Raw genomic sequence first — 57671 nt, forward strand, 5'->3', positions numbered from 1 at the left:
ATTGCGCCCTTTTTTTATATGTTTTATACAAATCATTATATTTACTACCTTTTAATAAGAGCACATAACTAACTTATATTTTCGGAATAATAACCTGAAAACTTCCAACTAATTCCCTTCCTTAAAAAATGAAAAACACTATCAAACAGATTTCTTTACTCTTTATATTTCTTTTTCTCATGCAATCTTGTAGTAAAAGTGATAACGGAATTAGCAATGATTCTCCAATAATAAATCCTGATGGGTTTGTTCCTCCTGCTACTGCTGATGTAGTCATGTATGAGGTAAATCCTGTTGCCTTCAGTACTTCTAAAAACCTTCAAGGAATCATCAATCGTTTGGATAATCTTAAAACTCTAGGAATAAACACAATTTGGATTATGCCAATTTATCCAATTGGGAGTGTAAATTCATTTGGATCCTACTATTGTGTAAAGGATTATACTTCGGTTAGAAGTAGTTTAGGCACTTTAGACAACTTAAAAACGCTTGTTACCGAGGCACATCAAAGAGGTATTGCAGTACTATTGGATTGGGTTGCGAATCACACTTCGTGGGACAACGCTTGGATTTATGCACATCCCGAATGGTATACTCACAATTCTAACGGACAAATTATTAGTCCAGCTGGGACTTCATGGAATGATGTTGCCGATTTGGATTATTCCAATTCTTCTATGCGATTAGCCATGATTGATGCTATGAAATATTGGGTTATTAATGCTAATATTGACGGATTTCGTTGCGATGCAGCCGATTATGTTCCGTTTGATTTTTGGGTACAAGCAAACGTAGCTTTATTTGCGATTCCAAATAAAAAATTACTATTACTCGCAGAGGGAAATCGGATAGATCATTTTTCAGCAGGATTTCAAATGAATTTTGCTTGGGATTTTCTAAACACTGAAAAAAATATTTTTGGAACTACTCAAGCCTATGCAAGCTCATATTTTTCTACGAATACATCAGAATATTCTGGAGTCCCATCAGATAAAAGAAAATTACGATTCACTACAAATCATGATGAGTCCAATAATGCAACTCCTATCAGTCTTTATGGAGGAAAGAATGGCGCCTTAGCAGCATCGGTAGTAGCCATTTATCTTCAAGGTGTTCCTTTATTTTACAGCGGTCAAGAAGTTGGTGTGGCCAATACGTCAACCTACAATGGGACTAACACTATTGATTGGACAGCAAATAATGACATGTTGAATAGCTATACAACCCTTTTGAATTTTTACAACAGTTCTTCTACTGCACGAACAGGAACATTAAATACATTTAACGATAATAATATCGTGGTATTTACTAAAAGCACCTCTAATCAAACAATAGCAGTTTTAGTTAATACACGTAATACAACATTATCTTACTCAGTTCCAAGTTCACTTCAAGGAGCCTGGACCAATGCACTAACAGGCGGAAGTATTTCATTAAGTAATACTTTTTCAATTAGTCCTTTTCAATATCTAATCTTAAAAAAATAATATAAAACATTCTTTTTGAAATGTAATGGTATTCTATTACCCTGTCAAAATTACTAGATTCTTAAGGAGAACTCACAGAAAAAGCCATTTCGAACGGAAATGGCTTACTATTTATGTAAATATTTCTTTTATTGAATATAATAAATATATCCAAAATTTAACCACACATTCCAGTCATTAGCTTTATTTTCAGTATATACTTCTGGATTTGGACGCAAACCATCTACCCAGTCTGAAAAATAATATTGAAAACGCATTTCCAACATTAAATCAGATAAAGGCGATAATTTATAACGCGTTCCTATACTCGTTACTATAGACCAAGTAGCTTGACTATTAATTTTAACAGCTCCTATATATTTATCTGGAGTAACTGTTGTGGTTTTTCCCAAACCTGGTCCCATATCAGAATAGGCATTCGGTTTGAAAAAGCTAAAATGACCTCCTAAAGCAATAAAAGGGGCAAAACTTCCGACAGAAACTGTAAAATCTCTAATACTTTTCGGAAAAAATTCTAATTGCATACCAATGTCTGTAAGCTCAGTACTTCCATGCATGGCACGTAATTGCTCAGCTGTTAATGATGTTTTACTAGGATCTACCCAATCGCCATAATGTTTAAAATTACTTTTTGTGTAAGATAATTCCGTTCTTAACTTAAAATGATCATTAAAATACGTTTCTGGTGTATAACAACTACAATCAGCTCTGTATGAAAAGTTAAGATAATGAATAAGACCAATACCATACCCAATATTTCCTGTTGTAGCTGCCAAGTTATTTCTTTGCCCATAATCCGATTGAAAAAAAGTTGGACCAACAAAAGCACCTATTTCATGGGAAAAACCATACTGAGCCAAAGCAGTGTTCTTTATTCCTAGCAAGAGTATAAATGAAAAAATAAAATATTTGATTGTTTTCATACAAATTAATTCAATTCTGGACAAATATATAAAAACATCATTCACTTATAAAATAAATAAATAAATACTTTTTGACCTAAGTAATAAAAACTAGAAAAATAATCAAAAATGGATTTTTAAAATCAATTCTACCATCAAAAAAAACAAGAAAAAGAAAAAAATTATGCCATTATTTTAATAAAACGTATATTTGTCCAAAATAACGAAATCGTTTTCTTAAACATTAATAGAATAAATTTATGTCACAAAGTATCAATGCATTTATTGACTTAGTTGCAAAAAGAAACGGCAACGAGCCAGAGTTTATGCAAGCAGTTAAGGAAGTTGCAGAAACTGTAATTCCTTTTATCGAAGAAAATAGAAAATACCAAAACAAAATGCTTTTGGAACGAATGGTAGAACCAGAACGAGTAATCATGTTCCGTGTAGTATGGGTTGATGACGCTGGTAATACTCAAGTAAATAGAGGATACAGAATTCAAATGAACTCGGCTATTGGCCCATATAAAGGGGGTATTCGTTTCCATCCAACGGTAAATTTAAGTATTCTTAAATTTTTAGCGTTCGAACAAACGTTCAAAAATAGTTTGACTACATTGCCTATGGGTGGTGGAAAAGGAGGTTCTGATTTCGATCCAAAAGGAAAATCCGACAATGAAATCATGAAGTTCTGTCAAGCTTTTATGACAGAATTATCTAAACATATCGGTGCTGACACTGACGTTCCTGCAGGAGATATAGGTGTTGGAGGAAGAGAAGTAGGCTACATGTTTGGACAATACAAAAGATTACGTAACGAATTTACAGGTGTACTTACAGGAAAAGGAATTTCATTTGGAGGTTCTTTAATCCGTCCTGAAGCAACTGGATATGGCGATGTATACTTTGCTCAAAGTATGTTAGGCACAAAAGGCGATAGCTTTTCTGGTAAAACAGTAGTAGTTTCTGGTTCTGGAAACGTAGCGCAATATGCTTGTGAAAAAGCAACACAATTGGGTGGTAAAGTGGTTACTTTATCAGACTCATCAGGGTATATTTATGATGCTGACGGAATTGATGCTGAAAAATTAGCGTATGTTATGGTAATTAAAAACGTAAACTACGGAAGAATTTCAGATTATTTAACAAAATATCCTAACGCTAAATTTGTAGCTGGAAAACGACCATGGGAAGTAAAATGTGATGTCGCTTTACCTTGTGCCACTCAAAATGAGTTGAACGAAGATGAAGCTAAAATGCTGGTTGCCAATGGTTGCATCTGTGTGGCAGAAGGAGCTAACATGCCTTCAACCCCAGAAGCTGTTGAAGTGTTCCAAAAAGCAAAAATCTTATTTGCTCCTGGAAAAGCTTCCAATGCTGGAGGTGTTGCTACATCAGGACTTGAAATGTCTCAAAATTCTTTACGTTTAAGTTGGACTTCTGAAGAAGTAGACGAAAGACTTAAAGGAATTATGTCAAACATTCACCAAGCTTGTGTAAAATATGGTTCAGACGGAAACGGTTATGTTGACTACGTAAAAGGAGCAAACATTGCTGGATTTGTTAAAGTTGCCGATGCTATGCTAGCGCAAGGAATTGTGTAACAATAATTTTAAATTTGATATCGAAACCTTCTTTCATTTTAAGAAAGAAGGTTTTTTTGCTTTTTATATGAAATCACAATAAATTACGTTTTATAGTATATTTGTCGTTCATTAGCACTAGTTTCTATGTTGAAAAAAAGTATTTTTTTAGTAATTTTATTTCACTTTTTTGGTGGCTTTTCTCAAAGCAATTCGTTGTGGCGTGGCTATTTTTCATACAACCAAATCACAGCGCTTTCCGAATCCTCTCAGAAAATTTATGCCTCTTGTGAGAATACTTTTTTTTCAAAAGATTTGGTCTCAAATGATCTTAAAACCACTTCTTCTATTGACGGACTAGAAGCCGAAACCATTACATGCCTCTATCATAGTGATAGTGTAAATAAAACTTTTATTGGAAATAAAAACGGACTTCTCCTTGTAGTCAATCAAGATGGTTCTATTTTATATAAAAAAGGAATTGTTGATGAAGTCCCCGTTTCGTCCTTACTAAAAAAAATCAATCACTTTATGGAGTACAACAACAAATTGTATCTTTCTTGTGATTATGGTATCTCGGTTTTTGATTTAGCCACATTTGAATTTGGCGACACTTATTATATAGGGACTGGTGGGACTCAAAGCGCAGTATACCAGACAACCGTTAAAAATGATGAACTATACGCAGCCGTAGCAGGGAGTGGCATTAAAAAAGTCTCTTTATCAAATCCAAATATAATCGATTTTAATCAATGGCAAACGATTTCCTCTGGGTCATGGATTGGCATAACCACACTTCAAAATCAATTGGTTGCCACAAATACCGACAAAAAAGTGTATCAGTATAACGGAACCTCCTTTTCACCATTTGCAACATTTTTCTCAACCATTATTAACCTTCATGCCACAGCAGATTATGTTCTAGTCACAACAGCCACCGAAGTAAAAGTTTTCAGCTCTACTTGGCAAACGGTACTTCAAGTTTATAACAGTCAAATTACGCCTTATGTAACCTTTACCTGTGCTACTGTAAAAAACAATATTCTTTACATTGGAACCAATGAACAAGGTGTCCTTACCCTTCCTTTTTCATCGCCTACCAATTACGATTTCTTATTACCAAACGGCCCCTTGATGAATAAAATTTTTAGGGTAAAAAAATCCAGTAGTGCCCTTTGGGCAATTTATGGAGGCTATGACATTTATTACAATCCGTACAACCCTGGTTTAATGGAATATCCTATTAGTAAATTTTCAGCTTCAAATGGATGGACCTTTATCCCCTATGCCAATCTCATGGGTGCTAAAACTTTTGCTGGCATTGCGTTTAGCCCACAAAATGATAAAAACTTCTACGTGAGTTCATATTTTTCTGGCCTTCTTAAATTTGAAAATGAACAGGCTACCACTTTATATAATACTACAAATACTGGAACTGATGGATTGCAATCCCTAACACTAACTCCGCCCAATCCAAGTTATATCGACATTCGTGTTAATGGACCGGTTTTCGACAAAAATGGGAATCTATGGATGACCAACAATATGGTCACCAAACCCTTAAAAGTATTAAAAAGTAACGGGCAATGGCAATCCTATGATTTTACATCAGCCGAATCTGCACAAGACTTAAAAGACACGAGTTACGGTCCCTTTGTGATTGATAAAAATGGAACCAAATGGTTGACGCAAGATCGCAATGGAGTGGTTGGATTTAATGAAAATTATAACAACAAAATCATTGCTATAAAAACAGGAACCTCTGGGAATTTACCAAATAATGACGTACGATGCGTAGCGGTAGATACCAAAAATCAATTGTGGATCGGAACCATTAGTGGTCTACGAATTGTCCCTTCTGTAGACTCTTTTATAACAGATACGGATATTCAAAGTAAAGCCATCATTATTTTAGAAAATGACTTGGCGCAAGAATTATTTTATGATCAGTTTATTATTGATATTGCTGTCGATGGTGCGAATAGAAAATGGGTCGCTATAGCTCAATCGGGGGTTTATTTGGTGTCCTCAAATGGGCAAGAAACCATTTATCATTTCACTAAGGAAAATTCTCCTTTACCCGACAATAATGTGAATGATATCGAAATTGACCCAGTAACTGGGGAAGTGTTTTTTGCAACCGATAAAGGACTCGTTTCTTTTAAAGGGATGGCTACACAAGCGAGCGGGGATCTCACGAGTGTGTATGTCTATCCGAATCCGGTGCGCCCAGAATATGAAGGAACAGTGAAAATATCCAATCTCACCAATAAAGCTGTAGTCAAAATCACCGATGTTGAAGGAAACTTGGTTTATGAAACCACTTCAGAAGGGGGAACAATAGAATGGGACACCACAGCATTTGGACAATACAAAGTCGCTACTGGAGTTTATGTCATTCTAATTTCTGGTCAAGATGGGGTGGAAACTACCGTTAAAAAAGTGATGATTATTCGATAAAAAAACTACAAAACATGAATCTAGTAAAAATGAATTCCAATAATTGTTTCGATTTTCTTAGGTTTTTTTTCGCTATTAACATAGTCTTATCGCATCTTTGGCAGCTATCACAAAGTAAAAGTTTGTTTTTTTTATCTTATATTTCTGATTCAGGAATAGCTGTTAAAGGTTTTTTTGTAATAAGCGGTTTTTTAGTTGCTAAAAGCTATATTACCACGCCTTCTTTAAAATTTTATTTTCTTAAAAGAGCAAAGCGCATTTTACCAGCCTATATTTTTGTGGTACTGATTTCCGTTGTTGGGCTTTCTTTCTTTAGTAACCATACAGTTTTTGATTATTTTACCACTTCTAATACTTATAGTTATTTGGGTTGGAATCTTATTTTTTTAAATTTTGTTCACCCTTGTTTACCAGGTCTTTTTGAAAATAATTTGATGTGTGCTGTTAATGGGGCGCTTTGGACCATAAAAGTTGAAGAAGGTTTTTACCTGATACTCCCTTTTATTTTTTATAGTATTACTAAATTAAAAAGAGCAACTTTAGTGCTTTTTTTAATTTATATAGGTTCTTTACTGTATTGGTATCTTATGGATTCCTATTTGCAAAAACCCCTATTGGCCAAACAGCTGCCAGGGTATTTGTGCTATTTTGTAGTAGGAATCTTTTTGTTTCTAAATTTTGATAGGTTACAACATTACAAACTGCGATTTTTTTTGGTTGCTACAGCATTATTTTTAGTTTCATTTTTTTCGCAAATAAAAATTGATTTTTTTTATCCTGCGGCTTTCGGAATTATCGTGATTGTATCGGCATATAGTTTGCCATTTTTCAATGCTTTTGGGAAATATGGTGATTTTACTTATGGCATTTATATTTTCCATTTTCCGCTGATTCAACTTTTTAGACAGTACAATTTATTTGAAAAACACAATCCTTACTTTGTAGCTATTGTTCTGCTTTTTGTGCTTTTTGTTGCCGCTGTTTTTTCTTGGTTTGTTGTCGAAAAAAGATTTTTAGACCGCTATAAAATAGCTGTTAAAGCTATTTCAACTTAATTTTTTTTTATGTTAGTCAAAACAAAAGCATTAGTACTATCTTCTCAAAAATATCAAGAAAAGAGTTTAATCGTAAAATGCTTCACAGCTACAGACGGAATTAAAAGTTATTTCGTTCCTAACGCTTTTTCAGGGAAAAAAAACCAACAAAAAAAAGCCTATTTTCAGCCTCTTACACTACTAGAACTTGAAGCGAATCATAAAAACAAAGGAACGTTAGAATACTTCAAAGAAATAAAATTAGCCACTCCCTACTACTCTATACATACCGATATTACCAAAAGCACCATTGTTCTTTTTCTTTCTGAGATTATAGCACACAGCATTCATGAAGAGGAAAAAAATCAAGATCTTTTTACTTTTTTTGAGACGGCCTTATTGTGGCTCGATTCTCATGATGAAGCCTTTAATTTTCACCTCATCACACTATTGCAACTCACAAAATTTTTGGGATTTTATCCCGAGGATTCCCAAATAGATGCTTGCTTTTTTGATGTAAAAGAAGGGGTGTTTACCTCTCATGCAAATCAACATACCTTTTCAGAATCCGAAACTACATTACTTAAAAAGCTAATTGCTTTAAAATTTGACTCCCCTCAAAAAACGTTTACTGGGGTTGAACGCCATCAAGTACTAAACCTGCTATTACACTATTACACCTTGCATCTGGAAGGATTCCAAAAACCAAAATCTTTAGACGTTTTAAAGGAAGTTTTTTCTTGATTGTGCTTGACAAAAACACCTATTAAAATTTATAGTTATTCTATTTTTCGTGCTTCTTTTTTCTCAATATCATAAAAATCCGTTTTCTTCAGTAGTGTATCACAAAAACTGAAAACTGAAAACTGAAAACTGAAAACTATTTATTACTTTCGCAAACTGATTTAAGTATACGACAAAATGAGCACAAAATTTACTGAATACAAAGGACTTGACTTGCCTACGGTGGCTTCTGAAGTTCTGAAATTTTGGAAAGAAAACCACATTTTTGAACAATCGGTAACGTCTCGTGAAGGAGCTACGCCTTATGTGTTTTTTGAAGGACCACCATCGGCAAACGGACTCCCTGGCATTCACCACGTGATGGCTCGTGCGATCAAAGATATTTTTTGTCGTTACAAAACTCAAAAAGGCTACCAAGTAAAGCGTAAAGCCGGTTGGGATACCCATGGTTTACCAGTAGAATTAGGTACCGAAAAAGAACTCGGCATCACTAAAGAAGATATCGGGAAAACCATTTCGGTTACGGAATACAACGAAGCGTGTAAAAGAACCGTAATGCGTTATACTGACGTGTGGAATGATTTGACAGAAAAAATGGGGTATTGGGTCGATATGGAAGATCCGTATGTGACGTACAAATCCAAATATATGGAATCGGTTTGGTGGTTGCTCAAACAGATTTATAACAAAGAGTTATTGTATAAAGGCTACACCATACAACCCTATTCACCCAAAGCAGGAACAGGTTTATCCTCACACGAAGTAAATCAACCCGGAAGTTACCGTGATGTTACAGACACGACTATTGTGGCTCAATTTAAGGCGAAAGATGAAACACTTCCTAGTTTTTTACAAGGTTTTGGAACGGTTCATTTCTTAGCTTGGACCACAACACCTTGGACGTTGCCAAGTAATACTGCCTTAACGGTAGGACCGAAGATTAGCTATGTTTTAGTTGAAACAGGAAACATATACACTGACACAAAAATCAATGTTGTTTTAGCAAAAGATCTTTTTAATAAGTATTTTTATAATGAAGATAAAGAAGTTCATGTAGGGAAATTTTCAAATTCTGGAAAAATTTCGGAAACCTTAAAAGGTAAAAATTTATCTTGGAAAATTTTATCTGAATTCAAAGGTTCCGATTTAGTTGGAATTCGCTACGAACAACTGTTGCCTTTTGTTTTACCCTATCAAAATCCTGAAAATGCCTTTCGGGTGATTTCGGGTGATTTCGTGACGACAGAAGATGGAACGGGAATTGTACACACGGCTCCGACTTTTGGTGCTGATGATGCTAAAGTTGCTAAAGAAGCCACCCCAGAAGTACCACCCATGTTGATTTTAGACGAAAATGGAAATCCCGTACCTCTAGTTGATTTACAAGGAAGATTTGTAGCTCAAATGGGAGAATACGCTGGAAAATATGTGAAAAACGAATATTATAATGAGGGCGAAGCTCCCGAAAAATCGGCAGATGTTGAAATCGCCATTCGTTTAAAAGAAGAAAATAAAGCCTTTAAGGTTGAAAAATACGTACACAGTTACCCACACTGTTGGCGCACTGACAAACCCATTTTATACTATCCCTTAGATTCTTGGTTCATTAAAGTAACCGAAATCAAAGACCGAATGTTCGATTTGAACGATACCATCAACTGGAAGCCCAAAGCCACCGGAGAAGGTCGTTTCGGAAATTGGCTAAAAAATGCCAACGATTGGAACTTGTCGCGCTCTCGTTATTGGGGTATTCCATTACCTATTTGGAGAACGGAAGATAAAACGGAAGAAATCTGTATAGGTTCAGTTGAAGAATTGTACCAAGAGATTGAAAAAGCGATTGCTACTGGTTTTATGACGGAAAATCCTTATCAAGGTTTCCAAATCGGGAATATGGATGAACCGAATTATGACTTAGTAGATTTACACAAAAATATCGTAGATAACATCGTTTTAGTTTCCGCTTCTGGCAAACCTATGAAACGCGAAACGGATTTAATTGACGTGTGGTTCGACTCGGGTGCCATGCCTTATGCACAGTGGCATTATCCTTTTGAAAACAAAGAGCTGATAGACGAAAATAAGGCGTTTCCAGCCGATTTCATTGCGGAAGGTGTCGACCAAACTCGAGGTTGGTTTTATACCTTACACGCTATCGGAACCTTAGTCTTTGACAAAATCGCCTATAAAAATGTAGTGTCAAATGGTTTGGTTTTGGACAAAAACGGACAAAAAATGTCCAAACGATTAGGCAATGCCGTTGACCCATTTATTACTTTGGCAGAATATGGTCCCGATGCGACGCGTTGGTATATGATTTCGAATGCCAACCCATGGGACAACTTAAAATTTGACATTGAAGGTGTGGCTGAAGTTCGTAGAAAATTTTTCGGAACCTTATACAATACCTATTCCTTCTTTAGTTTGTATGCCAATATCGATGGATTCAAATATGCCGAAGCAGAAATTCCGTTGCACGAAAGACCTGAAATTGACCGTTGGATTTTATCAGAATTGCATACCCTAATAAAGATTGTTGATGAGTCTTATGCTGATTATGAGCCAACCAAAGCCGCTAGAGCGATTTCCGATTTTGTTCAGGAGAATTTGAGTAACTGGTATGTTCGTTTGTGCAGAAGACGCTTCTGGAAAGGCGAATATGGAACCGATAAAATTGCTGCTTATCAAACATTGTATACGTGTTTGCTAAATATAGCGAAACTTTCAGCACCTATAGCGCCCTTTTTTATGGATCAATTGTACCGCGATTTAGTCCAAGCAACCGAAAGCGAGCATTTTGCTAGTGTTCACTTGGCTGATTTCCCGGTTTCAGTTGAAAACTTTGTTGATAAATCGTTAGAGAGCAAAATGTTGAAAGCACAAACGGTTTCTTCTTTGGTTTTATCGCTTCGTAAAAAAGAAATGATCAAAGTGCGTCAACCGTTGCAAAAGGTTATGATTCCTATACTTGATAAGAATCAACGTGCCGAAATTGAAGCGGTTTCTGACCTCATAAAAGCTGAAGTAAATGTAAAAGAAATCCAACTTTTGGACGATGCCTCAGGAGTTTTAGTGAAGCAAATTAAGCCTAATTTTAAAGCGTTGGGGCCTCGTTTTGGAAAAGATATGGGTTTGATTTCCAAAGAAATACAATCTTTTACTCAAGAACAAATTAATAAAATCGACTCACAAGGAACCCTAACACTTGTTGTTTCAGAAAAAAGTATTACTTTAACCACCGAAGATGTTGAAATCACTTCTCAAGATATCCCTGGCTGGTTAGTGGCCAATGCAAACGGAATTACGGTTGCCTTAGACATCACCATTTCTGAGGAATTAAGACAAGAAGGAATGGCTCGAGAATTGGTTAACAGAATTCAAAATATTAGAAAAGATTCTGGATTTGAAGTGACTGATAAAATAAATATTGTATTACAACGCGATGGTATTTTAGAATTGGCTGTACAGCATAACTTAGAATACATTACATCTGAAACGTTGACAGAAACGTTAGATTTTTCAGACAAAATAAATGAAGGAATAGACATTGAATTTGATGACATAAAAACAAAAATATTAATCTCAAAATAGAAAAAGATGGTAGAAGAAAAATTGAGATACTCAGATGCCGACTTGGCCGAGTTCAAAGAAATTATTCTCGCTAAGATTGAGAAAGCGCAACAAGATTTAGAATTAATCAAAAGTGCTTATATGAATGATTTGAATAATGGTACCGATGATACCTCACCTACTTTCAAAGCTTTTGAAGAAGGCAGCGAAACCATGAGTAAGGAAGCCAATTCACAGTTAGCCATTAGACAAGAAAAATTTATTCGCGACTTGAAAAATGCGCTTTTCCGTGTGGAAAACAAAACCTATGGGGTATGTAAAGTCACAGGAAAATTAATCGGCAAAGAGCGTTTAAAAATTGTACCTCATGCCACCATGAGTATTGAAGCCAAAAATTTACAACGATAACAACATAAAAAAACAAACGCCTAAATTCCAAATCCCGGATCATTACTATTTTTTTGGGATTTGGAATTTTTGATTTTTTATAATTTAACTACTTTTGCACCTGAAAATTGATAACCCATGAAACTTAAAAATTCGATACTGATCATCTTTTTGATATTATTAATAGACCAATGTTCAAAAATTTATGTGAAATCGAATTTTATTTTAAACGAAACTATTCCTGTTTTCAAGTGGTTTCGATTGGTATTTATTGAAAATGAAGGCATGGCATGGGGCACCGTTATTCCTGGTGCTTATGGAAAGTTATTCCTCACGTTATTCCGAATTATCGCAGTGGGCGTGATCGGTTATTGGTTGGTTGATTCTACTAAAAAAAGAAAATCTAACTATTTATTGGTAGCGATTTGTTTTATTTTTGCTGGGGCACTCGGAAACATTATAGATTCGGTCTTATATGGTGTAATGTTTGACAACAGCCTCAATCATTTAGCAACATTTTTCCCAGAAAACCATTATGGAACTTGGTTTCACGGCAAAGTTGTAGACATGTTTTATTTTCCATTTATTGAAGATTATATGATGCCTAATTGGGTTCCATTCCTTGGTGGAAAACAAATCACTTTTTTTAATGCTATTTTTAATGTGGCAGATTTTGCTATTTCTACAGGAGTGGGAATTTTAATTTTCTTCAATAAAAAGGCCTTTGGACACTCCTACTAATTATTTGCACTAAACGAGTATATTTTATTAGGCGTAATCACAAAATCTAGAGGAATATCAGTCGCTTGAATGTCTTCAATATAGCGTTCAGGCTCAAAAAAAGATAAGCCAATTTTCAACGTGTTTGGTGCACATTGTTTTAAAAAAACATCATAAAACCCCTTTCCATACCCTACTCGGTTTCCTTTGACATCATAAGCCAATAATGGCACAAATACTACTTCTATTTTAGCCGTAGGAACTTCCAATCCGTCTACAGGTTCAGGGATATTATACTTGTTTTTTCTAAATTTCGTATTGTCTGTTAGAAGATAATGTGTCATTGCTAAAGTTGAAAAATCACACTTAGAAACTATTATCTCTTTGTCTTTTCCCGCTAATATTTGAAGAATAAACTCCGTATTCACTTCTTTTTGTTCTTCAATGGTTAAGTACAAGTGATAATAGGTTTTATCCCAAACATGCAGTTGTATCAATTGATTTGCAAGTGCCAGACTTTGTTCTTCAAGAATTTCAGGAGTTAAACCATTTCTTAAATCTTTATATTTGATTCTCAACTCTTTTTTACGCATAAACAAACGACTTCAATTCGTCGATAAAAATACTCAAATGTTGGACTTCTACATGATTCATAAGTACAATTTTATACCATTTATTTTCATAATTATGCGTTTCGGGTACTAAGTGGTATTTTTCAGCGAGTTCTTTTGGCACAAATTCTCCATGAATGGTAACAATATTCATAAAAGGTTCCCGAAAATACTTGATTCCCAATTGATCTAATTCTTTGCACAAATATTGTGTTCGCATTTGCAACACACTCACTTTTTCAAACCATTTATGCGGACCATACGTCACTAATATCATCCAAACTGCAATGGCATTGGCTCCCGAACGACTGCCACAAAGGGTTAAATCCATACCCTCTACATATTGTGCTTCTTTGGTTAATACATTTTCTATTAATCCTTTTCGGCAAATAAAAATTCCTGTCCCGTAAGGCGCTTGAAGCATTTTATGGGCATCAATTGTAATCGAACTAATCTTTGGATTACTGAAATTTATAGTAGAATTTTCATTGCTAAACGGATATACAAATCCGCCATAAGCCCCATCAATATGTAGTTTAAAATCTAAATTGTATTTTTCTAGAACAGTAATATAATCTTCTGGATTGTCAACCGAACCAAACATGGTAGTTCCCATATTGGAAACCACTATGAAATATTTTTTGCCGTTGTTTTTTGCTTTGGCTATGATTTCTTCTAAAGCTATTTTGTCAATCACTCTATTTTCAAACGAAACCGGAATTTTCAACCAATCCAATTGTAAAAGATTTGCCCCTTTCGGAATTGAATAATGCGTGTCTTCTGAAGCAACAATAACGATTTCATCTAATATTGCTCCTTTATTATACATGAAATAATTTCGGTACATCCAAATCGCTTGAATATTAGCCTCCGTTCCTCCAGGTGAGATATAACCATCAAATTCATTGGGTTTTGCTTTGAAAACATCTACAGCAAGAACATTCAAAACTTCTTTTTCTAATTCATGCGTGCCTTTAAATGCACTTTCTGAGTCCCCTAAAGTATGGCATCCTATATGATTGGGATTGGAAACAAAAGTTTGCAAAACAGGAGCTTCTTTTAAAAAATCGGCATCGTAAAACACTTTTTCATCCAATTTAGAGGCAGGATATCCAAGAGACGTGTCTTTGGCAAAATTCACATTATCGTGCAAGGCTTCTTGAACTTTTCTTTTTCGCGCTTCTTTTGAGAGTTTTTTCCAATAAATCATACCTAAAATTTTTGCCAAAACTACTGTAACCAACTTATTTAAAACATGATAATTGTTAGTTATAATTCTCATTTTTTGAGTTTGTTTTCTTTAAAAATAAAAGTAAATTTGTTTGAAGATAATTTACAAAATATATATCCGTGAAAATTCGTTATTATCTGTCTCAAATATTAAATTTATTGAGATTTCTACGTAATGAAAACGGTGCAGTTAAGTTCATTTCATAAAATCATAAATCGTTAATCTGCAATCATAAATGCTACTTCCCTCATTAGACCTTCAACTACAAACCTTACCCGATCTTCCGGGAGTATACCAATATTATGACAAAGAGGGAAAAATTCTGTATGTAGGAAAAGCAAAAAATCTTAAAAAAAGAGTTGCTTCCTATTTTAATAAAGTACATAATAACGGAAAAACTAATGTTTTGGTTCGAAAGATTGTCACGATCAAGCACATTGTCGTTTCGTCGGAACAAGATGCTCTTTTATTGGAAAATAATTTGATAAAAAAACTACAACCCCGATACAATGTCTTATTGCGCGACGATAAAACCTATCCTTGGATTTGCATTAAAAAAGAACCTTTTCCACGTATTTTCCCAACCCGAAGAATGATTAAAGACGGTTCAGAATATTTTGGCCCTTATACCAATTTCAAAACCGTTCACACCATTTTAGATTTAATCAAAGAATTATACCCGTTGCGCACTTGTGCTTTCGATTTAAGCCCGGGAAATATCGAAAAAGGGAAATATAAAGTCTGTTTAGAATATCACATTGGCAATTGTAAAGGAGGTTGTGAAGGGTATGAAACCGCCGAAAATTATCAAGAACACGTTCAAGCCATTCGTGAAATCTTAAAAGGAAATTTTAAAGAGAGTTTGAGAAATTTCAAAACAAAAATGCAAGAATTTGCGGCTAGTATGCACTTTGAACAAGCCCAACAGATTAAAGAAAAAATAGAAGTTCTCGAAAATTATCAATCGCGTTCTACAGTCTTCAATCCGAAAATTTCCAATATTGATGTATTCTCTATTGTTTCTGATGAAAGTATGGCCTATGTCAACTTTTTACAGATTGCTCATGGAGCGATTATTCGGTCACACACTTTAGAATTGAAAAAGAAATTAGATGAAACAAATGAAGAACTGCTAGAACTTGCAGTTGTCGAACTTCGTGAACGTTTTCATCTGACTTCCAAAGAAATTGTATTACCTTTTCCGTTAAATTTAGGAGAACAGATCAAAGTAACCGTTCCGCAATTGGGAGATAAAAAACAAATCCTTGAACTATCAGAAAGAAATGCCAAATATTATCGTTTGGAACAATTAAAACAAATTCAAATTGTAGATCCTGAACGCCACACCAATCGAATCATGGCACAAATGCAAAAAGATTTGCGCCTTTCAATTGAACCACGACATATTGAGTGTTTTGACAATTCTAATATTCAAGGAACGAATCCTGTTTCGGCTTGCGTTGTTTTTAAAGACGGAAAACCATCCAAAAAAGACTACCGACATTTCAATATAAAAACCGTAGAAGGGCCTAACGATTTTGCGTCAATGGAAGAAGTTGTACACCGACGATACAAACGCCTTTTGGAAGAAAATCTCCCCTTACCTCAATTAATCATTATTGATGGAGGAAAGGGGCAATTATCATCCGCATTAAAAAGCATTGATGCATTAGGTTTGCGAGGAAAAATTGCGATTATCGGAATTGCCAAACGATTGGAAGAATTGTTTTATCCTGGCGATTCGGTGCCTTTATACTTAGATAAAAAATCGGAAACCCTGAAAGTCATTCAACATTTAAGAAATGAAGCCCACCGATTTGGAATTACCTTTCATCGAGAGAAAAGAAGTAAATCGGCACTAAATTCGTCTATGGAAACCATCCCAGGAATAGGTGAAAAAACTATGGAAACTCTTATCAAACGCTTTAAAAGTGTTAAAAGATTAAAATTAGTGAGTGAAAAAGAAATTTCTGAAGTCATAGGTGCATCAAAAGCCAAAAAAATTTACGACTTTTACCATAAATTATGACTCATAATATTTGAAGCGGATGTTGAAAGCCTTTCCAAACTATAGCGTCATCTCAAACGCAATTCAACTTTTTTTTGCAACTGTTGGCAGAAAAAATAATTTTTCATTACGCTTGGAATTAAGTATATTTAAACTTGTTCCGCCAACCCTTTCGAAAATTGGACTCCTATTTTTTTTATGTTTTTTATTTTTCTTTCTACCAAGCCAAGCTCAAGATAGCGGCAAACATCCTAAAGTTGGATTGGTGTTGACAGGCGGAGGAGCTAAAGGATTTGCACATATTGGGGTTTTAAAAACTTTAGAACGAGAAGGCGTTAAGATTGACTACATTGGAGGCACAAGTATGGGTGCTGTTGTTGGAGGTCTGTATGCTATCGGTTATAATGCAACTCAAATTGATTCTATTTTTAGCACAACCAATTTTGACGAACTGTTGCAAGATTTCATTCCTAGAAATTCGAAAAGTTTTTATGAAAAACGAAATGACGAATTGTATGCCGTTGCCTTGCCTTTTACTAATTTTAGTTTAGGAGTACCCATTGCACTTTCTAAAGGAATGTACAATTACAATATGTTGGCTAAATTAACACATAAGGTTCGACATATCAGAGATTTTAACTTGTTCCCCATTCCGTTTGTTTGTGTAGCAACTGATATTGAAACAGGACAACAAGTGGTTTTAAAAAACGGATATTTACCCCAGGCGCTTTTAGCAAGTTCAGCCTTTCCTACACTTTTTTCACCAGTAGAAATTGATGGTAAAATTTTAGTAGACGGAGGGGTCATAAACAATTATCCTATTGAAGAAGTAAAAAAAATGGGGGCTGATATCATTATTGGAGTTGATGTTCAAGACGGATTGAAAGATAGAAACTCCCTGAAAGAAGCCACCAAAATATTATTACAAATTTCCAACCTCCAAATGGTGGAAGGAATGAAAGAAAAAATTAAAGAAACCGATGTTTATATCAAACCTGATATTTCTGATTATTCGGTAATTTCTTTTAATCAAAGAGATGAAATTACACAAAAAGGGGAAGAAGCCACAGCCGAAGTCATTGATAAAATTAGACAACTTGCCTTAAAAAATCCAAATCACGACATCCAACACCTGAACGTTAAACAAGATAGCATCCATATCACTCGACTTAGCATTAATGATGTGGACGATTACACGAGAGCTTATATTATTGGAAAACTTGGATTTAAACAAGGCATGAAAGTGAGTTATAATGACCTAAAAAAAGGAATCAATACCCTAAATGCTACAGGAAATTTTAGCTCCATCAGCTATCAATTGAACGAACTTGAAAATGGAGATGAATTTGATTTGCATGTTAAAGAAAGTAAAAACAAAACCTTTTTGAAATTTGGTTTACACTACGATGGCCTCTACAAAAGTGCCGCATTGCTTAATATTACACAAAAGAAATCTCTTTTTAAAAACGACGTCCTTTCCATTGATTTTGGACTTGGCGATAATTTTAGATACAACTTAGATTATTATGTAGACAACGGCTTTTATTTCAGTTTTGGTTTTAAATCAAGATTCAATCAATTTAATAGAAACGTTTCAACCGACTTTAGTAATGGAAAATTTTTCACGCAATATGGCATCAATTCTATCAATGTTGATTTTTCAGATTTCACTAATCAAGCCTATTTGCAAACTATTTTTGCTCAAAAATTTTTAATTGGCGCAGGTTTAGAACTCAAACATTTAAAAATCAAATCCAAAACACTAGAAAACAACAATCCAATTTTTGAAAACAGTGACTATGCTAGTGCTTTTGGATACTTAAAATATGATTCTTTTGACAATAAATATTTTCCAAAGAAGGGTTGGTTTATAGATGGGGATATTCAAACTTACTTATATTCCAGCAACTTTACAAACCAGTTCAATAGATTTTCGATTATGAAAGGTGAATTTGGTTTTACCCGAACGTTTTATAAGTTCATCAATTTAAAATTTCAATCAGAAGCAGGATTTGCTTTCGGTGCCAATAGTGTTCATTTTTTAGATTTTGTCTTGGGCGGATATGGCTACAATACGATAAACAATTTCAAACACTTTTACGGGTATGATTTTATAAGTATTGCTGCCGATAGTTTTATTAAATCTCTGGGTACCATTGATATTGAATTTTATAAAAAAAACCACGTCAATTTTTCTATGAATGCTGCCAACGCTGAAGACAAACTGTTTCGTTCTGGAAATTGGTTGGCCACTCCAAGATATACAGGATATGCTTTAGGCTATGGATTAGAAACTATATTAGGCCCCATAGAAGTAAAATACTCTTGGGCGCCCGAATTACCTAAAGGGTATTTTTGGGTGAATCTAGGATTTTGGTTTTAGAAAGTTTAAAATTTCATTTTTAATAAAAATATTAAACAAAAAAAGTATATTTGAACACCATTAACAAAAAATATAAAAAATATGTCTGTTTGGAGAGTAAAACCTGTATCTGCTTTTGAAGCGGATATGAAAAAAAGTGAATTAAAAAGAGTACTCGGAAAATGGAGTCTCACAGCTATTGGTGTTGGGGCTATCATTGGTGGAGGAATTTTTGTTTTAACAGGTACTGGAGCTTATTATCATGCAGGTCCTGCTCTTGCGATTTCGTTTATTATTGCTGGGATTGCTTGTGTCTTTGCTGCTTTATGTTATTCAGAATTTGCATCAATTCTTCCTGTTGAGGGTTCTGCCTATGCCTATGCCTATGGAACCATTGGTGAATTATTTGCCTGGGTCATTGGATGGGGACTCATACTCGAATATGCCATGGGTTCCATGACGGTCGCCGTGTCTTGGTCGGGGTATTTCAACAAGCTTCTCAAACTCTTTGGGCTAAAAATTCCAGAATGGCTCACAACAGATCCTGCAAGTTATACTGGGGAAGGATTTTCTATGAATCTACCCGCTTTTTTTATTGTACTTCTTGTTATTTCCATCTTAATCAAAGGAACGAGTAGTGCCGCAAAAGCAAACAACTTTATTGTGATACTAAAAGTTGCAGCCGTTTTGTTTGTAATTATTGCTGGAATCTTTTTTATTAACACCCAAAACTGGGATCCTTTTATTCCAACAGCAACCCAAATTGTAGAAAAAACAGGAACCCATAATGCCTATGGTGTTGCTGGAATCATTTCTGGGGCAGCCGCAATTTTCTTTGCTTATGTCGGATTTGACGCAGTTTCTACACAAGCAGGTGAAGCTATAAACCCTAAAAAAGATGTTCCTTTTGCAATTATCGCTTCATTATTAATCTGTACTGCCTTATACATTTTAGTTTCACTAGTGCTCACGGGAATGATGAATTACAAAGATTTTAATCCGCTAGGAAAATACCCTGAAGCCATCAAAGCACCTGTTGCTTATGCTTTTGATATTGCGGGTCAAGCTTGGGCTGGATTTATAATCACAATTGCAGCAACTTTAGGTCTGATTTCTGTATTAATGGTGATGATTATGGGACAATCGAGAATATTCTTAGGAATGTCGAAAGACGGTTTAATCCCTGCCGTTTTTTCTAAAATCAATCCTGTTTCAGGAACTCCAAAAACAAATTTAATGATACTTGGCTCTATAATTTCTGTGGTAGCTGCATTCACTCCTATTAATAAATTGGCTGATATGACCAGTTTTGGTACTCTGTTTGCCTTTACTATGGTGTGTATTGCTGTTTGGATTTTGAGAAAAAAACAACCTAATTTAACTCGTACCTTCAAGGTGCCTGCTCTTCCCGTTATCGCGGTATGTGGTATTTTAATTAACACCTATTTAATGATTAACCTAAGTATTGAAGCCCAAATGCTTTCCTTAGGGTGGCTAGGTATAGGGATTGTAGTCTATTTCTTATATGGTAAACGAAATTCTAAATTAGAAAATCAATAAAAAAATAAGCCACTTTTTTGAGTGGCTTATTTTTTTTTTGCGATATTTGTTATAATGAATTAAAAAATGAAACCACATTTTAAAGAGTTATTAGCACATCTAAAATTTCTCATCAAACGGAATCCTGAATGAGAAGTGTATTTTTTTATGAGAATGAAACTATTCTGTTTCAAAGTTTTAACTTTTAAATGAAAAAATATGCCAATATATCACAAACTAGGAACCATTCCTCACAAGCGTCATATACAATTTACAAAACCTAATGGGGATTTGTATTACGAACAGCTTTTTGGTACTGTTGGTTTTGATGGAATGTCGACCAATTCCTATCACGAACAACGTCCAACGCAAGTTAAAGAAATTCGAGCACAATATAGTGTAGCACCAATAATTGCAAAACCAAACAACATTCAGTCCTATCGTCTTAGAGGATTTGAGGTTCCAGCGGAAGACGACTTTCTTGAAAGTAGAAAAATAGTTTTAACCAATTCCGATTGCCATATCGTTTTGGCAGCACCTCGCAAATCAACAACTTCATATTTTTATAAAAATACCGATTCTGATGAAATGATTTTCATTCACAAAGGAAGTGGAAAATTGAGAACAATATATGGAAATCTTGATTTTAAATATGGAGATTACCTGATTGTCCCCCGAGGAATTATTTATAAAATTGATTTTGATACTGAAGACAATCGCTTGTTTATTGTAGAATCTCATGCCCCGATTTATACTCCGAAACAATACCGAAATTGGTTTGGGCAATTATTAGAACATTCTCCTTTCTGTGAAAGAGATATTCGAAGACCCGAAGAACTCGAAACTTATAATGAAAAGGGAGATTTCTTAATCAAAGTAAAAAAGAACGATGAAATTTTTGATTTGATTTATGCAAGTCATCCTTTTGATGTTGTGGGATATGATGGGTTTAATTATCCGTATGCCTTTTCCATTCACAATTTCGAACCCATTACCGGACGTGTCCACATGCCACCACCTGTGCATCAAACATTTGAAACAACTGCATTTGTAGTATGCTCTTTTGTGCCGCGTTTGTATGATTACCATCCACTTGCAATTCCTGCTCCTTACAACCACAGCAATATTGATGCTGACGAAGTTTTGTATTATGTTGATGGAGATTTTATGAGTCGTAACGATATCGAAGCGGGACATATCTCTTTACACCCAGCTGGAATTCCTCATGGCCCTCACCCAGGTGCAGCTGAACGAAGCATTGGTAAAAAAGAAACGTTGGAATTGGCCGTCATGGTTGATACCTTTAAACCTTTGATGGTTACAGAAGAAGCTCTCAAAATTTCAGACGATACGTATTTCCAATCCTGGTTGGAATAACAGTCAATAAACCAAAAACAAACTAAAAATCTAAACGAATTACGTGTGATCATCAACTAAAATAGGCTTTTTAATACGTAATCGCTTTACTAAAAACATAGAACAATGGCAAAAGACGTAACTTCCGTAGAATACGGACTCGAAAAAATATTTTCAGGGGCACAAGATTTTTTACCCCTATTAGGAACGGACTACATCGAATTTTATGTAGGAAATGCAAAACAATCCGCGCATTATTACAAAACAGCGTTTGGATTTCAATCACTAGCTTATTGCGGTCTAGAAACTGGTTCAAGAGACGCCGTAAGTTATGTGCTGAAACAAGACAAAATTAGATTGGTATTAACCACGCCTCTTAACAGCAATTCCCCTATCAACGACCATCTTAAAAAACATGGTGATGGGGTAAAAGTGATTGCTCTTTGGGTAGAAGATGCCCGTTCCGCTTGGGAAGAAACCACAAAAAGAGGCGCCAAATCCTTTATGGAGCCCACCGTTGAAAAAGACGAACACGGTGAAGTGGTTCGCTCAGGAATTTACACCTATGGAGAAACGGTTCACATTTTCGTAGAAAGAAAAAACTACAACGGAACTTTTTTACCTGGATTTGTTGAATGGAAATCAGATTACAACCCAGAGCCATTAGGATTAAAATATGTAGACCATATGGTGGGAAATGTTGGTTGGGGAGAAATGAACCAATGGGTAAAATGGTATGAAGATGTGATGGGATTTGAAAATTTCCTATCGTTTGATGATACGCAAATTCACACCGAATATTCTGCTTTAATGAGTAAAGTGATGTCAAATGGAAATGGAAGAATAAAATTTCCAATCAATGAGCCTGCAAAAGGAAATAAAAAATCTCAAATTGAAGAATATATCGACTTTTATGAAGGTCCTGGCTGTCAACATATTGCCGTAGCTACCGATGATATCATTAAAACAGTAGCCGGATTGAAAGCACGAGGCGTAGAGTTTTTACCACCACCACCACAAGCGTATTATGACGATATTCCTAGACGTCTAGGGACTCACATGGAAATGATGAAGGAAGACATCAAAGAATTACAAAAACTTTCTATCCTTGTAGATGCTGATGAAGAAGGGTATTTATTACAAATATTCACAAAACCTGTAGAAGACAGACCCACTTTGTTTTATGAAATTATTCAAAGAATGGGAGCTAAAGGTTTTGGAGCAGGAAACTTTAAAGCATTATTTGAATCTATTGAAAGAGAACAAGCTTTGCGAGGAACATTATAAAAGTAGTGTATTTTTACATTATTCGTATTTTTAACACCTTTAAACATAGTGTTTTTAATATATTTGTGTTAAAGTTTGTTTTTTGTTGAGAATATTTCAAAAAGCGTCTTACATTTGCACCAACAAAAACAACAAAGGGGTGGTTCCCTTTAAGTTTTTATATAAGTTTTTCATAATTTATAGTTTTTTGGTTGGTTAATAGCATAAAAACTCCGTCATTAATTTGACGGAGTTTTTTTGTTTTAATACTTTTGGAACAAAAATTGTATTATTTTTACAACACATGAAAAAAACTAATGTATGAAAAAGATATTTTTCTTGTTTCTTTTATTCCTTACCGTAAGTTTTGATTCTCAACGAACTCCAGCTTTTGATGTTGGGGAATGGTTTAAATTCAGGATTCATTATGGTTTAGTAACGGCCGGATACGCTACACTAGAGGTAAAAGAAGCCATAAAAAATAACAAACGTGTTTTTCATGCCATTGGTAAAGGCTATACCACCGGCATGTCGAAGTGGTTTTTTAATGTCGATGATAATTACGAATCTTACTTCGACAAAAACACAGGAAAACCCTATCAGTTTGTTAGAAAAATTGACGAAGGTGGGTATACAAAAAACCAAGAAGGATTTTTCAATCAAGACAAAAATACAGTTCTCGTAAAAGACTATAAAAACGATACAAACAAAACTTTTACTACTCCTGAATACGTTCAAGATATTGTATCGACGTTTTACTATTTAAGAAACCATCCCAATGTAGATAAACTAAAAGTAGGTGAGTCAATTGTAGTTGACATGTTTTTTGACGATGAAACTACTAAATTTAAATTAAAATTCATTGGAAATGAAGATTTAGACACTACATTTGGTACCGTTCCTTGTATGGTATTTAGACCTTTAGTACAATCTGGAAGAGTTTTTAAAGAACAAGAAAGTCTAACAGTTTGGATATCAGACGACGAAAACAAATTGCCTATACGAATCAAAGCTAGTTTGGCAGTAGGATCTTTAAAAGCAGATCTAGAATCTTTTAAAGGACTTGCCAATCCCTTTTCAATAAAAGTACAATAATGACAACAGAAAAAACACCTATAATAGAAGCTTTAGAACAAAAATTTGAAGCCATAAACCAAAATATAGATACCCATTTGGAAGGGTTACTTTGGGCAAAACCGATTACGTATTGGGATTATATTCAAACTGACGCATTGTTGAATCTTCAAATTCAACGTACCACCTTGCCCGACGAGATGGTTTTTATCATGTACCATCAAGTGAATGAGTTGTTGTTTAAAATGATCTTATGGGAAATCAAACAAGTATGCCATGCCACGACACTTAATACAAATTTCTTTGCAGAAAAACTTATGCGTATCAGTAGATATTTTGATATGTTGACTACTTCTTTTGACATCATGGGCGATGGTATGGAAGTGGCACAATACATGAAATTTAGAAATACTTTGACTCCTGCAAGTGGCTTTCAAAGCGCACAATACCGACTTATTGAATTTGCTTCTACCGACTTAATTAATCTTATCGACTATCGTTTCAGAGCCACTATAGACCGCAACACCCCCTACTCACATGCTTTTGAACACTTATATTGGCAAGCCGCAGGAAAGGATTACCAAACGGGTAAAAAATCCTATTTGATTCTTGAATTTGAAAGAAAATATAAAGAGGAATTTTTGCGTTATATGGAAGAATATAACACCATAAATATTTGGAGAAAATTCAAACAACTTCCTGAAACAGATCAAAAAAACGAACAGCTTGTTGCAGCGATGCGTCATTATGACAAAACGGTTAATGTTACTTGGGTTATGGGACACTACAATGCAGCGGTAAAATATATTGACAGCAGCGGTTCGGGCGAAGCTACTGGAGGAAGCGATTGGAAAAAATACATGCATCCTAAATACCAAAGAAGAATCTTTTTCCCTGAATTATGGAGTGAAGAAGAACTAAAAAACTGGGGAGAAGATTGTTAAAAATAAATCATACGTATTGAAAAAGATTATAGCACTTTTAATACTCTCTGTAATTTTATTTTCTTGTAAAAAACAAGAAGAAGACTTTGTTATTGAAGACTTTGAAAGCGAAAAACCTATAGTAGATTTCGGATTTCATTTTGACGATTTCAATGTACATTACGACACCATTCAAAGTCAAGATACTTTTGAAAGAATACTCAAAAAACAAAATCTTAACGGGAAAAAAGTGGCTGACATCGTTAAAGCCGTAAAAGACTCTTTCCCTACTACCGTTCGTTTTAAAAAACCTTATATCTGTTTGCGATCGAAAGACCGATTCAACAAACTCCAATATTTAATATATCAAACCAATCGCGTGGATTATTATTTAATCGACTTAACGGATTCTATTGTTGGATATAAAAAATCGAGGCCTCTTACCTTTAAAGTGAAAACCATAGCTGGCGAACTCACTGGCCCATTAACAAAAACGTTGAGGAGTATGAAAATCGACCCAACCTTATCGGGGAGATTAACCAAAGTATACGCTTGGTCTATCGATTTCTTTAAGTCGCGCATAGGCGATAAATTTGCCCTAAGCTTTACTGAACGTTATATTAACGACACTATTTATGACGGTGTTGATAGTTTACGCGCCGCTTTTTTTGAATATAAAGGCGAACGAATCTATGCCTTTCCTTTTGTACAAGATCGAAATGGGAAAACCGATTACTATGACGAAAATGGAAAAGCTTTAAAGAACTTTTTCCTGAAAGCACCGTTAAAATTTGTCAATATTACTTCTCATTTTTCCAAAAGTCGTTTTCATCCAGTGCAACTAAAATGGAAAGCACACAACGGAACAGATTATGCTGCTCCCACAGGAACGCCCATTATGACCACCGCTGCCGGTGTTGTGGAACAAGCTGGATACACCGCTGGGAATGGAAATTTTGTTAAAGTAAAACATGATAGGGTTTATTCGACACAATATTTACACATGTCTAAGATTCTAGTTCGTCGAGGACAACATGTAAAACAAGGACAAATTATTGGCAAGGTAGGAAGTACTGGTCTTGCAACAGGTCCGCATGTATGCTATCGTTTTTGGAAAAATGGGGTTCAAGTAGACGCCTTGAAATTGAAACTCCCAAATTCGCAAGCGATGGATTCCCGAAACTTACCCCGATTTAAAGAACAAATGCGTCCGTTAAAAAGAGCCCTAGATAGTGTGGCTGATTTAAAATTCAACCGATATTAACCCACACACAAAAAGATTTCAACCTACAACGTTTTCATAACCTTTTTTTGATGTAAACGGAACACCTCATCCGTTTATCTTCAATCTTTTTATATAATTTTGCTGCTTAAAATTTAATCTAATGGCATTACAAAATATCAACCCAATCAACACCACAACTTGGAAGCGTTTAGAAGCGCATTATGCAGACATGAAAGACCGTTCTATTAAAGAACTTTTTCAAAATGATCTTGACCGAGCGTCAAAATTCCATATTGCTTGGAATGATTTTTTAGTAGACTATTCTAAAAACAAAATCAATCAAGAAACACTAGATTTACTTCTTAACTTGGCTGAAGAAATGCAGCTAAAAGACGCTATAGTAAAATATTTTCGTGGAGATCTTATCAACAAAACCGAAAACAGAGCGGTGCTTCACACAGCATTGCGTGCTCCCGAAGAGGCTGTAGTATTGGTAGACGGCGTTAATGTCATTCCAGAAATATATACTGTAAAAAAAGCTATCGAAACGTTTTCAAACGAAATTATTTCAGGTAACCGTAAAGGATATACAGGAAAACCTTTTACAGATGTCGTAAATATCGGTATTGGAGGTTCTGATTTAGGACCAGCGATGGTGGTAGAGGCATTACAATTTTATAAAAACCATCTGAATGTTCATTTTGTTTCCAATGTGGATGGAGATCATGTTTCAGAAGTCATCAAAAATTTGAATCCTGAAACGACATTGTTCGTTATTGTTTCCAAAACATTTACCACACAAGAAACTTTAACAAACTCAGAGACCATTCGGACGTGGTTTTTACAATCAGCACAACCAGAAGATATTGCAAAACATTTCGTAGCTGTATCTACAAATATTGAAAAAGTTACCGCTTTTGGTATAGATGAAAGCAATATTTTCCCGATGTGGGACTGGGTAGGAGGTCGTTTTTCATTATGGAGCGCCGTTGGGCTATCCATTAGTCTAGCCGTTGGATTTGATCATTTTGACCATTTGCTGAAAGGAGCCCATCAAATGGACAACCATTTTAAAGAAGAACCTTTTGAAAAAAACATCCCTGTTGTTTTGGCGCTTTTGAGTATTTGGTACAACAATTTCTTTAATGCCGAAAGTGAAGCCTTGATTCCTTATACACAGTACCTGCAAAAACTCACACCCTACCTTCAACAAGGCATTATGGAAAGCAACGGAAAGAGTGTTGATAGAGATGGGAAACCCGTACAATACCAAACAGGAACTATTATTTGGGGCGAACCCGGTACCAATTCCCAACATGCCTTTTTTCAATTAATTCATCAAGGAACCAAACTTATTCCTACCGATTTTATAGGTTTTATTTCTCCATTACATGGAAATCAAGAGCATCACGATAAATTAATGTCAAACTTTTTTGCACAAACTGAAGCGCTATTACAAGGAAAATCTGAAAATCAAGTGCAAGACGAATGTGACAAATTAGGAATGGCACAAAATCAAGCTGATTTCTTAAAACCTTTTAAAGTATTTGCAGGAGATAAACCTACCAATACCCTTTTAATTAAGAAACTCACTCCACAATCTTTGGGTGCGCTAATTGCACTCTACGAACACAAAATTTTTGTTCAAGGTGTACTTTGGAATATCTTTAGTTATGACCAATGGGGTGTCGAATTGGGAAAACAATTAGCCAACTCCATTTTAGATGAAATCCGTTCAAAACAAGTAAAAAAACATGATAGTTCTACTCTATTTCTACTAGAACATTTCTTAAAAAATAAATAAAATTTCGCCTCATGTGCAAGCATCGAGGCTTTTTTATTCTTTTTTGTCTATATTTGTTTCAACAAAAATTTAATTTTTCATTATGGATCACATACTTCAAAAAGCACACTCAGGTTGGGCTTACTTAGTTTTTTTATTGTTAATACTGGCATTAATCAATGCTGCAACAGGAGTGGTTTCTAAAAGAGAATTTACGGCAAAAGACAGAAAAATTGCCTTATTTGGATTGATTGCTACACATCTACAATTAGTGTTTGGATTTGTTTTATATTTTGTTTCTCCTTTAGGAAAACAAGGGTTAAGTCAGATGAGTAATGCAGCTGTTAGATTGACAGCATTAGAGCACCCAATAGTGAATATCATTGCAATTGCTTTAATAACGATTGGATGGTCTAAACACAAAAAAACTACAGAAAGCCTTGCTAAGTTCAAAGCCATAACTATTTTTTATGGATTAGGAATTGTTTTCTTACTCTCAAGAATTCCTTGGAATTTATGGTTCTAATAATGTAATGCTCCCAAAAAATGGGGCAAAATACCTTTACCAAAACAAAGACCTTTTTTTTGTTTTTGTAAAAAATATGTTCAGTATGAAAAATAGAATTTTAATTATTCTTGCTTTAATAGTCACCAGTTTGTTTTTTGCACAAGTAATAGGGACTTCTAAACAAGATGTAAAAAAAATACCCAAGGATTCCATTACCAAAAAAAATACTACTCAAGAAAATGTAGTGGAAACCGATTCTACGGTAGCCTTCAAAGGAAAATTTAAATTGTATAAAAAAGGAGCCCATGCTTCTTTTTATGCCAATCGTTTTCATGGTCATAGAACCGCTAGTGGCAAAATTTATGATAAAAACAAACTTACGGCAGCTCACAAATCATTTCCGTTTGGCACCAAAGTAAGAGTCACCAATGAAGCTAATGGAAAATCGGTAGTTGTTGAAGTCATAGATCGTGGTCCTTTTGTGAGAGGGCGTGAAATTGACTTGTCTCGAAAAGCTTTTTATACCATAGCATCAAGTAGTGGTATGGGATATATCAAAGTAACTTTAGAAGTCCTTCAAAAATAAATTACCACGACCGAAATGGATGTGCGCTTAGATAAGCGTTGTAATATTTTGCCTCTTGTGTAACTTCTTTGCCCAACCAACTAGGCTTTTGGATGGTTTCGTTTTCATCTTGCAATTCGATTTCTGCTAGAATCAATCCCGAATTTTCGCCATGAAATTCGTCTATTTCAATGCAATGCGTGCCCGATGTTACTTCATATCGGGTTTTTTCAATAGTTCCAGATTCGCATAATGTAAGTAAAACTTTGGCTTCCTCTAGCGGAATTTCGTGCTCCCATTCAAAACGCGAAGCTCCAGTAGCACTACTCATTCCTTTAATGGTGAGATAGCCTTTTTGGTTTTTAATACGTACCCGCACTGTTCGTTCGGGATTAGAATTTAAATACCCTTGCGCGATAAAATGTTGCGCATGCGCTTCTTGCTTATAGGCATCGGATGTCACCAAATATTTGCGTTCTATTTCTATCATCGGTAAGTTTTTAAGACCCTATTCTTTTAGACCAAATAAAAGACAAACATAGGGATTCTTTTATTCAAACTATTCCCATAGGATGCAAAATTTCAATAATTTTGTAGGATGTCAGACGAAATCAATACCAGAAAAATTATTCATATTGATATGGATGCCTTCTATGCTTCTGTAGAACAGATGGATTTTCCAGAGTGGAAAGGAAAGCCTATTGCTGTAGGAGGAAGTGAGACAAGAGGGGTGGTCTCGGCTGCAAGCTATGAAGCTCGAAAATATGGAGTGAGAAGTGCCATGAGTGGCATACAAGCCAAAAGAAATTGTCCTGAACTGATTTTTGTAAAACCTCGTTTTGAACGCTACAAAGAAATCTCTAATAAAATTAGACGGATATTTCACGACTATACCGATTTGGTCGAACCCCTCTCTTTGGACGAAGCCTATTTAGACGTGACTCAAAACAAAAAAGGAAACCCCAGTGCCACCTTGATTGCTCAAGAAATTAGACATCGAATTGCTTCCGAAGTGGGGCTTACAGCTTCGGCTGGAATCTCTGTAAATAAATTTGTGGCAAAAATTGCTAGTGATTATAACAAACCCAACGGACAAAAAACGGTGCCTCCCGATGAAGTGATTCCATTTTTGGAACAATTAGACATTTCAAAATTTTATGGCATTGGTAAAGTAACCACCCAAAAAATGTATCAGCATGGCATTTTTACTGGCAAAGACCTAAAAGCAAAAACCAAAGATTATTTAGAACAACATTTTGGCAAAAGTGGCGGATTCTATTACGCCATTGTGCGGGGAATTCACAACAGTGCTGTAAAACCGAATCGAATTTCCAAATCGGTAGCAGCTGAACACACTTTTCATGAAAATTTAACCTCTGAAATTTTTCTTCAAGAGCGCTTGGAACGAATTGCAGCAGCATTGGAAAAACGATTAAAAAAACACCATATTTCAGGAAAAACGGTGACTTTAAAAATAAAATACAGCGACTTTACTACTCAAACTCGAAGTAAAACACTCCCCTATTTTATTGCCGATAAAGGCCTTTTGAATGAAACCGCCAGAGAACTACTCTATCAAGAACGTCTAAAAGAATCCGTAAGACTGCTGGGCATCTCTTTAAGCAACCTCAATACCGAAATTAAAAAAACCGTAGTCGTGCAATTGCGTTTTGACTTTTAACGTATGGCGAGTAAATTTAAAATCTTGTGTACTGTAAGCTTGTTTTAAGGTTTTATAATCATAATGAAAAACCTATCAAAAAAAACCTTTTTTTTATTCATAACTTTATCGTAATATTGCAATATTAATATATAATGATGGGCACTACTAAAACAGATTTCTACACAGATCGTCAAAACGAACTGGCCATATTGATAAAAGCACTCGGTCATCCAGCCCGAATCGCAATTATACAGCACCTCTTAAAAGTAGACTCTTGCATTTGTGGAGATCTTGTAAACGAATTACCCTTGGCACAACCAACGGTTTCACAACATCTAAAAGAATTGAAAAACGCTGGATTGATTAAAGGTAGTGTTGAAGGAAATGCCATTTGCTATTGTCTTGACGAAAACGGATTTGAAAAAGTCAAAAGTTTTTTTCAAAACATAAACGACTTCATAGAAAAAAAGAAAACAAGTTGTTGTTAAATTAAAAATCATAGCATGAAACTATCAGACGTAAAAAATCAATTAAGCGCTCTTGAAAGGGTACTTTTTAAATTACCTAATGGGGCTTTTGTTCCTGAACATTTTCACATTACCGAAATTGGCTTGGTTACTAAAAACTTTATAGATTGTGGTGGAACCGTTCGAAAAGAAAGTGTTGTCAACTTCCAACTTTGGGAAGCAAACGATTTTGAACATAGACTAAAACCTCAAAAACTTCTTAAAATTATTGAGTTGTCTGAGCATGTTTTAGGTATAGAAGATTTTGAAATTGAAGTCGAATATCAAGAGTCCACAATAGGAAAATACAATTTAGATTTCAACGGAGACCATTTCGAATTGATAAATAAACAAACAGACTGTTTAGCACAAGACAAGTGCGGCATTCCAGCAAACAAAATAAAAGTCAATATAGCTGATAAAAAGGATGCCTCATGTTGCACTCCAAACGGAAAATGTTGCTAAAAATAATGCTATAATAAAAATAAGAAATGACAACAACACAACCCATTCTGTTTTCAGAAATAGAAACCCTAATTAACACTTTAAACCTTCAAAACCTCTCAAACGAACGTAAAGAAATGTTACAACCGCTTGTTGACTATATCCAATCTAAAACTAGTAATCAACAAGAAATTAGGCTAAATTTAATTTGCACACACAATTCCAGAAGAAGTCATTTAGCCCAAGTCTGGGCACAAACCGCATCAGCGTTTTTCAACATTAAAAATGTTTTTTGCTATTCAGGCGGAACAGAAGCAACTGCGATGTTTCCTATGGTGGCAAAGACATTAGAAAAACAAGGATTTAAAATTAAAATGATTGCAGAGGGTAATAATCCTATTTACACTATAAAATATGCAAAAAACGAACATCCAATAATTGCTTTTTCTAAGGTATATGATGATGATTTTAATCCCAACAACGCGTTTGCTGCTTTAATGACTTGCTCACAAGCAGATGAAGGGTGCCCTTTTATTTCGGGTGCAGAAAAACGTATTCCTATTACTTTTGAAGACCCTAAAGAATTTGACAATACACCGCTACAAGCTGAAAAATACGAAGAACGTAGTTTGCAAATTGCCACTGAAATGTTTTATGTATTCTCACAAATAAAACCATAACTATGTCTGTTACTAATTGTACCCCCGTCGTAGAACGAAAAACGTTAGGATTTTTAGACCGTTTTTTAACTCTTTGGATATTCCTCGCAATGGCTATCGGGGTTTCAATAGGTTATTTCATACCCTCAAGTAGCGGTTTCATTCATTCCTTTTCTAGCGAGACCACCAACATTCCGTTAGCCATGGGCTTGATCCTGATGATGTATCCCCTGTTGGCAAAAGTAAAATATGAGCAAATGGGCGAAGTATTTAAAAACACAAAAGTTCTCGGAGCCTCATTATTCCTTAATTGGATTGTCGGACCCCTATTTATGTTTGCCCTAGCCCTAATTTTTCTTAAAGACTATCCTGAATATAGGATTGGTCTCATCCTTATTGGTTTAGCTCGTTGCATTGCAATGGTAGTCGTTTGGAATGATTTAGCAGAGGGAAACAGAGAGTATGGCGCTGGACTAATCGCTTTAAACAGTATTTTTCAGGTCTTGCTTTACAGCGTTTATGCCTATGTTTTCATCACAATTCTACCACCCTATTTTGGCTATACAGGTTTTGAGGTACACATCAGCATCGGACAAATTGCAGAAAGTGTTGGAATCTATTTAGGAATTCCGTTTGCACTCGGAATAATCAGTCGATACTCACTAATAAAATTAAAAGGCGAAGAATGGTTTAAGACGACCTATGCGCCTATAATTTCCCCAATAACATTAGTTGCATTATTGTTTACAATCTTAATAATGTTTAGTCTAAAAGGAGCGTTAATTGTAAAAATTCCTATGGATGTAGTTCGAATTACAATTCCCTTAGTCATCTATTTTGCAGTAATGTTTGTCGTTAGTTTTTTTATTGGAAAATATTTTGGAGCCGACTATTCAAAATCTACTGCAATAGCATTTACAGCAACAGGAAATAATTTCGAATTGGCCATTGCAGTAGCCATTGGGGTTTTTGGCATCAACAGTGGACAGGCTTTTGCAGGTGTCATTGGCCCTTTGGTAGAAGTACCTGCGCTAATTGCATTAGTAAAACTTGCCTTTTGGTTTAGAAAAAAATATTATTTGAAAGACCTTTAATAAAAAGAAGAAAACAACCTATGATATCGGTAATATATTATTTTTGAAAATTAAAAAATACTTGTTTTAAAGAATATTTTCTATTTTTACATCAATTAAAATTTTTATGAAAAAAACATTACTTTTTATTTTGTGTGCAATTTCTTCTCTTACAAAAGGACAAAATATCTTTAGAGAGGATTTTACTACTTATGTATCAGGCCAACAATTAAATGGTCAAGGCCCATGGACAAACAACTCGTCTTCTCCAGGAGGATTGGGAAGTTGTGTTGGAGTGTTGTGCGAAAATGCTCAAGTTGTACTTCAAAACATGAGTGCTTCAGGATATGGCACTTCAAATAAGGCTTTCTGTTTAACTCCAAGTACTGATGGATGTGGAAGGTCTTTTACTCCATTTAGTTCAAATGGTAATCTTTATGTTGGGATGGTTATAAACCTTTCAGATGCTCAAAGTAGTCCACTTGATTTTTTTAGAGTTTTAAGTGGTAATAACTACAATACTACATTCAGAATGTTTGTAAAACCTACCAGTGGTTCGACTTATAGTATTGGAATTAGTAAAGGAGGTACAACAAGCCCTATCGTTTACACAACAAATTCGTATAACTACAATACCGATTATCTACTAATTTTTAAATATACACAAGCCTCAGGAACAACTGATGACACTATTACCTTATATGCTAATGCCAATTACAGCTTGGGTGAAGCAGGCAACACCGTTTCTGCAACTAATTTCGCTGGAACAGACCAATCTGGAAGTATAGATAGGATGTGTTTTAGACAAAATGCAGGGCCAGCCGGAATGCCTATTGGAAAAGTAAGTTTAGTGAGTGTAGCTACCTCTTGGGAAGACTTAACTTTCAATCTTTCAGTTTCTTCCTTTTCAAAAAATTCAGTAGCAATATATCCAAATCCTGCAACGTCTTCTGTATCTATTATGAGTAAAAAAGCAATTACAGGAGTATCAGTTTGTACACTTTTAGGACAAGAGGTTTTCGTTAAATCATTGGATGGTTCATTTTCTCAATTAGATATTTCTAATCTTGAATCGGGTACTTATTTTATCAAAATAGCCTCTGAATCTTCTCTGGAGACATTCCAATTGATTAAAGAGTAATTTTTAAATGTATACCTGTTTTTGATTTACTACTGCTAATAATTCTTTTTGTTTCAAATAATTTCAGCTCTTCGTTACAAATCTCCTCTAGATTTTAACAATAAAATTTATGATTACAAAAAAGTTTGCCTATACAATAATTTTTTTGAGTTTGATTCTATTGATTTTTAACCTGACGAGATTGAACTATAAGAATCTTGAAGACTCACATTATTTAGGGATTATTTCAAATATATGCTTAATTGCAACTATGATTATATCCATTCGAGATCGCCATCACAAGAACTAAAAGCATCCAAAATCTACTTCTGGTCAATTTCACAAAAAATTTCCAAACAAAAAAAGGAGTCATTTTTGACTCCTTTAATATGATTCTTCTATGTCTTATCTAAAAGCTTGTTCCAAGTCGGCTAATAAATCGTCAATATCTTCAACTCCTGTACTTAATCTCACTAAGTCATCTGTGATGCCTACTTCCCATCGCTTGTCTTCTGGAATAGAGGCATGAGTCATTAAAGCGGGATGATTGGCCAAACTTTCTACGCCTCCTAGAGATTCGGCCAAGGTGAATACCTTCAATTTTTCTAAAAACGCAATGGCGTCTTCTTTTTTACCGGAAGTAAAAGTAAACGAAACCATTCCTCCAAAACCATTCATTTGTTTTTTGGCAATAGCATAATGCGGGTGATCAGGCAATCCTGGGTAAAATACTTTAGCAACCTCTGGATGATTGCTCAAAAATTCGGCTACTTTCATACCATTTTCACAATGGCGTTGCACACGCAAATGCAAGGTTTTAATCCCTCTCAAAACCAAATAACTGTCCATAGGCCCTAATGTCGCACCCGTAGCAAATTGTTTAAAATGCAACTCGTCGCCCAATGCTTTGTCTTTTATAATCAAAGCACCCGCTATCACATCGGAATGCCCACCAAGGTATTTGGTAGCCGAGTGCATCACAATATCGGCACCCAAATCTAAGGGTTTTTGCAAATAGGGCGTTGCAAACGTATTATCGACTGCAAAAAGAAGATTGTGTTTTTTGGTGATTTTGGCAAGTTCTTGAATGTCTGCCAATTTCATTAAAGGATTGGTAGGTGTTTCTACCCAAACCAATTTGGTATTTTCGTTAATTAACGATTCAAACTGCGCCATGTTGTTCATGTCTACAAAATGGAATTTGATACCGCTATCTTTGTATAACCGTGTAAATAAGCGATACGTTCCGCCATACAAATCGTCCATAGCAATGATTTCATCTCCCGCTTTGAACAAGCGCAACAAACAATCGGTTGCGGCCAATCCAGAAGAAAAGGCAAGACCTCGAGCGCCATTTTCTATGGAAGCTAAGGCATCCTCGAGCGCTTGCCGCGTAGGATTGGCGGCTCTACTGTATTCATAATCCCCTACGGGTTGTCCAGGACTGGATTGTGCATACGTTGACGTTTGAAAAACAGGAGTCATTACCGCTCCTGTTACTTTTTCGTGGTGTTGGCCACCATGTATAACTTTTGTATTGAATTTCATAAGTTTGTTTTTTGCAAAGATAACGAGTTTACACAAATTTTCTTATCTGCATCATAATGCCAAGATGCAACTCTTCGTGATAATTATTGAATGCGATGGCTTCGGCAGCATTTGTGATACGAAATCCAACACCCGTTGTAAATTCATTATACTTTTGAAATACGTCTTGCGCAACATCGGCTTCTGTTTTTTCTAGCGTGGTAAAAAGTAAGGTTTTGAGTGCATCAACTTCCTTCTGCATGGCAGGCTGTTCGGGCTTCGTTCCCTTACGGTATTGCTCCACCATCGCATCCGATACCATCATAGGTAAATCAGACAACTTATACACCAACATTTGTTGGACTACAATACAATGACCAATATTCCAAATGAGATTGTTACTAAATCCTTCGGGAAAGGTATTAAGCTGGTCTATCGTATAATTTTCTAAAAACCCTAATAGCATTTTTCGGCTGGAATGGTTTATTTTAAAAGACGTTTCCATAGATTGAAATTTTTTATAAAAATACAGATTATAAGTTGGAAATGATTTTCCTTTGCAAAAAGAAATTTTATGACAAACAAAATCTATTATTTGGCTTCGTGCGATACGTGTCGAAAAATAATAAAATCGCTTCCAAAAACAGCCTCATTAGAATACCACGACATTCGTCAAAATCCTATTACAGAACAAGAATTGGAGGTATTACACAAACTTGCAGGAAGTTATGAAGCTCTTTTTAGTAAAAAAGCGCAGCTTTACAAATCGATGGATTTAAAAAATAAGAATCTACAAGAATCTGATTATAAAAAATACCTTTTAGAGCATTATACCTTTTTGAGTCGTCCTGTTTTTATCTTGGAGGGTAAAATTTATATAGGAAACAGTCAAAAAAATATTACCGAAGTTCTTAAAATTTTAAGCTAATGTCAAAAAGAAATTGGGCATTAGTTGCCGCAACACTAGTTTCTATTATTTATGGTGTCACATTTACCATTGCTAAAGACGTCATGCCTGCTTTTGTGCAACCGTTTGGATTTATTAGCATGCGCGTAGGGGGTTCGATGGTGTTGTTTTGGTTGGTTTCCTTTCTAGGACCAAAAGAAAAAATTGCATTACAAGACTTTCCACGAATTGGAGCTGCAGCTTTGTTTGGTGTAGCGTTAAACATGCTCACTTTTTTCAAAGGACTGAGTTATACCTCGCCTATTATGGGAGCCGTACTCATGGTTACTACCCCTATGATTGTGCTGGTGTTATCGTCTATTATCATGAAAGAACGAATGCAAAAAAGAAAAATGACAGGAATTTTATTGGGGTTGGCTGGGACGATCACGTTAATTTTATATGGAAAATCAATGGTGAACGCTCCTAATGCCATGTTAGGTAATTTATTGGTATTTATTAATGCCATTTCGTATGGTTTTTACTTGATATTGGTGAAAAAATTAATGGACAAATACAACGCTTTTACGTTTGTGAAATGGATTTACACTTTTGGATTCATTATGGTCATTCCGTTTGGTTGGAACGAATTTCAAGCCATTCAATGGCATGCAATGCCTACAGAAATTTTTTGGAAAATTGGTTTTGTAGTAGTCTTCTCAACCTTTCTAACCTATCTTCTAAATTTAGTTTCCATGCGAGAACTCAAACCTACAATCGTAGCTGTTTTTATTTATTTACAGCCGCTTTTTGCAAGTATTTTTGCTGTCAGTTTAGGGAAAGACGACCTAAGTCTTATTAAAATACTCTCTGCGGTACTAATCTTTGCAGGAGTTTATTTGGTAACACAAAAAAGCGTGAATAGGAGTACGTAAATATTTATTGATTGCTCAGGGCACTACTAACTATTCACAAATAACGAATTACTTTTAGTATATTTGAAGTCTTTTTAATTCATAAGAATGATACAATCAATGACTGGTTTTGGGAAAGCAACGCTGCAATTACCAACAAAAAAAATTTCTGTAGAACTAAAATCGCTAAACAGCAAGGGGTTAGATTTAAACACAAGAATGCCATCGGTATATCGCGAAATGGAATTAGGCCTTCGCAATCAACTTTCACAACGATTGGAACGCGGAAAAATTGATTTTTCATTATATATTGACGTGACTGGCGAGGAAACCTCATCAAAAATTAATATACCCATCGTTAAAGGATACATCAACCAAATGAAAGCAGTGATTCCGAATGCCGACGAAACCGAATTGATGAAAATGGCTGTGCGAATGCCCGATGCCCTAAAAACAGAACGGGAAGAAATTGATGAAAAAGAATGGGAATCGATTCAAAAAGTCATCGACCAAGCTTTGGAAAATATCGTTAGTTTTAGAAAAGATGAGGGCAAAGCACTTGAAAAAGAATTTATACAACGCATTGCGAATATCAAAAAACTCATGCTAGAAGCAGTAGCTTATGATAGTGAGCGCATCGAAACCGTAAAGACTAGACTTCGCACAGCATTAGATGAACTTCAAATGAATGTGGATGAAAACCGGTTTGAACAAGAATTGATTTTTTATCTCGAAAAATATGATATTACGGAAGAAAAAGTACGTTTAGAAAATCATCTAAATTATTTCGTTGAAACCCTTGCTGGAACAGAAGCCAATGGTAGAAAATTAGGATTCATCACACAAGAAATGGGTAGAGAAATCAATACAATGGGATCTAAATCCAACCATTCGGAAATGCAAAAATTGGTGGTGATGATGAAAGACGAATTGGAAAAAATTAAAGAGCAAGTACTTAATGTTTTGTAAGTGATTAGTGAAGAGCATTTAAAAACAAATAAATATGGGGAGCATAAATTCTTATAAAGACTTATTAATCTGGCAAAGAGGGATCGTTTTAGTCGTTATTTATCAATTAGTTACATCCTTTCCTCAAGAAGAATTGTATGCTTTAACTTCTCAAATTAAAAGAGCTGCCATTTCAATTCCTTCAAATATAAGCGAAGGTTATGGCAGAAACACGGATAAATCATTTAGTTACTTTTTAGATATTTCAAGAGGTTCTTTAAATGAATTAGAAACTCAGTTAATTATTGCAAAAGAATTAGACTTTGTTACAGATTTAAAATCATATAATGAAATAATGATTTTGATTGAAGAAGAAAGTAAAATGATAAACGCTTTCTCAAGAAACTTAAAAAACTAATCACTATTTACTAATCACTAAAATGAAAGGAAAATTAATCGTATTCTCAGCACCATCAGGTTCGGGAAAAACCACGATAGTAAGGCATTTATTGCAACAAGACGATTTAAATCTGGAATTTTCGATTTCAGCAGCGACCCGTGACCCTCGTGGAGAAGAAGTTGATGGAAAAGAGTATTATTTTATGTCTATTGCCGATTTTAAAAAGCACATTAAAGCAGAAGATTTTGTAGAATGGGAAGAAGTGTATCGCGATAATTTTTATGGAACGTTAAAAAGTGAAGTGGAGCGCATTTGGGCTCAAGGTAAAAACGTGATTTTCGACATTGATGTGGCAGGTGGACTACGCATAAAATCAAAATTTCCAGAAGAAACCCTAGCTGTTTTCGTCAAACCTCCTAGTGTAGATGAACTTAAACGAAGACTCAAAGAACGTTCTACCGAAAGTGATGATAAAATCAATATGCGAATTGCTAAAGCCCATGTAGAGTTGGCTACGGCCCCACAATTTGATAAAATCATTAAAAATTATGATTTGGATGTTGCGAAAGCGGAAGCTTATGAATTGGTAAAAAAGTTTATTTCAAAAGATTAAATAGTGAAAATTGGTCTGTATTTCGGAACATTCAACCCCATTCATGTGGGGCATTTAATTATTGCCAATCATTTGGCAGAACATTCCGATTTAGATCAAATTTGGATGGTAGTCACGCCACACAACCCACACAAACAAAAAAGTACCTTATTGGATGATTACCAACGGTTGTATATGGTCAATTTAGCCACCGAGGCCTATCCAAAAATTAAAGCTTCAGATGTGGAATTTAAACTGCCTCAGCCAAATTTTACCGTCAATACATTAGTCCATTTGAATGAAAAGCACCCACAACACGAATTTTGTTTAATCATGGGTCAAGACAATTTAAACGCCTTACATAAATGGAAAAATTATGAATACATTATGGCTCATCACGAAATTTATGTCTATCCTCGATTGCATTCGGGTACTGTTGATGCTCAATTTGTAAACCATCCCAAAATTCACATGGTAAACGCTCCAGTAGTGGAGTTATCTTCTACCTTGATTCGAGATAGTATTAAAAACAAAAAGAACGTACGCCCTTTAGTTCCTGAACAAGTTTGGGAATACTTAGAGCGCAATAATTTCTACAGGTCATAAACTTAGATTTTATTTAGTTACACCTTAACATTCCTTTACCACTTGTTCGTGGGTTCATTTTGTACCTTTGTCGTTCTAAATTAAAACATCATGAACAACTTTGAATTATACAATCCCGTAAATTATATTTTTGGTAAAGACCAAGTACAAAAATTAGCCGAACTAGTTCCTGCAAACGCTAAAGTTTTGATAGCCTATGGAGGGGGAAGCATCTTTAAAAACGGGGTTCATGAAGCCGTAACCAAAGCATTGAAAGGGTTTGAAGTGGTAGAATTTGGAGGCATCGAACCTAATCCCCATTTTGAAACCTTGATGAAAGCGGTGCAGCTCATTCGTGAACAAAATATTGACTTCATCCTTGCCGTTGGTGGAGGAAGTGTGATTGATGGCGTCAAATTTATTTCTGCGGCGGTGCATTATGATGGGGATGCTGCCGATATTTTAAGAAAACGCATTCTTTTTAAAGCTGGAGCCAAAGTAATTCCCTTTGGAACGGTGTTAACCCTTCCTGCTACTGGTTCTGAGATGAATTCGGGAGCCGTAGTTACCATCGCTGCAACTCAAGAAAAACTGACTTTAGGAGGGAGTGCATTATTTCCAAAATTTTCTATCGTTGACCCTACTGTCATTATATCACTTCCAAAAAGACAACTACAAAATGGTGTCGTAGATGCCTTTACACACGTTATGGAGCAATACCTAACCTACCCCCATGAGGCGTTTTTACAAGATCGATTTGCCGAAAGTATTTTAAAAACACTCATCGAAATTGGTCCGAATGTGGTTGAAAATCCAAGTGATTATATCTTGGCTTCCAATTTTGTATGGTGTGCCACTATGGCTTTAAACGGGTTGATTCAAAAAGGAGTACCTAGTGATTGGGCTACACACATGATCGGACACGAGTTAACTGCACTATACCAAATTGATCATGCTCGAACCTTGGCGATAATTGGTCCGAATCTATACAAAGTCATGTTTGAAACCAAGAAAGAAAAATTGGCTCAGTATGGAAAAAGAGTTTGGAATCTTTCCGAAAATTCGGTGGAGGAAAATGCTCAAAAAGCGATTGAAAAAACCATCGAATTTTTCCACATTATGGGAATGAAAACCAAAATTTCAGAAAATGCTGAAAACATAGAAAATACAGCAGAGATGGTTGTAAAACGTTTTCAAGAAAGAGGATGGAATGCTCTAGGAGAAAGACAAAATATCACGTTAGAGAAAGTTCAAGAAATTGTGGAAATGAGTTACTAACCTCTTTTTTATTTTCTAAAACAAAACATCAGTCAAAAGGCGTTCATAGATATATTCTAGAACGCCTTTTTCAAACCCAAAACAAAAAGTAATACAAAAAATAGTCCCATTAGAGTCTATTTGTATACAGAAAACGTAAAAATGAAATTCTTATTGTATTGAATTACAAAAAAGTATCTTTTCTTTTCACATCTATTTATTTGAATCTCAATCCTTGGGTATTCTCGATTCAATAAAATTCTGTATTTTTGATTCTTCAAACTATTGAAAAAATGAATCAAAATATAAAATTTGCAGTGATTGGCGGGGGAAGTTGGGCTACTGCAATTGCTAAAATGTTGTGTGTTAATCTTAACGAAATTGCATGGTATATGCGAAATCAAGCCGCAATTGACCACATAAAAGCCTACAAACACAACCCCAATTACTTAAGTTCTGTTGAGTTCGATACCAAAAAATTAATCTTGACCTCAGATATTAATGAGGCGGTGCGCTATGCCGATTATATTATTTTTGCTATTCCGTCTGCTTTTTTAAATGGAGAATTAGAAAACCTCACCGAAAGCTTAGAGGGTAAAGTAATTTTTTCGGCCATCAAGGGTATTGTCCCTGAAACTTTTCTAATTGTTGGGGAACATTTTCATAAAAAATATACCATTCCTTATCAGAATATTGGAGTGATTACGGGGCCTTGTCATGCGGAAGAAGTCGCTTTAGAACGATTGTCTTATTTAACTATTGCCTGTGGTGATGCCTCTAAAGCAAAAGTAGTGGCAAATGTACTCGCTGGAAATTACATCAAAACTAAAATTTCAGATGATATCATCGGAACCGAATATGCCGCGATGCTTAAAAACATTTACGCTATTGCGGCTGGAATTGCACATGGTTTGGGGTATGGCGATAATTTCCAATCTGTTATTATGAGTAATGCCATTCGTGAAATGAAAAAATTCATAAGAAAAGTGCACAAAATGAAGCGTAACATCAATGATTCGGCGTATTTAGGAGATTTATTGGTTACGGGATATTCTGTGTTTTCTAGAAACCGAATGTTTGGAAATATGATTGGCAAAGGCTATACTGTAAAATCGGCTATGATGGAAATGAGCATGGTAGCCGAAGGATATTATGCGGTAAAAAGTGCGTATGCCTTAAATCAAGAATATAAAGCAAAAACCCCTATTATTGATGCAGTATATCAAATTCTTTATGAAGGGAAAAACGCCAGAACGGTCTTTAAAAAACTAACCGAAAAAATGGATTAATTCTTTAGAAAGCGAACTAATTCTTAATATAATATCAATAACAAAAAAACCGCCTTATAAAAGACGGTTTTTTGTATTTAATGTAAAAAAATTAATTTCCAATAACTTTAACATTATCAATTTCCCAAGTTGAAGCTGCTGATGTGGTTGAAGTATATTTAAATGCTACATATACAGTATTATTACCTGCAAAAGCTGATAAACTTACTGGACCAGAATTTACCCAAGCAAAACTACCTGTAGAAAGAATTGGAGACAACGGAGTCCATGTTGCTGAGTTTGGATTTCCAGTTCCAGTATAGTTACTAGACACTAACACTTGAATAGGTGCACCTGGATAGTTGTATGCACTATCAAAAGTTAAAGTAACATTAGTATATGTTGAAAAATTCATTACAGGTGAAATTAACCAATCTTCATTAGCTTTATTTCCTCCTGAATAACCAGATATTGAAGCACATGGAGCAGGATTTCCATAGGAAGCTTGTCCCCAAACTTGTGCTCCTGAAACACTGTAAGCATTCCAAGCTGTCAAACCATTATTAAAATCTTCACTTAAAGCTGGAATAAAACGAGCCCCAGTAAGTTTGAAATCACTTTCATAACGTACCATATATTGAAAATCGGTATTGTATTTGGTCATCACTCCTCTTATAGATCCCATTCCTGAAGGAACCATATTTACAGAAAAGGGAGCATATTTGCTTATTCTACAAATGCTTGTCGTCCCTAAATTTGGATCTTCAATCATTTGGTTGGTAGCATATCCTCCAGAATCAATATCAAAATAAGTTCTTCCTAATGAACCTTTAGCAAATTGAACATTATCTACTTCAACTAAAGTATTTAAGTTAGCATTTGAAAGCGCATTGGCCAAAGTCATGTGTCTCAATAGCGTACTTTCGTCCACTACAGTTGCAGATGGGAAAAGAAATTTTTGATAATCTAAAGGTTCAATACCGTTTAACGAAGCATCTACTCCAATTTTCAAAGACCCATATTGAATCCCATAATACAATCCTTTCAATTTGATGTACACTTTTCTACCTGGGTAAAAACCGTCGGCATACGTCATCGCTTTATCAACCGCAACACTAAACCCGATTGGCGTTGAAGTTCCAATCTGAACATCTTGAAAAGAAATAGATTTGTAAAAATTGCCCGCTGCATCATTAGAGGTAACATACGCTTCAATAATATCATCTGCAGCGTATTGCGTTGGTGTAGGGGTTGCTATACTATTTAAAGAAGCCACCGTAATAGTTGGAGTGAAGGCATACGTCTGAATTTCAGGAGCACCACTCTGATACGATTTATCGCTATCGGTACAACTCGAAAGAGCTATAAAAAGCGCTAGTAAAAAACTAGATTTAACAAGGTTAAGTTTCTTTTTCATATTTTTTAATTACTTATAATTCTAACATTATCTATTTGGAACGTTCCACTCAATGCAGGAACACCTATATATTTAAATGCAAAGTATAAAGTTCCTTTATAATTTGATAAATCAATGGCTCCTGAATTTACATATATGTATTTATCGGTCAGTGGATAAGGAAGTGGCATATTGTAATCAACTTTCGTCCATTTAGCTTCTGTAAAATTACTACCGTTATAGTTTGTTGAAACATAAAGTTCTACAATATTAGTAGTTGTGTTTACGTATTTATTGTGACACGTTTGGAAGGATAATTGCTCGCCATCTACCACATCCATATTAATAGGTGGTGAAATTAACCAGCTATTTAATTGTGAAGGCGCTGAACTCGACGTACTGTACCCATTTAATTGTACATAGCCGTCACCTCCATAGGTTCCCGCAGACCATACAGTCGTACCTGTTTGAGCAAAAGTAGTCCAACCCGTTGGCAAAGCGACACCGCTATCGAAATTCTCTGAAAAATAGACATTTTTCATTGAAGGATAAACCACATCGCTATCTTTTGTACAGCTTGAAAACACTGAACCCAAAACAACAAAAAGTGAAAGAAGTTTAATTTTTGATATCATAGCGTTATTGATTAAAAGTTAATAGATAAGTTTACAAAATACGTTCTACCATACCCATAAAAATATTTAGGTCCAAACGTTGGGTTAATTGTAGTAGCACCACTTGGTCCAACGTGTGGGGTATAATCTTGATCCATTTGTGTATAGTTTGAATTTCTAGCTTGTTCAAAACCACCTGTTTTGTATCTTGTATCAAACACATTGTTTACCATAACATTGATAGCGATTGTTTTGTCTTTGATTTTCCAAGATTTTCCTCCAGAAAGATTAATCAAACTGTAATCGTTGAATTTTTCTTGTTTTAACAATTCAGCTGCTCTTGCTTCTGTTGCTCCAGCCACTGGAACTCCTGGTGATAAATTTGGATCGTCATAGAAGTGAGACGTTCTTGTAATTGGTGCAATATCAATATAAGAACTTCCTAAGTAATTAGCATTGGCACCCACCCACCAGAATTTTGGATCACGGTATTCAATTCCAATAGAAGCCGCTTGTTGTGGCATTCCCGATTGTTTGTAGTTTTTAATTAAAGCTTGACCATAATTAATTACAGGTTTTGTATTAGTAGCCGTTGCTAATGCATCAATATTTACAGAAACGTTTGGATTGTTGTCATAGATATATTCTCCATACGCCGCAGCTCCTGTAATTTTAACAGTAGAGGTAATTGGGTATTCAAATCCAAATTCAAGACCTATGTTTCTTTTACTAATGTTGGTTACAGTCTCTGCTACGAAAGCACTCGTCACATTAGAATCTGTAGTAGGGTCTTCAAAAGTTACTCCATCTCCAAAATAGAAAGACGTTTCTGTTTGATTTTTGATGTGTGTATAATATGCCGTTAATCTTGTTTTAAATTTAGGAGAATTGATAACATAACTTACATCAGCATTTGAAATCGTTTCACTTGCCAATCCGTCTGTAACATTATTGTTAACACGAGCATTATTAAATACATTTCGTAATGCAGGCGCTTTTGTCATGTACACCCCGTTAAATGTCAAGAATTGTCTTCCTGAAATTTTGTAGGTCATACCTCCTTTAAATCCAAAGTTATCGTATGATAATTTTTCGCTTTTTCCAAAAGAGTTTGTTGGGTAATATCCGTTTTTATACAACCCTTCTCTTTGATATTCTGAACGAGAATAGGTTTGTCCTAGATAAAAATCAACTTTTTTATAGAAAAATTTAAATTGGGTAAATGCGGTATAATTGTTTGAAAACAAATTATAGTTGTATCCAAAAGTATCTCCAACACCTACATGTCTCTCTGGATTGTTTAAGTCAGATTGTTGTTGACTAGGTCCATTTCCATAAAGAGTCACATCTCTGAAATAATCTCCTCCTAAAAGGTCTAACATGTTTTGAAAGTTGTGTGAACGTAAGTTTCTAAAAGTGGCACCCCCATTAAACACAATGTTTTGAGCCAATTGCGAACTAATTACGGTATTAGCCGTAAACAATTTATCATCTGTTCGGTCTTCATACAAAGTATATACACTATTTGTATTTCCTCCTTGTTGGTGGGTATTCGCTTTAATCATATATTCCCAATCCAATTGACCGTTATTGATGAATTTGTTTTTCAAGGCCTCAGCTTGATCAAAAGCATATGCTGGAATTGGCTGATCTAAAGGGGTTTGAATTCCACCTGGTGTCCAAGCACCAGTATTAGTATCATATAAAGAGATTATTGAACTTGGTAACTGTTTATAGTATGTTGGGTCTGGATTAGTCACCCCTTGATAGGTCAAACGAGTGTTTCCAATTTTTCCAAATTGATACGCCACACTCGTTGTAATGTTTGTTTTTGGAGTTATTTTCCAATAATCAGTCAACATGAAAATAGGTTCTTCCACATTTTTCTCTCTAGAATTTCTAGCGCGACCGTTTTGGTATCCCCAATATGAATTATAATTAATCCCTTTTAAATCGGTTACTTCTTGTGTATTTGGAGAGTTTTTACCTCTTTTATTTTGTCCATAAATAGACGTGAAGTTTAAACTGTGTTTGTCGTTGATTTTCTTTTCAACACTAGCATAAAACGAATTAGCACTATAGGTTGTTCCTTCAAAATATCCTTCATTCGCAAAACGTCTCGAAGCAGATACTACATAGGCCCATCCATCTTTACGCATCCCAGAAGCAATAGTCCCCATTAATCTTCCTGAATAATTGGTATTTGTTCCCACCATAGAAACACGATTCCCTGGACGATTTAAAGAAGCTCTGGTATTGATTTCGTTAGTTCCTAATATTCCTCCAAAGGTATAATCAGAAGGAGCAGAACCATTAGTGTATTCTTGATTTCTTAACGCATCATTTAACCCACCCCAGTTGCTGTATTGTGGACGATCGTCATATATTTTATTCATCAAAACCCCATTAATCATTACATTACTGTAGGCATTATCCAATCCGCGTAATTTAAATCGTGCTTGACCCCAATTGAAAGCAGCCGCTTGGTTGAAAACGTCTCTTGAAGCTTGTAATAAACTCGCCGTAGTTTCCGATCCACTGTTATCATCTCCCAAATCGTTGTCTGTAATCGTTACCAAACTTAATTGTTGATCTTGTGTGATGTCTTCTTCTAGGACAACTACTCCTAAATCAACGATTTTTCCAGCAACAACTTCAACAGAAAGCAGTTGGTCTTTGTAGCCAGTAGTACTAATCAGTACCATTTGTGATCCTACGGAAACACTTTTAAAAGTAAATTTACCCTCAGAATTAGTCACCTCAGTGAGGCCCAAATTCTGTACAGAAGCTACAGCGTTTTGTAATGGTTTTTGCGTCTTTGAATCCACAACTTTCCCTGTAAAACCAGTTCCTGATTGCGCGAAAACAAAAGCGATTTGCATTACGAACAAAATACTAAAAATAATTTTTTTCATAAATAAAATAAAGTTAATTTTCTTTTTTGCCGAGTCTTAATAAAAACTTAACAGCCTACAAATGTACATCATTTAATATTATTATTTACTTTTGAGCCCAAGTTTGTAACAAACTTAATTTAAATTTAATCTAGTGATTTATGAAAATTAGAAACTTAATTGCTCTTTTTATTGTAGTATTCGCAATTTCTGGAGTACATGCCCAAGCCAAAAAATACAACATTCATACGGTGGCATTTTACAATTTTGAGAACTTATTTGATACCATTAACGACCCTAAAATCATTGATGAAGAATGGTTGCCTGGCGGTGCTCAGAACTGGACTTCAAAGAAATATCATCAAAAATTAGAAAACTTAGCGCATGTATTATCAGAAATAGGAACAAGTGGAAATCCAAATGCTCCAACGTTGATAGGTGGTGCCGAAATTGAAAATAGAGGCGTTCTAGAAGATCTTATCAAACAACCTAAAATGTTGGCAAACGATTATGGTATTGTTCACTTTGACTCTCCCGATAAAAGAGGAATTGATGTGGCGTTACTCTATCAGAAAAAACATTTTAAACCGACAAGTTACATCAACATTCCGCTTATAATCTATAAAAAACAAGAAGCTAAAGTAACAAAAAAAGAAAAAGACGAAGAAACCGATGATAAAGTAGCAGAGGACAATACCTCTGAACGAGTATTCACTAGAGATCAATTATTGGTAACAGGATTTTTAGATGGGGAAGAAGTAAATATCATTGTCAATCACTGGCCTTCTCGTGCAGGTGGGGAAAAGAAAAGTTCTCCTTTTCGTGAAGCGGCGGGAGCATTAAACAGAAAAATTATCGATTCGCTTGTTAAAATAAACCCCAACGCTAAAATCATCACTATGGGTGATTTGAATGATGGGTCTTACAACCGTAGTGTAAAAGTAGCCTTAGGTGCTAAGTTGAAAAAAACAGAATTGAAAGCCCCTGGCGATATTTACAACCCTTTTGAGCAAATGGCCAAAGAAGGAAATGCGACGCTATTCTACAGAGATGCAGGTGATATTTTTGATCAAATTATGGTTTCAGAACCGTTAACAAGAAGTGATTACACCTCATTTCGTTATTGGAAAGCAGGGATTTGGAATCCGCCCTATTTAATACAAACGACAGGACAATACAAAGGATATCCTTTGCGACACTCCATGAACGATGTAGGGTTTAGTGACCACTTTCCCGTATACATTTACCTTATAAAACAAATGAATTAATAGCATAAAAGGGGTTGATGTATTCTCCCCTTTTTTTTATTTTCGTACCAAAAAACAATGGCTGTACAGAAACCCTTTCATTTGAATCAATGGATTCAAGAAAACAAACATTTATTAGTTCCACCTGTTGGAAATAAAAATATTTATGTGGAATCGGGAGACTATATCGTGATGATTGTTGCCGGACCCAATGCTCGAAAAGACTATCACTATAATGAAACCGAAGAACTTTTTTATCAATTAGAAGGTGACATAACGGTTTATATTCAAGAAGACGGTGTAAAAAAAGCCATGCCACTCTCGGCAGGCGACATGTTTTTACTTCCTGCTAAAGTGCCTCATTCGCCAAGCAGAACCGAACACTCAATTGGATTAGTTATCGAACGAAAACGTGCTGGGATGGGGTATAGAGATGGCTTGTTGTGGTTTTGCGAAAACTGCAATCACAAACTACATGAAGCTTATTTTGAGCTGCACGATATTGAAAATGATTTTCTTTCGCATTTTAATGATTTTTATAGTTCTGAAGAAAAAAGAACATGTTCGAAGTGCGGAACGGTTATGGAAACTCATTCAAAATTTATAGCCAAAAAAGAAGATCAATAAACCCTTATGGGCTTGAAATCCCTAGTTTTGGTGTAGCCGTCTGAAATCGGCAAGGATGTAGCACCTGCATTTCAGTCTTCACTGTAAAAATATTTTAGGAGCAAAAAAAAACGAAAGAGCTTCATTTTATCTCTAATTTGAGCCCAATAAAGCCTAGTATGCCTACGGGTATTAAAAATTCAAAATAAACCGCTACTTTTGTATAAAATTTTAACAAACAAAAACAAACAAAACATATCATGTCAACAATTGCACAACAATTCGGAATGACCGAAGCCCTTGAAATCCTTGGTGTAAAAGCCATCAATGATGGAACTTCAACAGGAAGCCATCATTTTTCAAATGGAGACCTCATCGAGAGTTATTCTCCAGTAGACGGACAACTTATAGGAAAAGTACGCACGACCACAGCGGCTGATTATGAAAAAGTGATGGAAACTGCCACCGCCGCTTTTCTAACGTTTAGAGCCATGCCTGCACCACAACGTGGCGAAATTGTTCGTCAATTTGGAAATAAATTAAGAGAACTAAAAGAGCCTCTTGGAAAATTAGTTTCTTATGAAATGGGAAAATCGCTTCAAGAAGGATATGGAGAAGTACAAGAAATGATTGACATCTGCGACTTTGCAGTGGGTTTATCCCGTCAGTTAAACGGGCAAACCATTCCATCAGAACGTCCAGGTCACGTGATGAGAGAACAATGGCATCCAATTGGAGTAGTTGGAATTATATCGGCGTTTAACTTTCCAGTAGCCGTTTGGTCTTGGAATACAGCATTAGCATGGATTTGTGGTGATGTATGTGTTTGGAAAGCTTCAGAAAAAGCCCCTTTATGCTCTATCGCTTGTCAAAATATTATCGCTGGAGTTTTAAAAGCAAATAATTTACCTGAAGGAATTTCATGCATCATCAACGGAGATTATAAAGTAGGTGAAATGATGACTACCGATACTAGAATTCCATTGATTTCAGCTACAGGGTCTACTAGAATGGGACGAATTGTTGGGGCTACGGTAGCGCAACGTTTTGGAAAATCTTTATTAGAATTAGGTGGAAACAATGCAATAATCATCACGCCATCGGCCGATTTAAAAGTAGTCGTTCCAGGGGCTGTGTTTGGGGCTGTTGGTACTGCGGGACAACGTTGTACATCCACAAGACGCTTAATCATTCACGAATCGGTTTACGATAAAGTACGAGATGCCATCGTTGGTGCGTATGGTCAATTGACTATTGGAAACCCACTGGATCAAAAAAATCATATCGGACCGTTAATTGACACCGATGCTGTAAATACGTATTTAGCGGCTATTGAGAAAGCAAAAGCAGAAGGCGGAAAAGTTTTGGTTGAAGGAGGCGTTCTTTCTGGTGCTGGATACGAATCAGGATGTTATGTAAAACCCGCCATTATTGAAGCTGAAAATTCTTTTGAAATTGTACAACACGAAACGTTTGCACCCATTTTATATTTAATGAAATACAGTGGTGAAGTTGAGCATGCTATTGCATTACAAAACGGTGTGGCTCAAGGTTTATCGTCTGCTATCATGACTAACGAAATGAAAGAAGCTGAAAAATTCTTGTCTTTTGCAGGTTCCGATTGTGGAATTGCCAATGTAAATATCGGAACTTCAGGTGCTGAAATTGGTGGCGCTTTTGGTGGTGAAAAAGAAACTGGAGGCGGAAGAGAATCAGGTTCTGATGCATGGAAAGTTTATATGAGAAGACAAACCAATACCATTAATTACTCTGATCAATTGCCTTTGGCACAAGGAATTAAATTTGATTTATAATCTTTTTAAGAGAATAGAATATAGCAAAAGCGCTCTGAAAATTTCAGAGCGCTTTTTATTTAAAAGATTTGCGAACTTTTCGACAAGACTTTGTAGCCTATGCGGTTAAGTCTTATTTCGTTTTCTTAACGTATTGCGTCAAGATATAAATGTTCTGGTTTTCTACTCTTCCTTCGATTAAATTTGCATCGTCCCAAACCAGTTTGATGTTGTGTACTGCAGCGCCACGTTTTGCAGTGAAAGTCGCTCCTTTCACATCCAAATCTTTGATTAAAACTACAGAATCTCCATCCAATAAGACATTCCCATTGGAATCTTTGTGTACAATTTTTCCTTCCTCATCGTCGTCTTCTCCTGTGGCTTTTGCCCATTCTAAAGCCTCTTCATCAAGATACATCATGTCGAGTAAATCATGATTTTTAAGGCGTGCTAGCATGCGCCACGAAACAATTTGCACGGGTAAATTTTCATTCCACATACTGTCTGACAAGCCTCTCCAATCGTTTGGATTCATCAGTTCCTTGTTTTCAATTTGGTCTTTTAATGTTTTTGTAATTAAAATGCAATTTTCGGGTGTAGCTTCTGTTTTGGGTTCCACCAAATACACTACTAAATTTTCATCGCTGCCACTGATTTCACATTTAGAATTACTGCGGTCTTTCAGTCTTTTTTCGGTAATAATACTCATTTTGAGAAGGGTTTATAAATTAAAAGAGGCCCCAATATGGAACTCGAATTGGTTGTTGTAATAGTCAAACCCACTCAGATGCGAATCGTAGGATGCTAAAGGGAAACTAGTCTCCGCAAAGAGTCCAAAGCCTTGGGTGAAAAAGTATCTTCCGCCAAGATGCCCTCCAAAATTTCGTAATCCTAAATTTAAACCAGGGTAGACGTCAACATTTTTGGGCAAATGAAAAACATCGCCAATGTTGGCATTGAAACGAAATTTTACGTCGATTCGGTCTCCAAATCTAGGTTTTTCATTATTGATGGTGTTGGCATTGAGCATGTAGGAACTTAAAAACCCAACCGACATATTGGATCCCAATCCAAAATCGGACATTACGGAAATTCCCGAGCCTCCACTTTGAAGATTCAACCCCACTTGACCTTTAAGATCTCCTTTTCCTTTAAACGCTTGCGCATTAGCAAAACTACTTGCTAATACTAGCACGAACAGCACAATCCTTTTCATTTTGTTTCATTTTAGAGTACAAATATAGAAATTCAATACCAATAGTAATGACAATTTAATCTTCTATTCTCTTTATTCTATTCTCTTTATTCTATTCTCTTTATTAATTAGTTCCTACCTCTTTCTGTGGGGTATATGTGAGGCAACGGTTCGCTTTGCCAAAATTCTTTAGTATCCACATCCATTAGGGTCAAAGGCCCTTTGAAAGCAGCTCCGGTGTCGACATTCCAAATACATGCTTTTTGAATGGGAATGGTTTGCCCAATTCGGGTTACTGGCGTATGGCCTATATAAATTTCTCGGTACAACGTCAATCGTTTAGGATAAAACACACTGGTCTCTTCTAGCGTTTCATCTAGTGCGAGTGCGGTTTCCCACAACGTCCTGTCCCAATAGAACAATTTAGGAAAATATTCATAAGTTACCCCATTCATATTGGTAAATCCGGCATGAATGAACAAGCGGTTTTGCTCATCCAAATAATAATTTCTCAAGGTTTGTAAAAACGCAACATGCTTTTTCTTTGTAGCTTCAGTAACCTTTTCGTAAGCCAATACCGTAGCCTCGCCTCCGTGTTTGAACCACATGCTTTCGTCAAAGTTTTCAAAATTTCCTAATAACCAATCTAATAACAACTCATCGTGATTGCCCCGAATGAAAATGCAGTTGTGTGTGCTTCCTAAATCTATTAAAAAATCCAATACTTGTGGCGATTGACTCCAACCATCTACATAATCCCCAAGAAAAATTAAGGTGTCTTTTGTGGTTACGTGAGCACGCTCCATGATTTGATGTAGGGCACGCAACCCTCCGTGAATATCTCCTATTACTAATGTTCGGCTCATAGTTTTTAATTAACGTATAAACAAAGATAGAGAAAAGTATTTTTTTTACAGCGCCCTTTGTTTATTTGTGCTGTAAAATTATGTTCTTTTGTGATTCCGAACTCTTTCTCCTCTCGAACGTCCTCCTTTGTCATTCCGAACATCCTCCTTTGTCATTCCGAACTCGTTTCGGAATCTCGTTACCATTACGATTCATTATTTTAGATGCTGAAAGATGTTTATTTTTGACTCGTGTTGAAAACTTATCCGCCTTAAAGGCAACAATAGTGATCATTTTCGGATTTTTTCAATAGATTTTATAAACGTACCAAAACAAATAGTATATTTACTGCACTATTTCGAATTCGATTAGCTGGAACTATTCGAGGTTTTCGATAAAAAAGTAAGCTCAGGCGCGTGGTACTCAACGTTTTTCTGAGCTTTTTTTATGTTTATTTTTTTCTGTTGCGCAAGAAAAATAAATTGTTGCGCAACAATCCTTTTGTTTTTGAGCAATAGTGTTTTCCTTGTTGCGCAAGAAGAATGAAGTTGTTGGGCAAGAAGGGAGGTGTTGTTGCGCAAACTTTTTTCGATATCAGGAACGTTTAGAGCATAAAAAAACCTCCTGTAGCTGGAACTACAAGAGGTTTTCGATAAAAAATAAAAACTCAGGCGCGTGGTACTCTACGCAGCATCGTTTTTACGGTACGAAAGATTGTTCATCATCTTTTTTAGCTCTTCTCCAGGTCTAAAATTAAGACGTGCTTTTCGTACAGAACCAGAACTCACTTCGTCAGAAGTAGCGCTTCCAGTTGATCTAACCCCCAATTGAAAGGTGCCTAAATCTCCAATTTGTATAATTCTACCTTCTTGAAGTTCCATAATAATGTTGTCTTCAAGTGCTGCTAATACGGCCAAACAATCGGCACGATTCACAGTACATTGCATTGAAATCATTTTGGCTAACCTTTTCAAATCGGTTTTACCATCTCCTACGGCCTTTGCGTAGAACTTTTGCGGTGCACTCACATCTTGTGGATTCACTCGCTGAACAGCTTTAATTTTTACAGCCATTTTGAATAAAGTTTAAATTATAAAATTATTTTTCGTCTCTGAGCAAACCTTCGGATATTTGCCTGACCTACTTTTACAAAGATAGTGTGGGAATTTAACAATAGAAAGTGCTTTTTATTAACATTATGGACTAGTTATTATCAATTTTAAGGATTATTTCAAATCTCTAGTCTAGGTGTACTGTAATGAATGAACTGAAATGGAAATGTGTTTTAGCTCCCACTATATTTTATTTTGCGCAACACGCGCATCACTTCTTTAAAATTGATATAGACGATTGGGTTTTCGTTACTTTTTAAAAAAGGCTTGGCATCAATCAATTTTTGTTTTGCCTCGTCAAAACCGTTGAGGTAGCAAATCATTAACGTAGACGGAATGTGTTCTAAATCCAATCGTTCGCGTGGGGTACACTCCTGCTTTTTTTCGAGTTTATAAAGCAAGGATACTGTCGAATTGTAAATATGAAACAAGACTTTTTTGTTGTATTGAGGAGGGTCAAAAAGCATTTCAGTTTCAATTTTGTAATACCCATTGTCATAGAAAGACAGTTTTTGTTGTTCGAGTGGATAATAACTCGTCTTATCGTTGAGTCCAAGAAGCACATATTCGGTAATGGTAAACGTATTTTCATCAAAGGCAATTTCTACTTCGTCTTGTGCCGAATAGAACAGTTTGATTTGTTCGTTGACCAACTCAATATCTACTCTTGAAAAAAAGGTTTTCTCTCTAACTTTTTTGGGAATTCCCGCCCAACAAATCACAAACAATTCCTTAAACACTTTATATTTTGAGGGCATGTCTTTGTGTCGATGATTTACAAAATCAATTACCCCATCAAGCGTATTTGAAATGCTGTTTCGTGCGTTGTTTTCAATACTGAGTACTGTGGCTGTATTTTGTTTTGAATAGGGAATCTTTTCAGATGTTGGAATAGAGTTACTCCCCACCCGCACAAAAGTTGTGAGCGCTGGTATGGTGTAAATATTTTTCTTGAAATAAGACGGTTTTGATTTGGGTTTTATCGTCACCAATCCCACCACTTTATCTTTGGGCAGGTTTGGAAAAGGGACATTTTCATATTGAATTTTGGGTGGATTTTCTAGAAACGCATTGACCAAATTCTGAATGCGGCTGTCGTCAAAAAAATCGTCTCCAATAATTTCATTCGTAGCATCTTCAACCCCCACTACAATATAAGAATTATTGGATGGATTGGAATTTGACAGCGCACAAATATGCTTTAAGAATTTTGCTTTTCCTTCCTTAGTATGCAAATTCAGTTGCTGCTTTTTATCATAAAAGCTGTTCTCATCGTTGTGAGCCAGAAGGTTTTTGATAAGTAAGCGTTTGTTGATCATTTTTAGTGAAGGGTGAAAAGTAAAAAGTGATTAGTAGGAAAAAAATGCTAATTACTAATCACTTTTCACTAATTACTAAATTTAAGGTACTTTGTTTCCCATACTTTCGGTCCAAAGGGCAAACCAGTCTATTGTGTCAAGGTGAACCGAAAGAGCATTGGATAACGCTTGTATTCGCGATAACGTGGCGGTGCCCACTACCGGAATGATTTTGGCGGGGTGTTTTAAAATCCATGCAAGCAATAAAATGTCGGCCGTTACATTGTATTTTCCCATTAAGGAATCCAATACTTTTTTTACCCTTCTCGTTTGTTCAATGTCTTCACGAAATACGGTGCCTAGTGGATTCCAACTCATGGGTGTGATGTGATGCAATTGCATGTAGTATAAACTTCCGTCGAGCATGGCTTGATGATGGGTTACTGAAAATTGAATTTGATTGTACCCTACCGCTGTTTTTTGTCGAATCAATTCAGTTTGAGAGGGAGTAAAATTAGACAATCCGAAGTCTATAATTTTTCCTTCCGATTTCAGTTTTTCTATTGCTTCGGCAATCTCATCTGCTTGCATCAGCGGACTGGGACGATGCAAGAGCAAGAGGTCTAAATAATCGGTTTGTAAATTTTTTAAAGAGTTTTCTACCGACCAAATAATGTATTCTTTAGAATAATCGTAATGTTTCAAGACATTGGGTCTTCCCTTGGTGTGTTGGATACCACATTTAGAAATCAGTTGAATTTGGTCTCTGGAAAGCCCCGTTTCAGTAAAAGCGTTTCCAAATTCGGACTCTGTAGTATAATCGCCATAAATATCGGCATGGTCAAAGGTTGTGATGTGGTTTTCTACGCAAGTCATAAGGCAACGACTCATTTCAGAACGGGAGAGATTTTTTCCCCAAATTCCCCAGTTCATGGTGCCTGCAATTATTGGCGATAATGAAGTTTTCATGTGTTTTCTATTAAAAAGTTTAAAATTACTAAAACAAAATCATAAATCATCCTTAAAAACGAGTAGGCAATGTAACTTTTAACGCATTATTAACATTCTATTCGTGTTAAAATATTCAATTTTGAAATGTTAAAATTTGAAGTCATTAGAAAACCAAAAAATAAACGCAATGGAAGAAAATGCTGCCGCTTTAGATATTAGAGCCATCAATGAAAAAATTGAAAGAGAAAGTGCTTTCATCGACCTCCTTTCTATGGAAATGAATAAGGTCATTGTAGGTCAAAAACACATGGTTGAACGATTGTTGATTGGATTGCTAGGACAAGGACATATTCTTCTCGAGGGAGTTCCTGGATTGGCAAAAACGTTGGCCATAAACACCTTGTCTCAGGCAGTTCAGGGAAGCTTTAGTAGAATACAGTTCACTCCCGATTTACTTCCAGCCGATGTAGTGGGAACGATGATTTACAACATTAAAGCCAATGATTTTTCGATAAAAAAAGGGCCTATTTTTGCCAATT

General features: G+C 35.4%; 52 protein-coding genes (1 of these 52 running past the window's edge). 37 read left to right on the forward strand and 15 right to left on the reverse strand.

Going from position 1 to position 57671, the window contains the following annotated elements; translation table 11 throughout:
* Nucleotides 1-128 precede the first annotated feature (128 nt).
* A complete protein-coding gene (locus CLV55_RS09060; RefSeq protein WP_112113470.1) occupies nucleotides 129-1487 on the forward strand; it encodes an alpha-amylase family glycosyl hydrolase in 1359 nt (452 codons plus the stop codon).
* 128 nt (nucleotides 1488-1615) lie between these two features.
* Here CLV55_RS09060 and CLV55_RS09065 read toward each other — a convergent pair whose 3' ends face one another.
* On the reverse strand, nucleotides 1616-2410 hold the full coding sequence (locus CLV55_RS09065) for a THC0290_0291 family protein (protein WP_112113472.1): 795 nt from the start codon (nucleotides 2408-2410) through the stop codon (nucleotides 1616-1618).
* A gap of 239 nt (nucleotides 2411-2649) precedes the next feature.
* On the opposite strand from CLV55_RS09065, the gene gdhA reads away from it, so the two are divergent.
* The 7 genes from gdhA to CLV55_RS09100 all read left to right on the forward strand — a co-directional run bounded on the left by gdhA (nucleotide 2650) and on the right by CLV55_RS09100 (nucleotide 12908).
* Nucleotides 2650-3993 (forward strand): NADP-specific glutamate dehydrogenase, encoded by a 1344-nt coding sequence (gene gdhA / locus CLV55_RS09070; protein WP_112113474.1) that lies wholly within the window; start codon nucleotides 2650-2652, stop codon nucleotides 3991-3993.
* A gap of 126 nt (nucleotides 3994-4119) precedes the next feature.
* The gene (gene porZ, locus CLV55_RS09075; protein ID WP_112113475.1) at nucleotides 4120-6432 is read left to right on the forward strand and encodes a type IX secretion system anionic LPS delivery protein PorZ; all 2313 of its coding nucleotides are present in this window, start codon (nucleotides 4120-4122) and stop codon (nucleotides 6430-6432) included.
* Nucleotides 6433-6461: 29 nt separating this feature from the next.
* On the forward strand, nucleotides 6462-7487 hold the full coding sequence (locus CLV55_RS09080; protein WP_245902705.1) for an acyltransferase family protein: 1026 nt from the start codon (nucleotides 6462-6464) through the stop codon (nucleotides 7485-7487).
* A gap of 9 nt (nucleotides 7488-7496) precedes the next feature.
* Nucleotides 7497-8210, forward strand: a complete 714-nt coding sequence (gene recO / locus CLV55_RS09085) for a DNA repair protein RecO (protein WP_112113478.1) — start codon at nucleotides 7497-7499, stop codon at nucleotides 8208-8210.
* Nucleotides 8211-8387: 177 nt separating this feature from the next.
* A complete protein-coding gene (gene ileS, locus CLV55_RS09090) occupies nucleotides 8388-11801 on the forward strand; it encodes an isoleucine--tRNA ligase (protein ID WP_112113480.1) in 3414 nt (1137 codons plus the stop codon).
* A gap of 6 nt (nucleotides 11802-11807) precedes the next feature.
* Nucleotides 11808-12188 carry a TraR/DksA family transcriptional regulator gene (locus CLV55_RS09095; RefSeq protein WP_112113481.1) on the forward strand — a complete coding sequence of 127 codons (381 nt, stop codon included), beginning with the start codon at nucleotides 11808-11810 and terminating at the stop codon, nucleotides 12186-12188.
* A 117-nt stretch (nucleotides 12189-12305) separates the two neighbouring features.
* Nucleotides 12306-12908 carry a lipoprotein signal peptidase gene (locus CLV55_RS09100; RefSeq protein ID WP_112113483.1) on the forward strand — a complete coding sequence of 201 codons (603 nt, stop codon included), beginning with the start codon at nucleotides 12306-12308 and terminating at the stop codon, nucleotides 12906-12908.
* Here the strand turns inward: CLV55_RS09100 and CLV55_RS09105 are convergent.
* Both CLV55_RS09105 and CLV55_RS09110 read right to left on the reverse strand, forming a co-directional pair.
* Complete coding sequence (locus CLV55_RS09105; protein WP_112113484.1) at nucleotides 12905-13480, reverse strand: 5-formyltetrahydrofolate cyclo-ligase; 576 nt, start codon at nucleotides 13478-13480, stop codon at nucleotides 12905-12907. The genes CLV55_RS09100 and CLV55_RS09105 overlap by 4 nt on opposite strands.
* Nucleotides 13473-14780 carry a pyridoxal-dependent decarboxylase gene (locus tag CLV55_RS09110; protein WP_245902701.1) on the reverse strand — a complete coding sequence of 436 codons (1308 nt, stop codon included), beginning with the start codon at nucleotides 14778-14780 and terminating at the stop codon, nucleotides 13473-13475. The genes CLV55_RS09105 and CLV55_RS09110 overlap by 8 nt, the downstream gene beginning before the upstream one ends.
* A 184-nt stretch (nucleotides 14781-14964) precedes the next feature.
* Between CLV55_RS09110 and uvrC the strand changes: the two genes are divergently transcribed.
* The 11 genes from uvrC (at nucleotide 14965) to CLV55_RS09165 (ending at nucleotide 29359) form a co-directional block, all read left to right on the forward strand.
* Nucleotides 14965-16758, forward strand: a complete 1794-nt coding sequence (gene uvrC, locus CLV55_RS09115) for an excinuclease ABC subunit UvrC (protein ID WP_112113485.1) — start codon at nucleotides 14965-14967, stop codon at nucleotides 16756-16758.
* Nucleotides 16759-16777: 19 nt separating this feature from the next.
* On the forward strand, nucleotides 16778-19120 hold the full coding sequence (locus CLV55_RS09120) for a patatin-like phospholipase family protein (RefSeq protein ID WP_112113486.1): 2343 nt from the start codon (nucleotides 16778-16780) through the stop codon (nucleotides 19118-19120).
* An 81-nt stretch (nucleotides 19121-19201) separates the two neighbouring features.
* Complete coding sequence (locus CLV55_RS09125) at nucleotides 19202-20659, forward strand: APC family permease (protein ID WP_112113487.1); 1458 nt, start codon at nucleotides 19202-19204, stop codon at nucleotides 20657-20659.
* Between the two features lie 198 nt (nucleotides 20660-20857).
* Nucleotides 20858-22015, forward strand: a complete 1158-nt coding sequence (locus tag CLV55_RS09130) for a homogentisate 1,2-dioxygenase (protein ID WP_112113488.1) — start codon at nucleotides 20858-20860, stop codon at nucleotides 22013-22015.
* A 105-nt stretch (nucleotides 22016-22120) separates the two neighbouring features.
* Nucleotides 22121-23281, forward strand: coding sequence for a 4-hydroxyphenylpyruvate dioxygenase (gene hppD, locus CLV55_RS09135; protein WP_112113489.1), 1161 nt, complete (start codon nucleotides 22121-22123; stop codon nucleotides 23279-23281).
* A gap of 300 nt (nucleotides 23282-23581) precedes the next feature.
* On the forward strand, nucleotides 23582-24355 hold the full coding sequence (locus tag CLV55_RS09140; protein ID WP_112113490.1) for a DUF3108 domain-containing protein: 774 nt from the start codon (nucleotides 23582-23584) through the stop codon (nucleotides 24353-24355).
* Nucleotides 24355-25278, forward strand: coding sequence for a tryptophan 2,3-dioxygenase family protein (locus CLV55_RS09145; RefSeq protein WP_112113491.1), 924 nt, complete (start codon nucleotides 24355-24357; stop codon nucleotides 25276-25278). Before CLV55_RS09140 ends, CLV55_RS09145 begins: the two co-directional genes overlap by 1 nt.
* A gap of 16 nt (nucleotides 25279-25294) precedes the next feature.
* Nucleotides 25295-26521: a M23 family metallopeptidase gene (locus tag CLV55_RS09150; protein ID WP_112113492.1), complete on the forward strand. Its 1227-nt coding sequence runs from the start codon at nucleotides 25295-25297 to the stop codon at nucleotides 26519-26521.
* A 121-nt stretch (nucleotides 26522-26642) separates the two neighbouring features.
* On the forward strand, nucleotides 26643-28286 hold the full coding sequence (gene pgi, locus CLV55_RS09155; protein ID WP_112113493.1) for a glucose-6-phosphate isomerase: 1644 nt from the start codon (nucleotides 26643-26645) through the stop codon (nucleotides 28284-28286).
* 82 nt (nucleotides 28287-28368) lie between these two features.
* On the forward strand, nucleotides 28369-28791 hold the full coding sequence (locus CLV55_RS09160; RefSeq protein ID WP_112113494.1) for a hypothetical protein: 423 nt from the start codon (nucleotides 28369-28371) through the stop codon (nucleotides 28789-28791).
* An 85-nt stretch (nucleotides 28792-28876) separates the two neighbouring features.
* A complete protein-coding gene (locus CLV55_RS09165) occupies nucleotides 28877-29359 on the forward strand; it encodes a septal ring lytic transglycosylase RlpA family protein (RefSeq protein WP_112113592.1) in 483 nt (160 codons plus the stop codon).
* A 1-nt stretch (nucleotide 29360) separates the two neighbouring features.
* Here CLV55_RS09165 and CLV55_RS09170 read toward each other — a convergent pair whose 3' ends face one another.
* Nucleotides 29361-29828 carry a CYTH domain-containing protein gene (locus tag CLV55_RS09170; protein WP_112113495.1) on the reverse strand — a complete coding sequence of 156 codons (468 nt, stop codon included), beginning with the start codon at nucleotides 29826-29828 and terminating at the stop codon, nucleotides 29361-29363.
* 108 nt (nucleotides 29829-29936) lie between these two features.
* Here CLV55_RS09170 and dinB point away from each other — a divergent pair, with 108 nt between their 5' ends.
* The 6 genes from dinB (at nucleotide 29937) to CLV55_RS09200 (ending at nucleotide 34824) form a co-directional block, all read left to right on the forward strand.
* Nucleotides 29937-31019, forward strand: a complete 1083-nt coding sequence (dinB, locus tag CLV55_RS09175; RefSeq protein ID WP_112113496.1) for a DNA polymerase IV — start codon at nucleotides 29937-29939, stop codon at nucleotides 31017-31019.
* 137 nt (nucleotides 31020-31156) lie between these two features.
* Entirely contained in the window at nucleotides 31157-31489 is a 333-nt protein-coding gene (locus CLV55_RS09180) for an ArsR/SmtB family transcription factor (RefSeq protein WP_112113497.1), read from the forward strand.
* 15 nt (nucleotides 31490-31504) lie between these two features.
* Nucleotides 31505-31972: a DUF6428 family protein gene (locus CLV55_RS09185; protein WP_112113498.1), complete on the forward strand. Its 468-nt coding sequence runs from the start codon at nucleotides 31505-31507 to the stop codon at nucleotides 31970-31972.
* Nucleotides 31973-31998: 26 nt separating this feature from the next.
* Nucleotides 31999-32631, forward strand: coding sequence for an arsenate-mycothiol transferase ArsC (locus CLV55_RS09190; protein WP_112113499.1), 633 nt, complete (start codon nucleotides 31999-32001; stop codon nucleotides 32629-32631).
* 2 nt (nucleotides 32632-32633) lie between these two features.
* The gene (gene arsB, locus CLV55_RS09195; protein WP_112113500.1) at nucleotides 32634-33704 is read left to right on the forward strand and encodes an ACR3 family arsenite efflux transporter; all 1071 of its coding nucleotides are present in this window, start codon (nucleotides 32634-32636) and stop codon (nucleotides 33702-33704) included.
* A gap of 106 nt (nucleotides 33705-33810) precedes the next feature.
* Entirely contained in the window at nucleotides 33811-34824 is a 1014-nt protein-coding gene (locus CLV55_RS09200) for a T9SS type A sorting domain-containing protein (protein ID WP_112113501.1), read from the forward strand.
* A gap of 384 nt (nucleotides 34825-35208) precedes the next feature.
* Here the strand turns inward: CLV55_RS09200 and CLV55_RS09205 are convergent, their stop codons facing one another.
* A complete protein-coding gene (locus tag CLV55_RS09205; RefSeq protein ID WP_112113502.1) occupies nucleotides 35209-36351 on the reverse strand; it encodes a cystathionine gamma-synthase in 1143 nt (380 codons plus the stop codon).
* Nucleotides 36352-36379: 28 nt separating this feature from the next.
* Entirely contained in the window at nucleotides 36380-36835 is a 456-nt protein-coding gene (locus CLV55_RS09210) for a DinB family protein (protein WP_112113503.1), read from the reverse strand.
* 69 nt (nucleotides 36836-36904) lie between these two features.
* On the opposite strand from CLV55_RS09210, the gene CLV55_RS09215 reads away from it, so the two are divergent.
* The 8 genes from CLV55_RS09215 to CLV55_RS09250 all read left to right on the forward strand — a co-directional run bounded on the left by CLV55_RS09215 (nucleotide 36905) and on the right by CLV55_RS09250 (nucleotide 43201).
* The gene (locus CLV55_RS09215; RefSeq protein ID WP_112113504.1) at nucleotides 36905-37258 is read left to right on the forward strand and encodes an arsenate reductase family protein; all 354 of its coding nucleotides are present in this window, start codon (nucleotides 36905-36907) and stop codon (nucleotides 37256-37258) included.
* A complete protein-coding gene (locus CLV55_RS09220) occupies nucleotides 37258-38151 on the forward strand; it encodes a DMT family transporter (RefSeq protein WP_112113505.1) in 894 nt (297 codons plus the stop codon). The genes CLV55_RS09215 and CLV55_RS09220 overlap by 1 nt, the downstream gene beginning before the upstream one ends.
* An 87-nt stretch (nucleotides 38152-38238) precedes the next feature.
* Nucleotides 38239-39099 (forward strand): YicC/YloC family endoribonuclease, encoded by an 861-nt coding sequence (locus CLV55_RS09225; RefSeq protein ID WP_112113506.1) that lies wholly within the window; start codon nucleotides 38239-38241, stop codon nucleotides 39097-39099.
* A gap of 34 nt (nucleotides 39100-39133) precedes the next feature.
* On the forward strand, nucleotides 39134-39496 hold the full coding sequence (locus tag CLV55_RS09230) for a four helix bundle protein (protein WP_112113507.1): 363 nt from the start codon (nucleotides 39134-39136) through the stop codon (nucleotides 39494-39496).
* Between the two features lie 22 nt (nucleotides 39497-39518).
* Nucleotides 39519-40091, forward strand: a complete 573-nt coding sequence (gmk, locus tag CLV55_RS09235; RefSeq protein ID WP_112113508.1) for a guanylate kinase — start codon at nucleotides 39519-39521, stop codon at nucleotides 40089-40091.
* Nucleotides 40092-40094: 3 nt separating this feature from the next.
* The gene (nadD, locus tag CLV55_RS09240; RefSeq protein ID WP_112113509.1) at nucleotides 40095-40676 is read left to right on the forward strand and encodes a nicotinate (nicotinamide) nucleotide adenylyltransferase; all 582 of its coding nucleotides are present in this window, start codon (nucleotides 40095-40097) and stop codon (nucleotides 40674-40676) included.
* 90 nt (nucleotides 40677-40766) lie between these two features.
* Nucleotides 40767-41933, forward strand: coding sequence for an iron-containing alcohol dehydrogenase (locus CLV55_RS09245; protein ID WP_112113510.1), 1167 nt, complete (start codon nucleotides 40767-40769; stop codon nucleotides 41931-41933).
* A gap of 272 nt (nucleotides 41934-42205) precedes the next feature.
* On the forward strand, nucleotides 42206-43201 hold the full coding sequence (locus CLV55_RS09250; RefSeq protein ID WP_112113511.1) for an NAD(P)H-dependent glycerol-3-phosphate dehydrogenase: 996 nt from the start codon (nucleotides 42206-42208) through the stop codon (nucleotides 43199-43201).
* A 91-nt stretch (nucleotides 43202-43292) separates the two neighbouring features.
* On the opposite strand, the gene CLV55_RS09255 is transcribed toward CLV55_RS09250, so the two are convergent.
* From CLV55_RS09255 to CLV55_RS09265, 3 genes are read right to left on the reverse strand one after another with little or no spacing between them, the layout of a single operon-like run.
* Nucleotides 43293-44597, reverse strand: coding sequence for a DUF5689 domain-containing protein (locus tag CLV55_RS09255; protein WP_112113512.1), 1305 nt, complete (start codon nucleotides 44595-44597; stop codon nucleotides 43293-43295).
* A 5-nt stretch (nucleotides 44598-44602) separates the two neighbouring features.
* A complete protein-coding gene (locus CLV55_RS09260; RefSeq protein WP_112113513.1) occupies nucleotides 44603-45211 on the reverse strand; it encodes a choice-of-anchor J domain-containing protein in 609 nt (202 codons plus the stop codon).
* An 11-nt stretch (nucleotides 45212-45222) separates the two neighbouring features.
* Nucleotides 45223-48105 carry a carboxypeptidase-like regulatory domain-containing protein gene (locus CLV55_RS09265; protein ID WP_112113514.1) on the reverse strand — a complete coding sequence of 961 codons (2883 nt, stop codon included), beginning with the start codon at nucleotides 48103-48105 and terminating at the stop codon, nucleotides 45223-45225.
* Between the two features lie 140 nt (nucleotides 48106-48245).
* Here CLV55_RS09265 and CLV55_RS09270 point away from each other — a divergent pair, with 140 nt between their 5' ends.
* The 3 genes from CLV55_RS09270 (at nucleotide 48246) to amaB (ending at nucleotide 51751) form a co-directional block, all read left to right on the forward strand.
* Nucleotides 48246-49352, forward strand: a complete 1107-nt coding sequence (locus tag CLV55_RS09270; protein WP_112113515.1) for an endonuclease/exonuclease/phosphatase family protein — start codon at nucleotides 48246-48248, stop codon at nucleotides 49350-49352.
* Between the two features lie 57 nt (nucleotides 49353-49409).
* Nucleotides 49410-49958 carry a 3-hydroxyanthranilate 3,4-dioxygenase gene (locus CLV55_RS09275; protein WP_112113516.1) on the forward strand — a complete coding sequence of 183 codons (549 nt, stop codon included), beginning with the start codon at nucleotides 49410-49412 and terminating at the stop codon, nucleotides 49956-49958.
* Between the two features lie 239 nt (nucleotides 49959-50197).
* Nucleotides 50198-51751 (forward strand): L-piperidine-6-carboxylate dehydrogenase, encoded by a 1554-nt coding sequence (gene amaB, locus CLV55_RS09280; RefSeq protein ID WP_112113517.1) that lies wholly within the window; start codon nucleotides 50198-50200, stop codon nucleotides 51749-51751.
* A 112-nt stretch (nucleotides 51752-51863) separates the two neighbouring features.
* On the opposite strand, the gene CLV55_RS09285 is transcribed toward amaB, so the two are convergent.
* From CLV55_RS09285 to CLV55_RS09310, 6 genes are all read right to left on the reverse strand, one after another.
* Entirely contained in the window at nucleotides 51864-52439 is a 576-nt protein-coding gene (locus CLV55_RS09285) for a PhnA domain-containing protein (protein WP_112113518.1), read from the reverse strand.
* Between the two features lie 12 nt (nucleotides 52440-52451).
* Complete coding sequence (locus CLV55_RS09290; RefSeq protein ID WP_112113519.1) at nucleotides 52452-52946, reverse strand: DUF6646 family protein; 495 nt, start codon at nucleotides 52944-52946, stop codon at nucleotides 52452-52454.
* 107 nt (nucleotides 52947-53053) lie between these two features.
* The gene (locus CLV55_RS09295) at nucleotides 53054-53791 is read right to left on the reverse strand and encodes a metallophosphoesterase (RefSeq protein WP_112113520.1); all 738 of its coding nucleotides are present in this window, start codon (nucleotides 53789-53791) and stop codon (nucleotides 53054-53056) included.
* A 663-nt stretch (nucleotides 53792-54454) separates the two neighbouring features.
* A complete protein-coding gene (locus CLV55_RS09300; RefSeq protein WP_112113521.1) occupies nucleotides 54455-54844 on the reverse strand; it encodes an HU family DNA-binding protein in 390 nt (129 codons plus the stop codon).
* Nucleotides 54845-55056: 212 nt separating this feature from the next.
* Entirely contained in the window at nucleotides 55057-56202 is a 1146-nt protein-coding gene (locus CLV55_RS09305) for an ATP-binding protein (protein WP_112113522.1), read from the reverse strand.
* Nucleotides 56203-56283: 81 nt separating this feature from the next.
* A complete protein-coding gene (locus CLV55_RS09310; RefSeq protein ID WP_112113523.1) occupies nucleotides 56284-57150 on the reverse strand; it encodes an aldo/keto reductase in 867 nt (288 codons plus the stop codon).
* 169 nt (nucleotides 57151-57319) lie between these two features.
* On the opposite strand from CLV55_RS09310, the gene CLV55_RS09315 reads away from it, so the two are divergent.
* Nucleotides 57320-57671, forward strand: partial view of an AAA family ATPase gene (locus tag CLV55_RS09315; RefSeq protein ID WP_112113524.1) — the 5' portion only. 653 nt of this gene lie beyond the right edge of the window; only the first 352 of its 1005 coding nucleotides appear in the window; the start codon lies at nucleotides 57320-57322; its stop codon lies off the right edge, out of view.

This window comes from Flavobacterium aciduliphilum, assembly GCF_003268855.1.
In the GTDB taxonomy this organism is placed as follows: Bacteria; Bacteroidota; Bacteroidia; order Flavobacteriales; family Flavobacteriaceae; genus Flavobacterium; species Flavobacterium aciduliphilum.

Bases quoted from the DNA above. Each gene is read 5' to 3' on its own strand.
- CLV55_RS09060 (WP_112113470.1), top strand. From the start codon at position 129: ATGAAAAACACTATCAAACAGATTTCTTTACTCTTTATATTTCTTTTT.
- CLV55_RS09065 (WP_112113472.1), bottom strand. From the start codon at position 2,410: ATGAAAACAATCAAATATTTTATTTTTTCATTTATACTCTTGCTAGGA.
- gdhA (WP_112113474.1), top strand. From the start codon at position 2,650: ATGTCACAAAGTATCAATGCATTTATTGACTTAGTTGCAAAAAGAAAC.
- porZ (WP_112113475.1), top strand. From the start codon at position 4,120: ATGTTGAAAAAAAGTATTTTTTTAGTAATTTTATTTCACTTTTTTGGT.
- CLV55_RS09080 (WP_245902705.1), top strand. From the start codon at position 6,462: ATGAATTCCAATAATTGTTTCGATTTTCTTAGGTTTTTTTTCGCTATT.
- recO (WP_112113478.1), top strand. From the start codon at position 7,497: ATGTTAGTCAAAACAAAAGCATTAGTACTATCTTCTCAAAAATATCAA.
- ileS (WP_112113480.1), top strand. From the start codon at position 8,388: ATGAGCACAAAATTTACTGAATACAAAGGACTTGACTTGCCTACGGTG.
- CLV55_RS09095 (WP_112113481.1), top strand. From the start codon at position 11,808: ATGGTAGAAGAAAAATTGAGATACTCAGATGCCGACTTGGCCGAGTTC.
- CLV55_RS09100 (WP_112113483.1), top strand. From the start codon at position 12,306: ATGAAACTTAAAAATTCGATACTGATCATCTTTTTGATATTATTAATA.
- CLV55_RS09105 (WP_112113484.1), bottom strand. From the start codon at position 13,480: ATGCGTAAAAAAGAGTTGAGAATCAAATATAAAGATTTAAGAAATGGT.
- CLV55_RS09110 (WP_245902701.1), bottom strand. From the start codon at position 14,780: ATGAGAATTATAACTAACAATTATCATGTTTTAAATAAGTTGGTTACA.
- uvrC (WP_112113485.1), top strand. From the start codon at position 14,965: ATGCTACTTCCCTCATTAGACCTTCAACTACAAACCTTACCCGATCTT.
- CLV55_RS09120 (WP_112113486.1), top strand. From the start codon at position 16,778: ATGTTGAAAGCCTTTCCAAACTATAGCGTCATCTCAAACGCAATTCAA.
- CLV55_RS09125 (WP_112113487.1), top strand. From the start codon at position 19,202: ATGTCTGTTTGGAGAGTAAAACCTGTATCTGCTTTTGAAGCGGATATG.
- CLV55_RS09130 (WP_112113488.1), top strand. From the start codon at position 20,858: ATGCCAATATATCACAAACTAGGAACCATTCCTCACAAGCGTCATATA.
- hppD (WP_112113489.1), top strand. From the start codon at position 22,121: ATGGCAAAAGACGTAACTTCCGTAGAATACGGACTCGAAAAAATATTT.
- CLV55_RS09140 (WP_112113490.1), top strand. From the start codon at position 23,582: ATGAAAAAGATATTTTTCTTGTTTCTTTTATTCCTTACCGTAAGTTTT.
- CLV55_RS09145 (WP_112113491.1), top strand. From the start codon at position 24,355: ATGACAACAGAAAAAACACCTATAATAGAAGCTTTAGAACAAAAATTT.
- pgi (WP_112113493.1), top strand. From the start codon at position 26,643: ATGGCATTACAAAATATCAACCCAATCAACACCACAACTTGGAAGCGT.
- CLV55_RS09160 (WP_112113494.1), top strand. From the start codon at position 28,369: ATGGATCACATACTTCAAAAAGCACACTCAGGTTGGGCTTACTTAGTT.
- CLV55_RS09165 (WP_112113592.1), top strand. From the start codon at position 28,877: ATGAAAAATAGAATTTTAATTATTCTTGCTTTAATAGTCACCAGTTTG.
- CLV55_RS09170 (WP_112113495.1), bottom strand. From the start codon at position 29,828: ATGATAGAAATAGAACGCAAATATTTGGTGACATCCGATGCCTATAAG.
- dinB (WP_112113496.1), top strand. From the start codon at position 29,937: ATGTCAGACGAAATCAATACCAGAAAAATTATTCATATTGATATGGAT.
- CLV55_RS09180 (WP_112113497.1), top strand. From the start codon at position 31,157: ATGGGCACTACTAAAACAGATTTCTACACAGATCGTCAAAACGAACTG.
- CLV55_RS09185 (WP_112113498.1), top strand. From the start codon at position 31,505: ATGAAACTATCAGACGTAAAAAATCAATTAAGCGCTCTTGAAAGGGTA.
- CLV55_RS09190 (WP_112113499.1), top strand. From the start codon at position 31,999: ATGACAACAACACAACCCATTCTGTTTTCAGAAATAGAAACCCTAATT.
- arsB (WP_112113500.1), top strand. From the start codon at position 32,634: ATGTCTGTTACTAATTGTACCCCCGTCGTAGAACGAAAAACGTTAGGA.
- CLV55_RS09200 (WP_112113501.1), top strand. From the start codon at position 33,811: ATGAAAAAAACATTACTTTTTATTTTGTGTGCAATTTCTTCTCTTACA.
- CLV55_RS09205 (WP_112113502.1), bottom strand. From the start codon at position 36,351: ATGAAATTCAATACAAAAGTTATACATGGTGGCCAACACCACGAAAAA.
- CLV55_RS09210 (WP_112113503.1), bottom strand. From the start codon at position 36,835: ATGGAAACGTCTTTTAAAATAAACCATTCCAGCCGAAAAATGCTATTA.
- CLV55_RS09215 (WP_112113504.1), top strand. From the start codon at position 36,905: ATGACAAACAAAATCTATTATTTGGCTTCGTGCGATACGTGTCGAAAA.
- CLV55_RS09220 (WP_112113505.1), top strand. From the start codon at position 37,258: ATGTCAAAAAGAAATTGGGCATTAGTTGCCGCAACACTAGTTTCTATT.
- CLV55_RS09225 (WP_112113506.1), top strand. From the start codon at position 38,239: ATGATACAATCAATGACTGGTTTTGGGAAAGCAACGCTGCAATTACCA.
- CLV55_RS09230 (WP_112113507.1), top strand. From the start codon at position 39,134: ATGGGGAGCATAAATTCTTATAAAGACTTATTAATCTGGCAAAGAGGG.
- gmk (WP_112113508.1), top strand. From the start codon at position 39,519: ATGAAAGGAAAATTAATCGTATTCTCAGCACCATCAGGTTCGGGAAAA.
- CLV55_RS09245 (WP_112113510.1), top strand. From the start codon at position 40,767: ATGAACAACTTTGAATTATACAATCCCGTAAATTATATTTTTGGTAAA.
- CLV55_RS09250 (WP_112113511.1), top strand. From the start codon at position 42,206: ATGAATCAAAATATAAAATTTGCAGTGATTGGCGGGGGAAGTTGGGCT.
- CLV55_RS09255 (WP_112113512.1), bottom strand. From the start codon at position 44,597: ATGAAAAAGAAACTTAACCTTGTTAAATCTAGTTTTTTACTAGCGCTT.
- CLV55_RS09260 (WP_112113513.1), bottom strand. From the start codon at position 45,211: ATGATATCAAAAATTAAACTTCTTTCACTTTTTGTTGTTTTGGGTTCA.
- CLV55_RS09265 (WP_112113514.1), bottom strand. From the start codon at position 48,105: ATGAAAAAAATTATTTTTAGTATTTTGTTCGTAATGCAAATCGCTTTT.
- CLV55_RS09270 (WP_112113515.1), top strand. From the start codon at position 48,246: ATGAAAATTAGAAACTTAATTGCTCTTTTTATTGTAGTATTCGCAATT.
- CLV55_RS09275 (WP_112113516.1), top strand. From the start codon at position 49,410: ATGGCTGTACAGAAACCCTTTCATTTGAATCAATGGATTCAAGAAAAC.
- amaB (WP_112113517.1), top strand. From the start codon at position 50,198: ATGTCAACAATTGCACAACAATTCGGAATGACCGAAGCCCTTGAAATC.
- CLV55_RS09285 (WP_112113518.1), bottom strand. From the start codon at position 52,439: ATGAGTATTATTACCGAAAAAAGACTGAAAGACCGCAGTAATTCTAAA.
- CLV55_RS09290 (WP_112113519.1), bottom strand. From the start codon at position 52,946: ATGAAAAGGATTGTGCTGTTCGTGCTAGTATTAGCAAGTAGTTTTGCT.
- CLV55_RS09295 (WP_112113520.1), bottom strand. From the start codon at position 53,791: ATGAGCCGAACATTAGTAATAGGAGATATTCACGGAGGGTTGCGTGCC.
- CLV55_RS09300 (WP_112113521.1), bottom strand. From the start codon at position 54,844: ATGGCTGTAAAAATTAAAGCTGTTCAGCGAGTGAATCCACAAGATGTG.
- CLV55_RS09305 (WP_112113522.1), bottom strand. From the start codon at position 56,202: ATGATCAACAAACGCTTACTTATCAAAAACCTTCTGGCTCACAACGAT.
- CLV55_RS09310 (WP_112113523.1), bottom strand. From the start codon at position 57,150: ATGAAAACTTCATTATCGCCAATAATTGCAGGCACCATGAACTGGGGA.